This window comes from Microbacterium alkaliflavum (assembly GCF_044325405.1).
GTDB classification, from domain to species: Bacteria; Actinomycetota; Actinomycetes; order Actinomycetales; family Microbacteriaceae; genus Microbacterium; species Microbacterium alkaliflavum.
In genome coordinates this window covers 979,644-1,035,725 of record NZ_JBIQWL010000001.1, presented here as the reverse complement: position 1 = coordinate 1,035,725, position 56,082 = coordinate 979,644, and the positions used below count along the sequence as shown (strand labels likewise).

At 69.9% G+C, this 56,082-nt stretch carries 51 protein-coding genes (1 of these 51 cut by a window edge); 20 read left to right on the top strand and 31 right to left on the bottom strand.

Translation table 11 applies throughout. The features are described 5' to 3' along the window. A protein-coding gene (locus ACH3VR_RS04450) for an MFS transporter (RefSeq protein WP_396639536.1) crosses the window boundary here: on the top strand, positions 1-418 show its end. Its footprint begins 953 nt before the window's first position; the window shows 418 of its 1,371 coding nt (coding positions 954-1,371); the start codon falls outside the window, past its left edge; its stop codon occupies positions 416-418. A gap of 190 nt (positions 419-608) precedes the next feature. Here ACH3VR_RS04450 and ACH3VR_RS04445 read toward each other — a convergent pair whose 3' ends face one another. Next, entirely contained in the window at positions 609-1,301 is a 693-nt protein-coding gene (locus ACH3VR_RS04445) for an NAD-dependent deacylase (protein ID WP_396639535.1), read from the bottom strand. 14 nt (positions 1,302-1,315) lie between these two features. Between ACH3VR_RS04445 and ACH3VR_RS04440 the strand changes: the two genes are divergently transcribed. Next, a complete protein-coding gene (locus tag ACH3VR_RS04440; protein WP_396639534.1) occupies positions 1,316-2,608 on the top strand; it encodes a DUF4921 family protein in 1,293 nt (430 codons plus the stop codon). Between the two features lie 198 nt (positions 2,609-2,806). After that, positions 2,807-3,580, top strand: a complete 774-nt coding sequence (locus ACH3VR_RS04435; protein ID WP_396639533.1) for a hypothetical protein — start codon at positions 2,807-2,809, stop codon at positions 3,578-3,580. Positions 3,581-3,601: 21 nt separating this feature from the next. On the opposite strand, the gene ACH3VR_RS04430 is transcribed toward ACH3VR_RS04435, so the two are convergent. The 3 genes from ACH3VR_RS04430 to ACH3VR_RS04420 all read right to left on the bottom strand — a co-directional run bounded on the left by ACH3VR_RS04430 (position 3,602) and on the right by ACH3VR_RS04420 (position 5,809). Then, positions 3,602-3,982: a DoxX family protein gene (locus tag ACH3VR_RS04430; RefSeq protein ID WP_396639532.1), complete on the bottom strand. Its 381-nt coding sequence runs from the start codon at positions 3,980-3,982 to the stop codon at positions 3,602-3,604. A gap of 133 nt (positions 3,983-4,115) precedes the next feature. After that, complete coding sequence (locus ACH3VR_RS04425; protein ID WP_396639531.1) at positions 4,116-5,138, bottom strand: 1-aminocyclopropane-1-carboxylate deaminase; 1,023 nt, start codon at positions 5,136-5,138, stop codon at positions 4,116-4,118. Beyond that, positions 5,135-5,809, bottom strand: coding sequence for a GntR family transcriptional regulator (locus ACH3VR_RS04420; protein WP_396639530.1), 675 nt, complete (start codon positions 5,807-5,809; stop codon positions 5,135-5,137). The genes ACH3VR_RS04425 and ACH3VR_RS04420 overlap by 4 nt, the downstream gene beginning before the upstream one ends. Positions 5,810-6,031: 222 nt before the next feature. Here ACH3VR_RS04420 and ACH3VR_RS04415 point away from each other — a divergent pair, with 222 nt between their 5' ends. After that, a complete protein-coding gene (locus ACH3VR_RS04415) occupies positions 6,032-8,929 on the top strand; it encodes an aminotransferase (RefSeq protein ID WP_396639529.1) in 2,898 nt (965 codons plus the stop codon). 143 nt (positions 8,930-9,072) lie between these two features. Continuing rightward, complete coding sequence (locus ACH3VR_RS04410; RefSeq protein ID WP_396639528.1) at positions 9,073-10,518, top strand: MDR family MFS transporter; 1,446 nt, start codon at positions 9,073-9,075, stop codon at positions 10,516-10,518. A gap of 146 nt (positions 10,519-10,664) precedes the next feature. On the opposite strand, the gene ACH3VR_RS04405 is transcribed toward ACH3VR_RS04410, so the two are convergent. Then, positions 10,665-12,203 carry an ATP-dependent DNA ligase gene (locus ACH3VR_RS04405; protein ID WP_396639527.1) on the bottom strand — a complete coding sequence of 513 codons (1,539 nt, stop codon included), beginning with the start codon at positions 12,201-12,203 and terminating at the stop codon, positions 10,665-10,667. A 249-nt stretch (positions 12,204-12,452) separates the two neighbouring features. On the opposite strand from ACH3VR_RS04405, the gene ACH3VR_RS04400 reads away from it, so the two are divergent. After that, the gene (locus ACH3VR_RS04400; protein ID WP_396639526.1) at positions 12,453-13,175 is read left to right on the top strand and encodes a DUF72 domain-containing protein; all 723 of its coding nucleotides are present in this window, start codon (positions 12,453-12,455) and stop codon (positions 13,173-13,175) included. Between the two features lie 198 nt (positions 13,176-13,373). On the opposite strand, the gene ACH3VR_RS04395 is transcribed toward ACH3VR_RS04400, so the two are convergent. From ACH3VR_RS04395 to ACH3VR_RS04375, 5 genes are all read right to left on the bottom strand, one after another. Then, on the bottom strand, positions 13,374-15,929 hold the full coding sequence (locus ACH3VR_RS04395; protein ID WP_396639525.1) for an ATP-dependent Clp protease ATP-binding subunit: 2,556 nt from the start codon (positions 15,927-15,929) through the stop codon (positions 13,374-13,376). Between the two features lie 239 nt (positions 15,930-16,168). Then, positions 16,169-18,004, bottom strand: coding sequence for a Na+/H+ antiporter NhaA (nhaA, locus tag ACH3VR_RS04390; RefSeq protein ID WP_396639524.1), 1,836 nt, complete (start codon positions 18,002-18,004; stop codon positions 16,169-16,171). Then, a complete protein-coding gene (locus tag ACH3VR_RS04385; protein ID WP_396639523.1) occupies positions 18,001-18,414 on the bottom strand; it encodes a MarR family winged helix-turn-helix transcriptional regulator in 414 nt (137 codons plus the stop codon). The genes nhaA and ACH3VR_RS04385 overlap by 4 nt, the downstream gene beginning before the upstream one ends. A gap of 24 nt (positions 18,415-18,438) precedes the next feature. Next, a complete protein-coding gene (locus tag ACH3VR_RS04380) occupies positions 18,439-20,505 on the bottom strand; it encodes an elongation factor G (RefSeq protein ID WP_396639522.1) in 2,067 nt (688 codons plus the stop codon). A gap of 110 nt (positions 20,506-20,615) precedes the next feature. Continuing rightward, positions 20,616-21,305 (bottom strand): collagen-like triple helix repeat-containing protein, encoded by a 690-nt coding sequence (locus tag ACH3VR_RS04375; protein WP_396639521.1) that lies wholly within the window; start codon positions 21,303-21,305, stop codon positions 20,616-20,618. Between the two features lie 128 nt (positions 21,306-21,433). On the opposite strand from ACH3VR_RS04375, the gene ACH3VR_RS04370 reads away from it, so the two are divergent. Both ACH3VR_RS04370 and ACH3VR_RS04365 read left to right on the top strand, forming a co-directional pair. After that, positions 21,434-22,174 carry an EI24 domain-containing protein gene (locus ACH3VR_RS04370; RefSeq protein ID WP_396639520.1) on the top strand — a complete coding sequence of 247 codons (741 nt, stop codon included), beginning with the start codon at positions 21,434-21,436 and terminating at the stop codon, positions 22,172-22,174. 372 nt (positions 22,175-22,546) lie between these two features. Then, on the top strand, positions 22,547-23,383 hold the full coding sequence (locus ACH3VR_RS04365) for a hypothetical protein (RefSeq protein ID WP_396639519.1): 837 nt from the start codon (positions 22,547-22,549) through the stop codon (positions 23,381-23,383). Between the two features lie 246 nt (positions 23,384-23,629). Here ACH3VR_RS04365 and ACH3VR_RS04360 read toward each other — a convergent pair whose 3' ends face one another. The 4 genes from ACH3VR_RS04360 to ACH3VR_RS04345 all read right to left on the bottom strand — a co-directional run bounded on the left by ACH3VR_RS04360 (position 23,630) and on the right by ACH3VR_RS04345 (position 25,570). Next, positions 23,630-23,881 (bottom strand): hypothetical protein, encoded by a 252-nt coding sequence (locus ACH3VR_RS04360; RefSeq protein WP_396639518.1) that lies wholly within the window; start codon positions 23,879-23,881, stop codon positions 23,630-23,632. Positions 23,882-24,094: 213 nt separating this feature from the next. Next, positions 24,095-24,883, bottom strand: coding sequence for a hypothetical protein (locus tag ACH3VR_RS04355; protein WP_396639517.1), 789 nt, complete (start codon positions 24,881-24,883; stop codon positions 24,095-24,097). Between the two features lie 60 nt (positions 24,884-24,943). After that, positions 24,944-25,258, bottom strand: coding sequence for a DUF7882 family protein (locus ACH3VR_RS04350; RefSeq protein WP_396639516.1), 315 nt, complete (start codon positions 25,256-25,258; stop codon positions 24,944-24,946). A 33-nt stretch (positions 25,259-25,291) separates the two neighbouring features. Then, positions 25,292-25,570: a GlsB/YeaQ/YmgE family stress response membrane protein gene (locus ACH3VR_RS04345; RefSeq protein ID WP_396639515.1), complete on the bottom strand. Its 279-nt coding sequence runs from the start codon at positions 25,568-25,570 to the stop codon at positions 25,292-25,294. Between the two features lie 139 nt (positions 25,571-25,709). Here ACH3VR_RS04345 and ACH3VR_RS04340 point away from each other — a divergent pair, with 139 nt between their 5' ends. Then, positions 25,710-26,381, top strand: coding sequence for a response regulator transcription factor (locus ACH3VR_RS04340; protein ID WP_396639514.1), 672 nt, complete (start codon positions 25,710-25,712; stop codon positions 26,379-26,381). 175 nt (positions 26,382-26,556) lie between these two features. Here the strand turns inward: ACH3VR_RS04340 and ACH3VR_RS04335 are convergent, their stop codons facing one another. The 7 genes from ACH3VR_RS04335 to ACH3VR_RS04305 all read right to left on the bottom strand — a co-directional run bounded on the left by ACH3VR_RS04335 (position 26,557) and on the right by ACH3VR_RS04305 (position 34,482). Continuing rightward, a complete protein-coding gene (locus tag ACH3VR_RS04335) occupies positions 26,557-27,138 on the bottom strand; it encodes a TetR/AcrR family transcriptional regulator (protein WP_396639513.1) in 582 nt (193 codons plus the stop codon). Positions 27,139-27,222: 84 nt separating this feature from the next. After that, entirely contained in the window at positions 27,223-28,644 is a 1,422-nt protein-coding gene (locus ACH3VR_RS04330; protein ID WP_396639512.1) for an MFS transporter, read from the bottom strand. A 108-nt stretch (positions 28,645-28,752) separates the two neighbouring features. Beyond that, positions 28,753-30,450, bottom strand: a complete 1,698-nt coding sequence (locus tag ACH3VR_RS04325) for a family 20 glycosylhydrolase (RefSeq protein WP_396639511.1) — start codon at positions 30,448-30,450, stop codon at positions 28,753-28,755. Between the two features lie 36 nt (positions 30,451-30,486). Further along, positions 30,487-31,674, bottom strand: coding sequence for an N-acetylglucosamine-6-phosphate deacetylase (locus ACH3VR_RS04320; protein ID WP_396639510.1), 1,188 nt, complete (start codon positions 31,672-31,674; stop codon positions 30,487-30,489). Positions 31,675-31,697: 23 nt separating this feature from the next. Further along, the gene (locus ACH3VR_RS04315; RefSeq protein WP_396639509.1) at positions 31,698-32,552 is read right to left on the bottom strand and encodes a class II fructose-bisphosphate aldolase; all 855 of its coding nucleotides are present in this window, start codon (positions 32,550-32,552) and stop codon (positions 31,698-31,700) included. Continuing rightward, positions 32,549-33,499: a 1-phosphofructokinase family hexose kinase gene (locus ACH3VR_RS04310; RefSeq protein ID WP_396639508.1), complete on the bottom strand. Its 951-nt coding sequence runs from the start codon at positions 33,497-33,499 to the stop codon at positions 32,549-32,551. The genes ACH3VR_RS04315 and ACH3VR_RS04310 overlap by 4 nt, the downstream gene beginning before the upstream one ends. Next, a complete protein-coding gene (locus ACH3VR_RS04305; protein ID WP_396639507.1) occupies positions 33,496-34,482 on the bottom strand; it encodes an ROK family protein in 987 nt (328 codons plus the stop codon). Before ACH3VR_RS04305 ends, ACH3VR_RS04310 begins: the two co-directional genes overlap by 4 nt. 77 nt (positions 34,483-34,559) lie before the next feature. Here ACH3VR_RS04305 and ACH3VR_RS04300 point away from each other — a divergent pair, with 77 nt between their 5' ends. Further along, positions 34,560-35,447, top strand: coding sequence for an SIS domain-containing protein (locus ACH3VR_RS04300; protein WP_396639506.1), 888 nt, complete (start codon positions 34,560-34,562; stop codon positions 35,445-35,447). A 69-nt stretch (positions 35,448-35,516) separates the two neighbouring features. Here ACH3VR_RS04300 and ACH3VR_RS04295 read toward each other — a convergent pair whose 3' ends face one another. The 5 genes from ACH3VR_RS04295 to nrdH all read right to left on the bottom strand — a co-directional run bounded on the left by ACH3VR_RS04295 (position 35,517) and on the right by nrdH (position 40,323). Next, positions 35,517-36,281, bottom strand: coding sequence for a GntR family transcriptional regulator (locus tag ACH3VR_RS04295; RefSeq protein ID WP_396639505.1), 765 nt, complete (start codon positions 36,279-36,281; stop codon positions 35,517-35,519). A 193-nt stretch (positions 36,282-36,474) separates the two neighbouring features. Continuing rightward, entirely contained in the window at positions 36,475-37,452 is a 978-nt protein-coding gene (gene nrdF, locus ACH3VR_RS04290) for a class 1b ribonucleoside-diphosphate reductase subunit beta (RefSeq protein ID WP_396639504.1), read from the bottom strand. Between the two features lie 31 nt (positions 37,453-37,483). Continuing rightward, a complete protein-coding gene (gene nrdE / locus ACH3VR_RS04285; RefSeq protein WP_396639503.1) occupies positions 37,484-39,640 on the bottom strand; it encodes a class 1b ribonucleoside-diphosphate reductase subunit alpha in 2,157 nt (718 codons plus the stop codon). Then, positions 39,622-40,056: a class Ib ribonucleoside-diphosphate reductase assembly flavoprotein NrdI gene (gene nrdI, locus ACH3VR_RS04280; RefSeq protein WP_396639502.1), complete on the bottom strand. Its 435-nt coding sequence runs from the start codon at positions 40,054-40,056 to the stop codon at positions 39,622-39,624. The genes nrdE and nrdI overlap by 19 nt, the downstream gene beginning before the upstream one ends. 33 nt (positions 40,057-40,089) lie before the next feature. After that, on the bottom strand, positions 40,090-40,323 hold the full coding sequence (gene nrdH / locus ACH3VR_RS04275) for a glutaredoxin-like protein NrdH (RefSeq protein ID WP_396639501.1): 234 nt from the start codon (positions 40,321-40,323) through the stop codon (positions 40,090-40,092). A 350-nt stretch (positions 40,324-40,673) separates the two neighbouring features. Between nrdH and ACH3VR_RS04270 the strand changes: the two genes are divergently transcribed. Beyond that, on the top strand, positions 40,674-41,879 hold the full coding sequence (locus ACH3VR_RS04270) for an MFS transporter (protein ID WP_396639500.1): 1,206 nt from the start codon (positions 40,674-40,676) through the stop codon (positions 41,877-41,879). Positions 41,880-41,894: 15 nt separating this feature from the next. Here ACH3VR_RS04270 and ACH3VR_RS04265 read toward each other — a convergent pair whose 3' ends face one another. Beyond that, a complete protein-coding gene (locus tag ACH3VR_RS04265; protein ID WP_396639499.1) occupies positions 41,895-42,299 on the bottom strand; it encodes a pilus assembly protein CpaE in 405 nt (134 codons plus the stop codon). A gap of 54 nt (positions 42,300-42,353) precedes the next feature. Between ACH3VR_RS04265 and ACH3VR_RS04260 the strand changes: the two genes are divergently transcribed. The 7 genes from ACH3VR_RS04260 to ACH3VR_RS04230 all read left to right on the top strand — a co-directional run bounded on the left by ACH3VR_RS04260 (position 42,354) and on the right by ACH3VR_RS04230 (position 47,936). Further along, entirely contained in the window at positions 42,354-43,124 is a 771-nt protein-coding gene (locus ACH3VR_RS04260; RefSeq protein ID WP_396639498.1) for an alpha/beta fold hydrolase, read from the top strand. Positions 43,125-43,149: 25 nt separating this feature from the next. Next, complete coding sequence (locus tag ACH3VR_RS04255) at positions 43,150-44,316, top strand: acyl-CoA dehydrogenase family protein (RefSeq protein ID WP_396639497.1); 1,167 nt, start codon at positions 43,150-43,152, stop codon at positions 44,314-44,316. A gap of 82 nt (positions 44,317-44,398) precedes the next feature. Beyond that, the gene (locus ACH3VR_RS04250; RefSeq protein WP_396639496.1) at positions 44,399-44,854 is read left to right on the top strand and encodes an iron chaperone; all 456 of its coding nucleotides are present in this window, start codon (positions 44,399-44,401) and stop codon (positions 44,852-44,854) included. Between the two features lie 90 nt (positions 44,855-44,944). Next, positions 44,945-46,219, top strand: a complete 1,275-nt coding sequence (locus ACH3VR_RS04245; protein WP_396639495.1) for a DUF445 domain-containing protein — start codon at positions 44,945-44,947, stop codon at positions 46,217-46,219. A 9-nt stretch (positions 46,220-46,228) separates the two neighbouring features. Then, positions 46,229-46,576, top strand: coding sequence for a gamma-glutamylcyclotransferase family protein (locus ACH3VR_RS04240; RefSeq protein ID WP_396639494.1), 348 nt, complete (start codon positions 46,229-46,231; stop codon positions 46,574-46,576). Next, a complete protein-coding gene (locus tag ACH3VR_RS04235) occupies positions 46,576-47,466 on the top strand; it encodes an arginase family protein (RefSeq protein WP_396639493.1) in 891 nt (296 codons plus the stop codon). The genes ACH3VR_RS04240 and ACH3VR_RS04235 overlap by 1 nt, the downstream gene beginning before the upstream one ends. Next, the gene (locus ACH3VR_RS04230; RefSeq protein ID WP_396639492.1) at positions 47,463-47,936 is read left to right on the top strand and encodes a SixA phosphatase family protein; all 474 of its coding nucleotides are present in this window, start codon (positions 47,463-47,465) and stop codon (positions 47,934-47,936) included. Before ACH3VR_RS04235 ends, ACH3VR_RS04230 begins: the two co-directional genes overlap by 4 nt. A gap of 99 nt (positions 47,937-48,035) precedes the next feature. Here the strand turns inward: ACH3VR_RS04230 and hutI are convergent, their stop codons facing one another. The 3 genes from hutI to hutH form a co-directional block, all read right to left on the bottom strand. Continuing rightward, positions 48,036-49,307, bottom strand: a complete 1,272-nt coding sequence (gene hutI, locus ACH3VR_RS04225) for an imidazolonepropionase (protein ID WP_396639491.1) — start codon at positions 49,305-49,307, stop codon at positions 48,036-48,038. Between the two features lie 85 nt (positions 49,308-49,392). Further along, positions 49,393-51,096 (bottom strand): urocanate hydratase, encoded by a 1,704-nt coding sequence (gene hutU, locus ACH3VR_RS04220; protein ID WP_396639490.1) that lies wholly within the window; start codon positions 51,094-51,096, stop codon positions 49,393-49,395. Continuing rightward, a complete protein-coding gene (gene hutH, locus ACH3VR_RS04215; protein WP_396639489.1) occupies positions 51,093-52,688 on the bottom strand; it encodes a histidine ammonia-lyase in 1,596 nt (531 codons plus the stop codon). Before hutH ends, hutU begins: the two co-directional genes overlap by 4 nt. A gap of 76 nt (positions 52,689-52,764) precedes the next feature. On the opposite strand from hutH, the gene ACH3VR_RS04210 reads away from it, so the two are divergent. Beyond that, positions 52,765-53,520: an IclR family transcriptional regulator gene (locus ACH3VR_RS04210; RefSeq protein ID WP_396639488.1), complete on the top strand. Its 756-nt coding sequence runs from the start codon at positions 52,765-52,767 to the stop codon at positions 53,518-53,520. 6 nt (positions 53,521-53,526) lie between these two features. Here ACH3VR_RS04210 and ACH3VR_RS04205 read toward each other — a convergent pair whose 3' ends face one another. Next, complete coding sequence (locus tag ACH3VR_RS04205; protein ID WP_396639487.1) at positions 53,527-54,528, bottom strand: LacI family DNA-binding transcriptional regulator; 1,002 nt, start codon at positions 54,526-54,528, stop codon at positions 53,527-53,529. Between the two features lie 167 nt (positions 54,529-54,695). Between ACH3VR_RS04205 and ACH3VR_RS04200 the strand changes: the two genes are divergently transcribed. Further along, positions 54,696-55,952, top strand: coding sequence for a sugar ABC transporter substrate-binding protein (locus ACH3VR_RS04200; RefSeq protein ID WP_396639486.1), 1,257 nt, complete (start codon positions 54,696-54,698; stop codon positions 55,950-55,952). Positions 55,953-56,082: the final 130 nt, after the last annotated feature.

Genomic DNA, 56,082 nt, shown 5'->3' with positions numbered 1-56,082 from the left:
CATCGGCACGATCGGCGCGGCCGCCTGGGGCTTCGTCGCGTTCCCGATGTTCGACACCGAGAACCCGGCGATCATCGTCGCCGCGATCTCGCTCGGCCTGTTCATCCACGCATTCATGTACGCCCCGCAGCCGGCGATCATGTCGGAGATGTTCCCGACGCGCATGCGCTACTCGGGCGTCTCGCTGGGCTATCAGGTGACGTCGATCGTCGCGGGCTCGCTCGCCCCGATCATCGCGACAGCGCTCCTCGCGACCTACGGCACGTACATCCCGGTCGCGGTCTACCTCGCGATCGCCGCAGCGATCACGCTCGTCGCGGTCATCTCGATGCGCGAGACGAAGGGCTCGTCGCTGCACGAGCTCGACCGCCTCGACGAGGAGAAGCTCGCCGCCGACAAGGTCGCCGTCGAGGCCTGAGTCGCGGCATCCCTACCGCCCCGTCCTCTGCCCCGAGGGCGGGGCGGTTCGGGCTCTCCCGGGTTCGCCTGCGCCGATTCGCGAGCCCGACTGCCGATCAGCGCAACCCGAAGAGGTCGCACGCCGCTCAGTTGCGGCGATTGACGATGCGGGCGGCCGATCGCCGCAACCGGAAGACGACGGATGCCGCCTACCGCGCCGCGATGACCTCGTCGACCCATGCGGGAACGACCTCGGTCGCGCGGCCCGCGCGCACCTCGTCGAAGGGCACCGCGGCGCCGCTCGGGACGAGGTTGAGCTCGACCGTGCGCGCGCCGAACGCGGCGGCCAGCGCGGCGTAGCCGGCCGCGGGATACACCGCGCCCGACGTGCCGACCGAGACGAACACGTCGCAGGCGACGACGGCCTGCTCGATCCGGTCGAGCTCGTACGGCAGCTCGCCGAACCAGACGACGTCGGGGCGCAGCATCCGCTTCCCGCATTCGGGGCAGGGCGGACGATCGATGAGGTCGCGCGTCCACTCCGGACGCGCCCCGCACGAAAGACACAGCGCGCGCCGCAGCTCGCCGTGCATGTGCACGAGGTTGCGGCTGCCCGCGCGCTCGTGGAGGTCGTCGACGTTCTGCGTCACGACCAGCAGCTCGGCGCCGATCGCCCCCTCGAGGCGGGAGAGCGCCCGGTGGGCGACATTGGGGACGACGGATGCCACGCCCCGCCGTCGTTCGTCGTAGAAGCGCAGCACGAGATCGGGGTTCGCGTGGAAGCCTTCGGGCGTCGCGACGTCTTCGACCCGGTGGCCTTCCCAGAGGCCGTCCGCGTCGCGGAAGGTGGGGACGCCGCTCTCGGCCGAGATGCCGGCGCCGGTGAGCACGACGATGCGCATGGCACCATTGTGACGTGAGCGACGCCGCACCCGGGAAGAGTCCCCTGACCCGCCTCCCGGACGGGACCGTCAAGCAGGTCGGGCCGCTCACGGGCACGCGGGTCTGGACGGTCCCCGGGCGGGCGAACCGCCCCATCGAGCTGCCCCACGAGGACCCCCGCGTCCTCGGGAAGGGCGAGGCGACGCGGCTCTGCGCGTTCTGCCAGGACCGCTACCTCGACACGACGCCCGAGAAGGCCCGGCTCGTCGGCGACGACTACTCCGAGCTGCGCCGGGTGCCGGCATCCCGGCTGTTCGACACGGTCGCCGAGTTCCGCCGCTTCGGCAACCTCTTCGAGATCGTGTCGGCCGAGTACTGGCGCGAAGACCACGGCTTCCGTCAGCCCGCCTCGATCGTCGCGTGGGCGAACGAATACCTCGACGATCCTGCCGGACGTGAGCACATCGAGCGGCTCGCTGCGGTGCGGGCCGCGGCATCCGGTGTCCCCCAGTCGGTCGAGGAAGCCGCGCTCGACCTCGTGGGCGGATCGCACGACGTCGTCGTGGCCCGGCGCCACGTCGTCGACGGGGCGAAGACGGCCGCGGAGCTCGTGTCGTCGGGCAAGCTGACACCGCGTGAGCACGCCGAGTACTTCGCATTCACGGTGCGCGCGCTCGACGAGATCGCGAAATCGCAGCCGCACGCCGCCTACGTCGCCGTGTTCCAGAACTGGCTTCTGCCCGCCGGCGCCTCCTTCGAGCACCTGCACAAGCAGCTCGTCGCGATCGACGAGCACGGGCCCCAGGTCGACCACGAGCTGCGGCTCCTGTCGAGCGACCACCGGCTGTACCAGCACGCGATCGCCGACCTCGCGGTCGACAAGGGGCTGGTCGTGGCCGCGAACGACCACGCCGTCGCGTTCGCGGGGGTCGGCCACCGCTACCCCGCGTTCGAGGTCTACTCGCGATCGACCGCGAACCTCCCGCAGGAGCACTCCCCCGCCGAGCTGCGCGGCATGTCCGACCTCGTGCACGCGCTGCACGCGGCGACAGGCGTGCACGTGCCGACGAACGAGGAGTGGCACTACCGCCCGCCCGGGGCGCCGTGGCCCATGCCGTGGCGCATCGTGCTCAAGTGGCGCATCTCCAACCCGGCGGGGTTCGAGGGCGGCACGAAGATCTACGTCAACACGATCGACCCGTGGCAGCTGCGCGATCGCGCCATCGCCGAGCTGACGCGTCTGCGGCTGGAGGGCGGGATCGCGGGAGGCCTCCGGATCGGCGACGAGTGCCGCCCGGAGGACGCGCTCCTGCGCTACGCCGACTGACCCGCTGCCCCTTGCTGCCTGGCGCCCCATCCCCCTTTCGCGAGCCGATACACCCTCGACGAGCCGATACGCCCCACACCGTCTGTGACGTATCGGCTCGTCGGAGATGTATCGGCTCGTGGTGGAGGTGCGGCAGGTGAGCCGCGCACCCTCGCGCGGCGCGCGAGGGGAGCGCATGCTGGAACGGAGGCATCCGTCATGGACAGTGCGCGCAGATGGGTCGCGGTAGTCGGCATCGCCGTCGCGTTGCCGCTTACGGGGTGCATCGCGTCGCGCTACGACGCACCGCTGCCGACCGGCAGCGATCCGGTCCAGCTCGACCCGTCCGACTTCACGACGAACATCGACAATGCGTACTGGCCGATGAAGCCCGGGACGCAGTGGACCTACCGCGAGACCGATCCGAAGGGCGATCTGAAGGTCGTGGTGACCGTGACGTCCGACACGAAGAAGGTGGCGGACGGCATCGAGGCCCGCGTCGTCCGCGACAGCGTCTGGCGCGGCGACCAGCTCGTCGAGGACACCTTCGACTGGTACGCGCAGGACCGCGACGGTGCCATCTGGTACCTCGGGGAGGACACCGCCGAGTTCGAGAACGGGCAGATCGCCTCGCGCGAGGGCAGCTTCGAGTCGGGCGTCGACGGCGCCCTGCCGGGCATCGCACTGCCGGCCGACCCGAAGCCCGGCATGCGGTACCGGCAGGAGTACTACGCGGGACAGGCCGAGGATGAGGGTGCTGTGCTCGGCATCGACGAGCTCGTCCAGGTGCCGTACGGCGCCTACACGGGCGCGCTCCTCACGCGCGACACCTCCCCGATCGAGCCCGACGTCGAGGAGCTCAAGTTCTATGCCAAGGGCGTCGGCCCGGTGCTGACCGTCGCGGTGTCGGGCGAGAACGGCCGTGAGGAGCTCTTGTCGATCACGACGGTGCCCGACGGCACGGGCACAGGCCCGCTGGGCAGCCCCGAGTAGGCCTCAGCGTCGCGTGACCCGTCAGCGTCGCGTCGACCAGATCGCGGCGGCCACGAGCAGGGGCTGGACGGCCAGGCGCGCGAGACGCTTGGCGTCGGTGTCCATGCCGAAGCCGTTCCGGTGCTTGATCCACTGATCGACGTTGCCGGGGAACACGGCGACGAAGAATGCCGCGAGGATCGCGCCGATCCGGCGTTTCTCCTTGGGCAGCGCGACGAGCGCTGCGCCCAGCATGATCTCGACGGCACCGGATGCGACGACGATGCCGTCGGGATCGATCGTCGAGATCTCGGTCGCCCACGCGGGCACCTGCTCCTGGAACTCGCGCCGCGCCCAGAAGAGATGGCTGAGGCCCGCGAAGACCATGAAGGCGCCGAGGACCCATCGCAGTGTCGTGCGCATGGCTTGATTCAACCCCGCACCGTAGCTCACGGCGACCCCCTTGCACTTCGTGCGGATCGGGAGGCGATGACAGCATCGGAGGAAGTCGGCGCGCGGCATCCACCTCCCGAAGCGTCGTCTCCTCCCGAGGAGCTCAGTGGTAGCGGCCGCTGTAGGCGTTGATCGCCGGCTGGCCGCCCAGGTGCGCGTAGAGCACGTTCGAGTCGCGCGGGATCTCCCCCGATGACACGAGGTCGATGAGGCCCGCCATCGACTTGCCCTCGTACACGGGGTCGAGGATGACGCCCTCGAGCCTGCCCGTCAGGTAGATGGCCTCGTCTGTCGATTCGACCGGGATGCCGTACTCGTCGCCCGCCCAGCCCTCGAGCACGGTGATCTCGTCGTCGCGCAGGTCGCGGCCGACGCCGATGAGGTCGGCGGTGCGGCGCGCGATGCGCGCGACCTGGTCGCGGGTCTCGTCGAACGTCGCCGACGCGTCGATGCCGAGCACACGGCGGCGGCGGTCGCCGAAGTTCTCCAGAAGGTCGGCGAAGCCCGCGATCATGCCCGCGTGGGTCGAGCCCGTGACGCTGCAGACGACGATCGTGTCGAAGAACACGCCGAGCTGTTCCTCCTGCGCCTTGACCTCGTGCGCCCAGTTCGCAAAGCCCAGTCCGCCCAGGCGGTGGTCGCTCGCGCCGGCGGGGATCGCGTAGGGCTTGCCGCCGGATGCCTCGACCTCGGCGATCGCGTCCTTCCACGAGTCCTTGAACCCGATGCCGAAGCCCGCGGGCGACAGCCGCACGTCGGCGCCCATGACCCGTGAGAGGAGGATGTTGCCGACGCGGTCGTTCACGGCATCCGGCCAGTTCACCCAGTGCTCCTGCACGAGCACGGCCTTCATGCCCAGGTGCGCCGCCACTGCGGCGACCTGGCGCGTGTGGTTGGACTGCACGCCCCCGATCGACACGAGCGTGTCGGCGCCCTGCGCGAGCGCCTCCGGCACGAGGTACTCGAGCTTGCGCACCTTGTTTCCGCCGAACGCGAGCCCGCTGGACACATCCTCGCGCTTGGCCCAGACGCGGGCGCCGCCGAGGTGCTTCGTCAGGCGGTCGAGCGGATGGATCGGGCTCGGCCCGAACATGAGCGAATGGCGGGGGAAGTCGGCGAGAGTCATGCGTTCTCCTGGGTGTCGATGGTTCGGGATGCCGTCAGCAGGCGTTCGAGCGTGAGCCAGTTCTCGCGGGTCAGCCGAGCGGCCGCCTCGGCGTCGCCCGCCGCGCACGCCGCGATGATGCGGTCGTGGTCGCCGACGCTCCCCCGGCCCGCGAGCGTCGCGAAGCGGGCGCGCTCGAGGCGGCGGAGGAGGGGCGTGACCTGCTCGAGGAGTCCTGCCAGCAGCGGGTTGGCGCTGGCCCGCACCGCGACGGCGTGGAAGTCGTCGTCGGAGGCGAGCGCGGCATCCACGTCCGAAGTCTTGAGCGCCGCCGCGAAGCGCGCGTTCGCCTCACGCATGTCGTCGAGGTCCTCGTCGGTCATGAGAGGGACCGCGTCGCGCACGGCGAGCTCGTGCAGGCTCGCGGCGATGCGCTGCGCCGCGAAGGCGTCGCGATCGTCGAGCGGGGCGACGATCGTCTCCTTCGCGCGACGCGTGTGCACGAGTCCCGCAGCCTCGAGGCGTGCGATCGCCTCGCGGATCGGCGTGCGGCTCACCCCGAGCCAGGCTTCGAGCTCGGTGTCGCGCAGCCGCTCGCCCGGGGCGAGCTGCCCACTGACGATCGCGTCACGCAGCTGCGCGTACGCGTAGTCGCGCAGCGAGCTCGGTCGTTCGGCGCGTGGGAGCGGCATGCAATATATTGCACATCACTAAGCGACGCGGCGTCAAATCGGGACAGGATTCGGTCCCCGAGCCTGTCGAGGGTCCAGGCTTCGAGAAGCTCAGCGACCGGGTTGGGATGAGGTCCCCGAGCCTGTCGAGGGGTCGAGCCTGCACCGACGAGGCGCGTCGGCCCCCTCGTGCTGGTGCGGCGGCGGTCGATACTGTCGGACGAATACGTCAGGAGCGCCCCTATGACCGACCTCGCCGAACCCGTGGAGACGTCCCTCGTGCAGCCCGCACCGCCGGAGATCTCCGACGACGACGCACGAGCCATCGCCGAGCGGGAGTGGGGCGTGACGGGCGAGGTGCGTTCGCTCGGCAGCCACCAGGACCGCAACTTCCTCATCGACGCGGGCGACCGGCGGCTCCTGCTCAAGATCGCGAACCCGAGCGTCTCGGCGGCCGAACTGGAGGCCCAGTCGCTCGCGGCGCGGGCGATCGGCGACGGCACCCCCATCCGCGCACCGCGCGCGATCGCGTTCGATGACGGCTCGACGACCCGCGAGATCGAGGTCGCCGGCGTCGCGATGCAGGCGCGGCTCCTCGAGTTCCTCGACGGCGAGACCCTGTCGGGGAGCGGATACCTCTCCCCCGCCGCCGTCCGGGCGATGGGCGCGCTCGCGGCAACGGTCGACAACGCCCTCGCCGGCCTCGACCCCGAAGGGGCCGAGCGCGACCACCAGTGGGACCTGCGGCATGCGCCCGCCGTGCTCGAGGATCTGCTCCCCCACGTCGACGACCTGGACCTCCGCGAGCGGCTCGCGGGTGCGGCCGCCGATGCGTGGGCCGTCGTCGCGCCCCTCGCCGACCGCTTGCCGACGCAGTTCATCCACGGCGACCTCACCGACGACAACGTCGTGCACTCCGCAGATCGCCTGCCCGACGGCGTCATCGACCTCGGCGACCTCAACCGCACCTGGACCGCGGGCGAACTGGCGATTACCCTGTCGTCGCTCCTCCACCACGACGGCGTCGACCTCGCCGCCGCGATGGTCGCCGTGAACGCCTATCACTCGCTCCGGCCGCTCACCACGGAAGAGGCCGAGGCGCTCTGGCCACTCGTCGTCGCGCGCGGGGCCGTCCTCGTCGCGAGCGCGCACCATGTGCTCTCCACGGATGCCGGCAACGTCTACGCCGCCGAGAACCTCGTGCACGAGCGCGTGATTTTCGAGAGCGCGGTGTCAGTCCCGTTGCCCGTCGCGTCGGCGCTCGTCCGGGCCGCGATCGGTCATCCCGTCGAGCAGTTCGCCGCGCCCGACGGCGCCCGGGCGGTCGAGACGTCGAGCGAGATCGCGGTGCTCGACCTCTCGGCGACGAGCCCCAGCCTCGACGAGGGACGCTGGCTCGACGACGACGCCGAGTCGGTGCTGTTCGCCCAGGCGCTCGCCCACGCGGGCCTCGCCGTCGCGGCCTTCGGCGAGTCGCGCCTGACGCGCTCGCGGCCAGGGCCGGATGAGCCGGAGAACGTCGCGCTCGGCCTCGAGCTCGCGACGCGCGAGGAGCGCTCGGTGCACGCGCCGTGGGCCGGCGTCGTCGTGCAGTCGGGCGGCGCCGTCATCGTGCTGCGCGCCGGAGAGGTCGATCTCCGCGTCGAGGGCGTGACCGAGGCGATCGCCGAAGGCACCGAGATCGAGGCGGGCGGGATCATCGGGCGCGTGCTCGGCACGGCGTGGGTGCACATGACCCGCGCGGGCATCGCGGCGCCGCGCTTCGCGCCCCGGTCGCTCGCCGCGGCCTGGCGCGCCGTCGTCGCCGACCCGACCCCGTTCGTGACCGGCATCGCCGAGCCTGCCGAGAAGTCGGCGGATGCGGCATCCCTCCTCTCCCGTCGCGATGCCGTGTTCGCCGACGTGCAGGAGCACTACTTCGCCGATCCGCCGGTCTTCGTGCGCGGATGGCGCGAGCACCTCGTCGACGCCGACGGGCGGGTCTATCTCGACACCCTCAACAACGTGACCTCGGTCGGCCATGCGCATCCGCGGCTCGTCGCCGCCGTCGCGAGACAGTGGAGCCTGCTCAACACGAACTCGCGGTTCCACTACCCCGCCGTCGTCGAGTTCTCGGAGCGGCTCGCGGCGCTCCTCCCGGAGTCGCTCGACACCGTGTTCCTCGTCAACAGCGGATCGGAGGCGGTCGATCTCGCGCTGCGGCTCGCCCAGGCTTGGACGGGGCGGCCCGACCTGCTCGCGGTGCAGGAGGCGTACCACGGCTGGACGTACCTGTCCGATGCCGTCTCGACCTCCGTCGCCGACAATCCGGCGGCGCTCGAGACGCGTCCGCCGTTCATCCACACCGTCCCCGCGCCCAATCCGTTCCGCGGCGCGCACCGCGGGAACAAGGCACGCCGCTACGCCGACGAGGCTGTCGCCGAGGTGCATCGCCTGGCCGAAGAGGGCACACCCGTCGCGGGATTCATCGCCGAGGCCCTGTTCGGCAACGGCGGCGGCATCGCACTGCCCGACGGCTACCTCGCGGCGGTGTACGACGCCGTGCGCGCGTACGGCGGGCTCGCGATCGCCGACGAGGTGCAGGTCGGCTACGGCCGGCTCGGCGAGTGGTTCTGGGGGTTCGAGCAGCAGGGCGTCGTGCCCGACGTCGTGACCGTCGCGAAGTCGATGGGGTCGGGGCATCCCCTCGGCGCCGTCGTCACGACCCGTGCCGTCGCCGAGCGCTACCGCACGGGCGGCTACTTCTTCTCGTCGGCGGGCGGCAGCCCCGTCTCGAGCGTCGTCGGGACGACAGTGCTCGACATCCTGCGCGACGAGGACCTGCAGGGCAACGCGCGCGACACCGGGGCGTACCTCAAGATGCGGCTGCAGGAGCTCGCGGAGCGGCATCCGCTCATCGGCGCCGTCCACGGCTTCGGTCTGTACCTCGGGCCCGAGTTCGTCCGCGACCGCGAGACGTGGGAACCGGCGACCGCAGAGACGGCGGCGATCTGCGACCGCCTGCGCGATCTCGGCGTCGTCGCCCAGCCGACGGGCGACCACCAGAACATCCTGAAGATCAAGCCGCCGATGTGCTTCAGCCGCGACAGCGCCGACGCGCTCGTCGCGGCCCTCGACCGCGTTCTCACGACCGGCTGGTAACCCGCCACCCTGCGCGAACCCACACCTCCTGCCCGAGCCCACCCCCAGCGTCCGTGCGCCCGGTGTGGGTTCGGGCGCGGGATGTGGGTTCGCGCACGCCAGGACCGGCCCTCACCCCCTCGCGGCTGTGGTTGGCTGGACGGATGACCGATGGCGTGGGTCTGCGCTCCGAACGCGGGCCGATCCTCCTCGCCCTCATGCTGTCGACGTTCCTCATCGCGATCGACGCGACGGTGCTGTCGACGGCCGTGCCGACCATCGTCGGCGAGTTCGGCGGGTTCGAGCAGTTCCCGTGGCTGTTCTCGATCTACACGCTCGCGCAGGCGGCTTCGGTGCCGGTGTTCGCGAAGCTCAGCGACATCATCGGCCGCCGCCCGGTCATGTACGCGGGCATCTTGCTCTTCCTCATCGGCTCGGTGCTGTGCGCGACTTCGTGGAGCATGGGCGCGCTCATCGCGTTCCGCGCTGTGCAGGGACTCGGCGCGGGGGCCATCATGCCCGCGACGATGACGGTCGCCGGCGACATCTACACGGTGCGTGAGCGCGCGAAGGCGCAAGGCTACCTCGCGAGCGTGTGGGCGTTCTCCTCCGTCGCCGGCCCCACGATCGGCGGCCTGTTCTCGCAGTTCGCGTCGTGGCGCTGGATCTTCTGGATCAACGTGCCGCTGTGCCTGCTCGCACTGTGGATGTTGTGGCGCAACTACCGGCAGCCGTTCGAGCGCCACCGCGGCCGGATCGATTATGCGGGTGCCGCGCTGCTCACGGCGGCGCTCGTGCTCATCGTGCTCGCGCTCCTCGAGGGCGGTCACGCGTGGGAGTGGCTGTCGTGGCAGAGCCTCACAGCCTTCGGTGTCGGGGCGCTGCTCCTCGTCGCGTTCGCCCTCGTCGAGCGCCGCGCGGAAGACCCGATCCTCGCGCCCTGGGTGTTCTCGAGCCGCATCGTCGTGACGACCTCGCTCGCCGCTCTCCTGGTCGGCGTCGTCCTCATCGGGCTCGTGTCGTTCGTCCCTACCTTCTTGCAGTCCACGACGGATGCCGCACCCCTCGTCGCCGGACTCGCCGTCGCCGCGCTGACCCTCGGCTGGCCGATCTCGGCGTCCCTCGCGGGCCGCTTCTACCTGCGCATCGGCTTCCGCGCGACGACCCTCGTCGGCAGCGTGCTCGTCATCCTCGGAGCCGCCCTCCTGGTCGTCTTCGCCCTGTCTCCCTCCATCCCGCTGACGGCGGTGGGATGCTTCGTCGTCGGTCTCGGTCTGGGCCTGGTCGCCGCGCCGAGCCTCATCGCGGCGCAGGCCTCCGTCGGCATGCGCCGACGGGGAGTCGTCTCCGGCACGAACATGCTCGCCCGCTCGATCGGCAGCGCTGTCGGCGTCGCGGTGTTCGGCGCGATCGCGAACGCCCTCATCACGCGGGGCGGCGGCGCGGACGTGCCCTCCGCGATCCAGGCGGGCTCGATCGCGGTGTTCGTCGGCGTCGCGGGGACGGCGCTCGTGATGCTGGTGGCGTGCGCCTTCATCCCGCCCGTGCACATCGATGAGCCCGAGCCGGAGCCTCAGGCCGACCGCGAGACGGTCCCTCCCGACGTCTGAGCCCTGGCCCGCGCGCCGCGAGACTTCACGTATGTCACGCTGCCCGGCGACGAGCCGTACATTCGTGACGTCTCGCGTGGGGTTTGGGGCACTCGCCGACGCGCTCCGGACGCGACTCACGCGGCCGGGGTGTGCCCGCCCCGATCTCACCCCCGCAGCATCCCCCGGAGCGTCTGGATCGTGTCGGCCTCGGCGGGACGCTTGTCGTCGCGATAGCGCTTGACCCGCGCGAAGCGCAGGGCCAGCCCGCCGGGATACCGCGTCGACCGCTGCACGCCGTCGATCGCGATCTCGACGACGATCTCGGGTGCGAGCCACACGGTGCCCGGCGTCTCATCGACAGCGATCTCAGGGAAGCGCTCGGTCTGCCACTTGAGCAGCGCGTCGGTGAGGCCCTTGAAGGTCTTGCCCACCATGACGAATCCGCCGCCGAACTCTCCCGTCTCGTCGCGGGCGCTCAGATGCAGGTTGGAAAGCCATCCCGTGCGGCGGCCGTAGCCCCACTCGGCGGCGAGCACGACGAGGTCGAAGGTGTGGACGGGCTTGACCTTGATCCAGCTCGCACCGCGCCGCCCGGCCCCGTAGACGGAGTCGATCGCCTTGACGACGACGCCCTCGTGCCCCGCCGCGAGCGCATCGGCGCCGACACGCTCGGCGACGTCGGGGTCGCTCGTGACCTCGCCGGGGATGCGGTGCGCCGGCGCGATGCGCCCGAGCTCGTCGCGGCGCACGCGCAGCGGCTCGTCGATGAGGTCGCGTCCGTCGACGTGCAGCACGTCGAAGAACCACGGATGCAGGATCGTCTGGATCGCGTGCTCCTGAGCTTGTCGAAGGGCTCCAGCCCCGAACCGCGACATCGTGTCCTGGAAGGGACGCGGGGCGTCATTCTCGTCGAGCGCGAGCGTCTCGCCGTCGAGGATGACGTCGGTCACCGGCATCCCCTTCACGACCTCGACGACCTCGGGAAGCCGGTGGGTGATGTCGGCGAGGTTGCGGGTGAAGACGCGCACGTCGTCGCCGCGACGATGCACCTGGATGCGCGCGCCGTCGAGCTTGTACTCGACCGAGGCCTCGCCCGCGGACTCGACCGCCTCGGTCACCGTCGCCGCCGTCGACGCGAGCATGGGAAGCACGGCGCGTCCGACGACGAGCCCGATCGCCTCGAGGTCGTCGGGCGCCTGCGTGAGAGCGATCACCGCCGTCTCGCCGAGGTCGCCGGACAGCATCGCGGCGCGGCGGACCACATCGCCCGGACGATCCGATGCGCGCGCGATGGCGTCGAGCAGCACGCCCTCGAGGGCGCCCGTGCGGAGTTCGCCGAGCATGACGCGCGCGATGAAGCCCCACTCGTCGGCCGTCGCGCGCTGCGCGAGCCCGCTCAGTGCCCCGCTCCGCGCGGCGACCGAGCCGGCACCGGATGCCTCGGCGAGCTCGCCGAGCGCGACGTCGACGTCGCCGATGGTCAGAGTCGGGGTCGTCGCGTGCTCCGCGTCGAGCGATGCAAGGGTTCGCCAGCCGACGCCGATCCTCCCCTGCCTCGGGCTCGCCGTGAGGAATCCGACCGCGGGCCGGATCTCCTCGGGTTCGAGGCGCTCGAGCGCCGATGCGAGGGCGTCGACTTTGGCGAGGCGCGATCGGGTCGCCCCGACGGCATCGGCGGTCTCGACCAGGTCGGCGAGCAGCATCCCTGAATTCTCGCACCGGCCTCCGACACCCGCCCGGGCTCGTCGGGATCTTCCTCCGCTCGCCCAGCTGAGCGGAGGAGAACCCACGAAGGGAGGACGGGATGCCGACATCCGCCCTCCGCTCCCTGGCTTCCCTCCGGTCGTCGCGAGGAAGGGAGGAAGCCCGCGCAGTCGACACGACGAATACCCCGTCGTCATCGCTCGGGCAACCCCGTCCCCGACAGCACGTCGCGCCGCCACGCTGGTCGCATGGCCCGCATCGGCACGTCGGGATGGAGCTATCCGCACTGGCGGAGCACCCTGTACGCGAGCGCGCCGCAGGCGCGGTGGCTCGAGATCTACCAGCGCGAGTTCGACACCGTCGAGCTCAACGCGAGCTTCTACCGGTGGCCGCCACCGGCACGCTTCGCCGCGTGGCGCGAAAAGCTTCCCGAGGGCTTCGAGATGACGGTCAAGGCGCCGCGCGGCCTGACCCACGCGCGCAGGCTGCGAGAGCCCGAGCAGTGGATCGAGCGCGTGGTGGCGGGCCTCCATGAACTGCGCGGCAGGCGCGGACCGCTCATCGTCCAGCTCCCGCCGACGATGGAGCGCGACGACGCCCGGCCCGACCATTTCCTCGGCGCCCTGCCCGACTGGACCCGTCCCGTCATCGAGTTCCGGCACGACTCCTGGACCGACGACGCCGTCTTCGCGCTCCTCGAACGCCACGGCGCCGCCTACTGCGTCATGAGCGGGGCGAAGCTGCCGTGCATCCTGCGTGCGACGGCGAGGCTGGTCTACGTGCGCTGGCATGGACCCGACTCGGAGCACCTCTACGGCGGCTCCTACTCCGACGACGACCTGGCGTGGTGGACCGAGCGCATCCGCGAGTGGGAGCGTGCCGGCCACGACGTCTACGGCTACTTCAACAACGACGGCGGCGGCAATGCCGTCCGCAACGCCCGCACGCTGAAGCGGATGCTGCACACCTGACGTTTCCGCGGGCGAGGCGCTCCCCCGCGGCATCCGGCGAGTTGTCAGCCTGAACACCCGCACGATGCCGCGGGTGAGTCCCAGCAGCCTCCGCTCACCCGCGGCAATGTGCGAGTCCGCACGGCCAACACCCGCACAATGCCGCGGGCACGCAGAAGGGCGCCGTACCCGATGGCACGGCGCCCCTCGATGCGCACGTCAGGCGGCGGCCGCGAACGCCTCCGACCGGACGAGGAGCTCGGGGCCCGGGGCATCCACCGTCACCGCTCCCCCGTCCACGAGCTCACCGGAGACGAACAGCTCGGCGATCCGGTCGTCGACCTCGCGCTGCACGAGGCGACGGAGCGGGCGGGCACCGTACTCGGGCTCGTACCCGTGCTCGGCGAGCCAGTCGACCGCGGCATCGGTGACCGACAGGGCCACCTCGCGGTGCGCCAGCCGCGCCGACGTCTGGTCGAGCACGAGCCGCACGATGTCGCGCAGCTGCGCCTTCTCGAGCTTGCGGAAGAGCACGATCTCGTCGATGCGGTTGAGGAACTCGGGACGCATCGCCTCGCGAAGCTTGCCGAAGACGCGATCGCGCAGATCCTTCTCGCTGCCGAAGCCGGTCGCCCCGCCGCCGTCGGCGATGAAGCCGATCGCCCCGGCGCGCGACGCCAGGAACTCCGAGCCGAGGTTCGACGTCATGATGACGACGGTGTTGCGGAAGTCGACCGTGCGCCCCTGACCGTCGGTGAGGCGTCCGTCGTCGAGCACCTGCAGCAGCAGGTTGAAGACGTCGGGGTGGGCCTTCTCGATCTCGTCGAAGAGCACGACGGCGTACGGATTGCGACGGACGCGCTCGGTGAGCTGACCGGCCTCGTCGTATCCGACGTATCCGGGAGGGGCGCCGACGAGGCGCGACACGGTGTGCCGCTCGCCGAACTCGCTCATGTCGAACCTGATCACGGCCGAGGAATCGTCGAACAGCGACTGCGCGAGCGATTTGGCGAGCTCCGTCTTGCCGACGCCGGTCGGACCGAGGAAGAGGAACGAGCCGACGGGGCGACGGCTGTCGCCCATGCCCGTGCGGTTGCGGCGCACGGCCTTGGCGACGGCCGCGACGGCATCGTCCTGCCCGATGACGCGGGCGTGCAGCTCGTGCTCGAGGGAGGCGAGGCGCTCGCGCTCGGTCTCGGTCAGGCGGTTCACCGGGATGCCGGTGGCGCGACTGATGACGGCCGCGATCTCCGGCTCGTCCACGACCGCATCACCCTGGGCGACCGGACCGCGCGACGTCGCATCGGCCAGCCGTCCCTGCACCTCCGCGATCTGGTCCCGGATGCGCGAGGCCTCCTCGTAGTGCTCGGCCGAGACGGCGGCGTTCTTGTCGGCCTCCAGAGTCGCGAGCCGCTCGATGAGCGCCTTCACGTCGACCAGCGCGCCGAGCTTGAGCCGCAGCCGGGCTCCGGCCTGGTCGATGAGGTCGATCGCCTTGTCGGGCAGCACGCGCTCGGTGAGGTAGCGGTCTGAGAGCTCGACGGCGGCGCGGAGCGCGGCATCCGTGAACCGCACGCCGTGGTGCTCCTCGTACGCGGGCTTGAGGCCCTGCAGGATCAGCACGGCGTCCTCGATGGAGGGCTCGCCGACGCGCACGGGCTGGAAGCGGCGCTCGAGCGCCGGGTCCTTCTCGATCGTGCGGTACTCCTTGAGCGTCGTCGCACCCACGAGGTGCAGCTCGCCGCGCGCGAGACGCGGCTTGAGGATGTTTCCGGCATCCATCGCGCCCTCGCCCCCGCCGCCTGCGCCGACGACGGTGTGGATCTCGTCGACGAAGAGGATGACGGTGCCCTCGAGCGACGCGACCTCGTCCATCGTCTTGGTGAGGCGCTCCTCGAAGTCGCCGCGGTACCGCGTGCCGGCGAGCATGCCGGCGAGGTCGAGCGAGATGACGCGCTTGCCGATGAGCTGCTCGGGCACGCCGCCGTCGACGATCGCCTGCGCGAGGCCCTCGACGATCGCGGTCTTGCCGACGCCCGCCTCGCCCACGAGGACGGGGTTGTTCTTCGTGCGACGGCTGAGGATCTCGATCGTCTGCTCGATCTCGTCGGCGCGGCCGATGACGGGGTCGAGCCGACCCTCCGCGGCGAGCGCCGTCAGATCGGTGCCGAACTTGTCGAGCATCGGCGTCTCGGCAGCGGCCTCGCCGTCGGTCGTCGGCGCGGCAGCCGGACGCACCGTCTCGCGCACGCCCTGCGTCAGCGCCTCGGGCGTCACGCCCGCCTCGGCGAGCACGCGGCCGGCCGGGGTGTCCTGCGCGAGCACGAGCGCGAAGAAGAGGTGCTCGGGGTCGATGTAGGTCGAACCCGACGAGCGGGCCACCTGGAACGCGTGGAAGAGGGCGCGGGTGACGGAAGGCGTCACGACCGCGCCGTCGGCGTTCTGGGGAGTGGATGCCGCGGGCAGGCGCTCCTCGGCGGCCTTTGCGATCGCGCGCGGGTCGGCGCCGATGCGCTCGACGGCATCCTTGGCCGGGTCCTCGTTCGCGAGCACGCGCAGCACGTGCAGCGCGTCGAGCTCGCTCTGACCGCGCTCGAGCGCGAAGCGGCCGGCGCGCTGGAGCACGTCCTGCGTACGCGCGCTCAGGAACCGCGTGAGGTCGATCGACCGCTCGGCGCGTGCACGCTCGCCCGCCAGGTAGCGGGCGAGGAACTCGTCGAACGAGCCCGCGCCGTCGGCGTCGCCGTCGGTGTAGGGGGTGAAGTCTTCGGGCATCTCCCGTGTCTCCGTCTGAAGTCGATGGGACGATCGACCCAAGGTTGAGTCGATCCGTATCAACTTCAACGGACCGATTGAAGGGATATTCCCGGATGCCGCAAATCAGCGCACGGCTGCAGAATCGCCCAGAGCCCGTGCTGTGACCGAGAGCCCGTGTTTCACCCGGTGCGGATCGGGGGCTTTCGGCGAGAGCACGGGCTATGGACAGAGGGAGAATCAGCGCCGCGGCCGCGAGATCAGTGCGCGCGCGACGCCTCGAGGGCGCGGATGAGGCTCGCCGAGTCGTACGGCCCGATGTGGCGCTTGCCGTTGACGAAGAACGTCGGAGTGCCGCTCAGGTCCATCAGCTCCGCATCGAGGCGGTCGTCGGTGATGCGGCGGATGACCCGCGGCGACTGGAAGTCCTCCATGAAGCGCTCGGGGTCCAGGCCCAGCCGGGCCGCGTACATGCACAGATCGGATGCCTCGAGCCGGTCCTGATTCGCGAAGAGCGTGACGGCCATCTCGAAGAAGCGACCCTGAAGCCCGGCGGCTTCGGCGGCCTGCGCCGCCTCCTGCGCATGCGGGTGCGGCACGTCGAGCGGGAAATGCCGCCACACCCAGCGCACCTCGTCGCCGAAGTACTCCAGCACGGTGTCGACGGAGCCCGTGGCACGGCTGCAGAACGGGCACTCGAAGTCGCCGTACTCGACGATCTCGAACCGTGCGGCGATGTCGCCGCGGAAGTGGTCGCGCTCCGGGTCGAACGGCCGCATCAGCTTCGCACCCACGGGGCGCGGCGGCCGGATCCGGTCGCCGACGACGAGCACCGCCCAGCCGATGAGGAACGCCAGAACGGATGCCGTCAGCACGGCGACCCGCGCGATGTTCTGCGTGTGCGGGTCGTCGATCGCGATCGGCACGAGGAAGAGCGAGATCGTGAAGCCGATGCCCGACAGTGCCGCTCCCCCGGCGACGCGATTGAGTCCGAGCCCAGGCGCGAGCTGCCCGCGACCCAGCGCGCGCAGGAGCGCCGTCGCGCCCGTGATGCCGACGAACTTGCCGACGACGAGTCCCACGACGATGCCCCACGCGACGGGCGAGGTCACGGCATCCCGGATCGTCTCGGGGTCGAGGTGCACACCCGCGTTCGCGAGGGCGAAGATCGGCAGGACGCCGAACGAGATGTAGGGGCGCCAGGCGGCGTCGACGCGCTCATTGATCGAGAGCGAGTCGCGCAGGCTTCTCGTGACCGCGGCCGCGTACGCCGGATTCGGCGACTCGCGGAATGCCCGGGTCAGCTCCGCCGCACGCTCGACGTCGGTGCGACGAGGCGGGAAGACCGGGATGAGGAGGGCGACGGCGACGCCGGCGAGCGTGGGATGGATGCCTGCCAGCAGCACGGCGATCCACAGGCCGGCCCCCAGCAGCGTGTACGACAGGCCGCGGCCCGCGGGAAGGAACCGCACGAGGGCGAGGAGCCCCATCAGCACGATCGCGACGAGCAGGGGCACCGCCGCGAGACCGTTGTTGTAGAACAGGCCGATCACCAGGAGCGCCCCGATGTCGTCGACGACGGCGAGGGTGAGGAGGAAGATCCGCAGGCGCGACGGATACTTCGGCGCGATGATCGCGAGCGCGCCGAGGAGGAACGCCGTGTCGGTCGAGATGACGACGCCCCACGCGTCGGCCTCTGCGCCTCCGAGGTTGAACAGCACGAACACGAGCGCCGGCACGATGAGGCCTGCGACGGCTGCCCCGATGGGAAGGAGCGCGCGCGACCGGTCGGTGAGCTCGCCGATCGTCAGCTCGCGCTTGACCTCGAGGCCGACGAGGAAGAAGAAGAGGGTCATGAGGCCCTCGTTCACGACCGCGTGCATCGTGAACGACACGTCGAACCCGCCGACCGACATGCCGATCGGCAGCGCCCAGAACTCCTCGTAGGTCGCCGCCCACGGCGAGTTCGCCCATACCATCGCGATCGCGACGCCGACGAGCATGAGCGCAGCGGCGAGGCGGTCGGGGTCGCGGCTGTGCTTCTTCGGAACGGGGCGGGCGGCGTCGCCTGTGCTGATGATCCGCAGCTCGCTCACGCGCCGAACGGCTCCTCGTGGAGTCCTTGAAGAGCCTCGGTCAGTCGCGGCGCGCCCTCCCCGAAGGCGCCGTCGAGGCTCGCGAGGCGCGCATCGGCCTCGGCGAGCGCAGCCTCGCCCTTGTCGGTCGCACGCAGATCGGATGCCGCCCCCGCCTGGGCAGTGGCATCCTGAACCAGTCCTTCGTCCTGGAGCGTCCGCACCGCCGTGTGCGCCGTCTGCACCGTGATCTGCGAGCGCCGCGCGAGCTCTGAGAACGAGATGCCCGGCGTCGCATGGATGTGCGCGAGCAGACCGTACTTGCGGGTCGTGAGGCCGAGGTCCTTGAGGGATGCGTTGAGGCGCGCATCCCACACGCTCGAAACGGTGAGCAGGGCGATGACCGGGCTGAAAGGCGGGCGCTCAGGCATGACGTCTCATCGTAGCGAGCGCGCTCAGGTGTGCGGGCCGGGTGCGGGCTCGTAATGATCGGTGGCGATCGTGAGCTCGGCCTGCCCGCCCGTCAGAGCGCGCAGATCGAGCACGTAGCGCTCGAGCTCGGCGTCGGGGACGCTGGCGACGACCCGCGCGCGCCCGTCGTCGGCCGTCTCGCTCGCGTGCACGCGCCCGCGGCGACCGGACAGGTCGGTGAGCACCGGCCCCTGCAGGTCGGTCGGCACCGTGACCGTCACGTTCGACACGGGCTCGAGCAGCACCGTCTGCGCCTCGGCGAGCGCGGCCTTGACACCCAGCGCCGCCGCCGTGCGGAACGCCATCTCGGACGAGTCGACCGAGTGCGCCTTGCCGTCGAGCAGCTCCACCTGCACGTCGACGACGGGGTGGCCGAGCGGTCCCCCCGCGGCGAGCGCGTCGCGCGCCCCGCGCTCGACGGCGGGGATGTACGTGCGCGGCACGGCCCCGCCCACGACGGAGTCGACGAACGCGAAGCCGCCGCCGGGAGGCAGGGGCGAGAGCTTGAGCTGCACGACGGCGAACTGGCCATGCCCGCCCGACTGCTTCTTGAGCTTGCCCTCGGCGTGCGCCGATCGGGCGATCGTCTCGCGGTACGCGACGGGAGCAGTGCCGGTCGTGACGTGCACGCCGAGCACGCGCGCGAGCCGTTCGACGGCGACCGCGACGTGGGTGTCGCCCAGGCCACGGAGGATCGTGAGGCTGCCCGCGCGGTCGACGACGAGCGTCGGATCCTCGGCCGTCAGGCGGCCGAGCGCCGTCGTGAGCTTGGCGTCATCGGACTGCGACACGGGCTCGAGCGTCATGGCGTAGACGGGCGCGCGAGAGGGCAGCGGAATGGGCCGCGCGCCGCTCTGCGAGCGCGTCCACAGGAGCGAGCCGGCGGGAGTCGAGGTGAGCTTCGCGACCGCGCCGATCTCGCCCGTGCGGATCGAATCGGCCGGCACGTGCTCGGCGCCGCGCAGCCGGAACAGCGCCGGGATGCGTTCCTCGCCGCCCGTCGTCGCGTTGCGCAGCCGGTCGCCCGGGCGGAGCACCCCCGAGAGGACCTTGAACATCGCGACCTGCCCGACGAACGGGTCGGCGACCGTTCGGAAGACGTGCACCAGGGTGTCGCCGTTGGCCTGCGGCGCGACGCTGTGCTCCGTGCCGCCGTGTCCCTCGTCGTCGACGCCGAGGAGGATCCGCCCGTCGTGCGTCTCCCCCGTGGGAGCCAGATCGCACAGGAGGTCGAGCACATGGTCGACGCCGGTCGCCGTGAGCCCCGAGCACACGACGATGGGCACGGCATCCCCCGCCGCCATCGCCCCCGCGAACGTCGACTCCAGCTCGCGCGGCGCGGGCTCATCGCCCTCCAAGTAGGCCTCGAGCTGCGCGTCGTCGCGCGCGACGATCTCCTCGGTGACCTCTTGATGCAGCCGATGCTCCTCGTCGGCCAACTCGTCGGGCACGGGCTCGTCGTGGTGCCGCCCGCTCTCGTCGTAGACGAGCGCGCGCTCACTGAGGATGTCGGCGACTCCGTGGAACGCGTGCTCCTCACCGAGCGGCAGCTCGAGCGGCCACAGTCCCGGGCCGAAGGCATCCCGAAGCTGCTCGACCGTGCGCCGGAAGTCCGCGCGCGCGCGATCCTCCTGTGTCACGACGACGACGCGGGGCACCCCCGCGGCGCCGGCGTTCGCCCACGCGGTGCGAGTGGCTCCCGTCACGCCGTCGACGGCGCTCACGACGACGACGGCGACATCGGCGATCGAGAGCGCGGCATCCACCGCTCCCACGAAATCGGGATGCCCCGGGGTGTCGACGATCGTGACGCCCTGCAGGGCGCCCCCGACCGTCCACGTGAGCCACGCGAGCGCGAGACCGAGCGACGTGCCGCGCGCGATCTCCTCGGGGTCGTGGTCGCACACTGTCGTGCCCTGCTCGACGCTGCCCATGCGCGGGATCGCGCCCGCGCGGTGCAGCATCGCCTCGGCGAGCGTCGTCTTGCCGCTGCCCATCGCCCCGAGCAGCACGACGGTGCGATGCGCCGGGTCTGTAGATGTCTCGGCCACGGATCCTCCCGCATCCTCGCGGACCAGTAGCGACCATCGTCCCCCGCGGCGCGGCGCGGCGCCAGAGGGACAGGCCGTTACGTCGAGCGGATGCCGCGGCTGCGCGCTGCCTACTGTGCGGGAAGCTGGCTCGTGGACGCGCCGGACTGCACCCAGGTGCTGTCGGTGCACTCGTAGAACGTGGTCGTGTCGGTGTCGATGTAGACGTCGCCGTTGGTCTGGCATGTCTCGTTGTCGGGCGTCCCCGTGCCCAGGAGAACCTGCGTGCCCGGCGTTCCCGGGGCGCCGCTGGCGCCGGTCTCGCCCTGAGGGCCCTGCTCGCCGGTCGCGCCGGTCTCGCCCGTCGCGCCGGTCTCGCCGGTCGCGCCGGTCTCGCCGGTCGCGCCGGTGAGGTTCTCGGCCGCCGACTGCTTGATGTTGCCCGCGAGCACCCACTGCCCGTCGCGGAAGACGTAGACGTTGGCGTTCGACACGTCGATGTAGACGTCTCCCTCATAGCCCTTGCCCGCGGCGGGCGTTCCCTTGCCGGCACGCACCGCCGATCCTGCCGGGAGGATCTCCTTGATGACGTCCTCGACCTCTTCCGTCGAGACAGGCGTCGGAACGGGCGTCTCGACGACCGTCGGCGTGGGCTCGGCCGCGGCATCCGTCGACCTGGCAAGCGACGAGCCGAGGAATGCCGCGACGAACGAGAGCAGCACGACGCCGATGCCGACGCCGATCAGCGCGCCGAGGCCGACACCCTTCTTCTCGGGCGCGGGCGGGGTCGCACTGGGAGTGGTCTGAGTCGATTCGGTCATGCGAGGCTCCAGATCGGCGAGGGGTGCCCGCGTGCACGGCACCGGAGATTCGACGCTCAGTGTAGGGACGCGTCGTGGCTGCGGGAAGGAGGATCACCCGGCAGGTATGGCACCGTAATGTCGAAGCGATGCGACAGTTCCTGCGCGGAGTGGGCTTCCTGCTGCGCGGCTTCACCTGGTGGCGGCGCCGCCCGGGTGCGATGTTGCTCGGCCTCGTGCCCGCCGCGATCGTCGGGCTGTTCTTCGTCGCCGCACTCACGGCACTCGGCTTCGCGCTTCCCGGCCTGACGTCGGGGGCGACGCCCTTCGCCGACGGCTGGGTGCCGTTCTGGCGCGACTTCCTGCGGTTCGGCGTCGGGGCGGCGCTCTTCGGCGGCGCGCTCTTCGTCGCGATCGTGTCGTTCACGGCGCTCACGCTCGTCGTCGGCGACCCCTTCTACGAGCGCATCTCCCGCACCGTCGAACGCGACCTCGGCGGCCCCGTGCCCGACGTCGACTACCCGTTCTGGCGATCGGTCGTCGACGGACTCTCGCTCATCGGTCGTGGCATCCTCGTCGCACTCTTGGCCGCACTGCTGGGATTCATCCCCGTCGTCGGCGGCTTCGTGGGCGCCGCGACCGGTGTCGTGCTGACCGGATGGCTCCTCGCCGACGAACTGACTTCACGCGCGCTCACGGCGCGTGGCCTCACCCGCGCTCAGCGGCGCGCGCTGGTGCGCGGGCGTCGAACTCGCGCACTCGGCTTCGGCGTCGCGACACAGCTCTTCTTCCTCATCCCGCTCGGCGCGATCGTCGTCATGCCCGCCGCGGTCGCCGGATCGACCGAGCTCGCCCGGTCGCTTCTGGCGGAGGTGGATGCTTCGCCCTGACCGTTTCCGCTCAGGTGGCGCACCACGCGGCATCCCGTCACCGAGCCGGCGTGTCGCCCGCCTGTGGAGCGCTTCGAATCAGTCCGGCACAAGCCCCGCCACGAAGGCGTCGTACACGGCGAGCATGTCGAAGTCCTCGTCCAGCAGCTCCTGGATCTGAAGGCCGTCGCTGATCGCCATGAACATTGCGGCCAGGATTCTCGCCCGTTCCGCACTCACCCCGAGATCGCTGCTGAATCGGCTGGCGAGATTCTCGCGGGTGGCTGCGTAGCGCCGAGCAACCGCCGGCCGAGCCGGATGATCGTCGGTGATTCCGGCGTAACGTGAGTGTGTGCCAAGTTCCCAGGGCGAACATTGCGCAGGGATCGGCTGATGGACGCCGCCACCCGGGCCGAACTGGCGGCCTTACGTCGCCGGGCGTACGCCCGGGACGCGGACATTGCCGGCGACTCGGTCGGGCTGGAACGTCTCGCCGAGCTCGAACAGCTCGCTATCGCGGCCCGGGGGGAGGCAGCACCGGTGCCTGCTGGGACGGCGGGCCTCCCGCGGGCCGCGATTCCGACATCCGGTTCCGTGACGCGTGGACGGCCCGCACCGGATCCCGCCACACATGCGGGCCCGAGGATTGTCGGGCGTGCACCCGGCCGACCCTTGCCCCGCCGTCGACTGATCGTCGGCCTCGTCGCCTCGGTCGCGCTGCCGGCGGTCGCCTTCGGCCCGCTCAGTGACCTGCAGACGGCGCCGAACCCGACCCTCGCGGACGCAGCGACCGCGTCCCCGACCGCCAGGCCCGCGACGGCCGATCTCACGGGGACCGAACACGTGATCATCCCCCTCGTTGTCGATAGACGGAGCGGTGAGTTCATCGACGTCTCGCCGCGGCCCGATATGCCCGTGTTCCTCGCCAACGGCCGGCCGACCTGGGTTCAGCCCCTCGGCGTCCACTACGGATGGACGCTCTCGGCCGCGGGGATATCACGCGGGCAAGAACGGGAGAACTGCCTGCTGCTGACCAACGGCTCCACGATCGAAGCGAACTGCAGTCCCCGCGCTGACACTGCGAACGGAGCGCTCAGAATGTCGCTGGGCTACGGCAACCTCGCCGACCATCAGAGGCCCCAGGGCATGACACCCGATCAGCGGGTGACCTTCACCTGGGGCGACGGAGCGTACATATCGATCAAGATCACCGACGGCAGCAGGCCGTGACCCAATCGTTCGAACCGCTACGAGAAAGAATCTCTGCCTGCCAGCCAGCGATCGGTCCGCCTGGTACGTCGAAGCGCGCGCCCAGCGACCCACCTACAGGCGCTTCGTTCCCGCGAATGGGTAGCCTCGTTCCGTGCAACTCGACTTGATCGTCTTGACACACACATGGCCGACTACGCGATGACTCGCGGCAAGCGCACGGTGAGCGACCGTTCGGAGCCACCTGCCATCGTCAGGGTGAATTGGTCAGGTCGAGTTCTCGTTCGTTCCATCGGCGACAGCAGTCAACTCGAGGATGCGCGCTTCGAGTGCGCGCAGGAGTGGTTCGCGTCTGGCCGTCTTGAGCACTTCGGTGATGTAGGACTGTGCGAGTCCCGTAGCGACGAGGCCGGCGTAGCCGCTGTCTTCGATTTCTACGACGATCTGACTAACGGTGTCGACGTCGTCGGCGACCATCGCGCGGAGCAGCCGGGTCGCGAGAAGATCTGGTCCATCCATGTCGGATCGCTCCTTTCGCTCCGGAATTCTAGGAATCGATACGGCATCGCTCAAGGGCACTGACGTGGCGTGTCTGGCCCGAGCAACTCTTCGACGAACGATCCCGACCACGGCAAGCCCGATGGGCGCTCAGCTTGGCAGGCACGGCGCAAACACGCTCGTAGAGCGACCGGCGTGCGGTCACGTGACGAATCGATATGGAGCTGACACAGGTCATCGGCGGGCAGCGCGGCGGCTATCTGGCGGGTCGCCGGGGGTTACTGTGAACCACGCCGGCCGTGCGGCGACGGCGAGCAGAGCAAGGAGAACCAGCAAGCCGCCGCCGGGCAGAGCGAACGAGACGAGCACTCCGGCGGATAGAAGTGCGAACGCGGCTGCAAGGCGCCAGTTCCGGAAGATCGCGAGAATCGCGGTGCACGCCAGCAGTCCGGCGACCAGCACGAGCATTCCTGCGACGAAGATGTCTCCTATTCCCCGAACGCGCAGCGCGTCCTCAGCGGCGTTGGCCAGCCCCGCGAGCACCGCCCCTGCTCCCGTAGCGATCGCGATCACGCGGACGCTACGCGACCAGGACAACCGGGACAGACAGACGACAGCGGGACCGGTAAGGAGGAGCGCCGCGGTAAAACTCCAAACTGCCAGATAGTCCAGCGGACTCACGGGATGGAAGTAGCGCGGGGAGAGCAGATCGAGCAGAGAGCGAAACGCCCACGCCATTCCCGTTGCCACCCACACCACGCGGGCCATGCGGAGGATCGTATCGGAACAACGTCGGGCGGCTGACGCGGTCTCGCGCGCGTCGGGACCGGCTCCTCGGACGGTCTGATCAGGGGCGGTCGGCGTTTTCGGAAGCGCCTCGCTCTTCAATGCGAGCGACCGAGCGACAGCGTTCTGGACTTTCGTCGCCATTGCGCTCGGCCTCACGATGATCGCGATCACGGCCGTCGTCGTTCGCCGCTGGGTCGCCTTCGCGCTTGCGCTCATCACCGTCGCGGCATGCATGGTCTTCGCGTTCGCGCAGTTCTCGTCCGCCGAGACCGCTGGGCCAGTCGGTCCGCGCCGTCAGGGGCGCTCGAGCGCCGTCAGATCGTCCGAACTGAGGCTGATGTTGCCCTGGTTTGCGGCATCCACGAGCGTTTCCAGCGTGCGAACGTCGATCTGTGCCGGCTCGTCCGAATCGAACACGAATCGCAGGGGTATAGCGGACTGTACCCAAATCGTCGTGCGGCCCGACGGTTGCAGATCCGAGTGCACCCAGGTGACCGTGAACGCCTCGCCTCGCCGCAGCTTCGTCGAGACGACGACCTTCAGGTGCGCCAGAAGGCGGTCGCACATCTGAATCGGTGCGGGATTCGATCCGTAATAGAGAGTCCCCATGATCGTGCGCTTCTGTCGAGCGGCGGCTCAGAGTCAGCGGGTAACACTGCGCCGCCGCGTGACGAGGACGTAGATGCCCAGCACGATGATCGCGCCGAGGATCGATCCGATGATGCCGGAGGGCTGCAGGAATCCGCCGTTCGGGTCGGCCCCGAAGATGAGGAACCCGAGGAACCCGCCGACGAATGACCCGACGATTCCGAGGACGATGGTCAGGAGGATCCCCATGCTCTGCTTGCCGGGGATGACGGCGCGTGCGATGAAGCCGGCGATGAGTCCAATGATGATGAGGCCCAGGATGGTCCAGAGCATGATCTTCTCCTCCTGATCGAGTGGTGAACCCCGAACGGGCCGCCGCACCGGGTGGTGCGTCCGTTCGATGATCCAACGCTCCTGACCTAACCACCCCTGGGGGTGTACCAGTACACCCCTGAGGGTGTAATCGTGGGGCATGTCGATCGAACGGCCCACGCCGCCCATCACCGTGGCGCTGGTCGATGACTACGATGTCGTGCTGCGGGGCCTGGCACATATGTTCGACGAGCACCCTGATCGCGTCGTCGTCGCCGAGATCGACGCCAATACACCCAGGGAACAGGCTGTCGACGTCGTGCTCTACGACTCGTTCGCCCAGCCGGAGTCGGACCACCACGAGATCGCCGCGCTGGTGGAGAACCCCCGGGCGCGCCACGTCGTGGTGTACACGTGGAACTTTCACCCCAAGCTCATCGACGCAGCCCGTCGCCTCGGCGTGCACGGCTACCTGTCCAAGACGCTCACGGCCGCTGAGCTGGTCGCGGCAATCGAGGCCGTCAACGCAGGCGAGATCGTCATCAGCGACCAAAGCCGCCGCGCGCCCAGCGCGCCCGGCCTGGACTGGCCCGGCCGGCTCCAAGGAATCACGGATCGCGAGTCCGAGATCCTCGCCCTGATCACCCAGGGCAAGAGCAACGCCGAGGTCGCCAGCCTGACCTACCTCAGCCCCAACACCGTGAAGTCGTACATCCGATCCGTTTACGGCAAGATCGGGGCGTCGAGCCGCACTCAGGCGGTCCTCTACGGCGTCCGTCACGGGTTCGCTCCAGACGTCCACCGCATCGACCACTGGATGGGCGGTCCGTGAGAGACCGCGCCGGCACCGCTCAGCGTGCGGATCACCCAGCAGGCGACGGCGCTCATGCCCACGCCCGTCGACGATCCGAACCGAACGTGCTGCCACCCGCACGCGAGGTAGCCCCCACGGGCGCTGCCCTCAGGTGGATCAGGCACGCGCACTGCATTCCACGAGGGCGGAATTGCTAGACCGTCTCTGAAATCCGTCGCTCCAGGCAGCCCAGCACGACGTCGCGGACGGCATGCCATTCCTTGCGCAAGTCGACATGCTCCGGATCGCGTACCACCCGGAATCGCAGTCCGTCGAACACCGCACGGAGGAGCTTCGAGGCTCGGTCAGGATCTTCGAACTCACGCTCGATGTAGGGACGCATCCGCTCGAACGACCGGTCGTCGCGCTCGAGGTAGAAGGCGTGGGCGGGGTGGGTCGGGTCGATGGCCTCCGCCTCCAGGGCGTCGTATCGACGAGTCTTCTCCCGGGCGCGCTCGTAATAGAGGAGGCTGCTCTCGATGATGTCCTCGATACGCGCGTCTGCCGGCTGCTCGAGTGTGATGGCGTCGAGGTCGATCTCGTCGCGTCGCTCCAGGACGGCGTCGAGCAGGCTGGTCATGTCCGGGAAGTAGTGCATGAGTCCGGGTGCCGACATGCCGCACCGCCGTGCGACTTCGCGCAGGCTCAGCGAGCGGTAGCCCTCGGCGGCGATGAGCTCGTCGACGGTCTCGATGATCTCCGCGCGCCGGGCCTCGGGGGTCAGTCTTCGTGCCATCGTGTGCTCCTTCCGGGCAGGGTCACATCGTATTTCGTCATCGAATGAGGGGGTGGATGCCGCGGCATCCACCCCCTCACGTCGTCAGTCGACGATCTGCTCGTGCTTCTTGTTGTCCTCGACCATGACGGCGAGCTTCGCTTCGGTCAGGTCGTAGAACTTGAGCAGGATGAACGCGCCGATTGCGGATCCGATCGCCGCGCCGAGGTTGTAGACGGCCCACATCGCGTCGATCGCGCCCGCCGTCTGCGTGACGGTCTGGCCGGCGACGGAGGACTGGTACCCGGCAAGGCCGATCACCCACAGGCCGATCGCGCCGGAGATCGCGGTGCCCGCCTTCGTCATCATGGTCTGCATTGCGAAGGTCGCCGCCTCGTAGCGTCGCTTGTTCTTGTAGAAGTCGTACTCGATCGAGTCGGCGAACAGCAGCGAGAACATGAACACCTGCGGGGCCAGCACGACACCCTTCAGGGCTGACACGACGAGCATGAGCGTGAACGAGTCACGGCAGAACAGGAACGCGACGACGGAGAGCACCGCACCGGCGATCAGCGAGAACGCGAGCAGCGGGATCTTGCCGAACCGGCGAATCAGACGCGCGCCGAACGGGGCGACCACGATGACCGGGAGGATGCCGAGCATGAGCAGCAGCGAGGCGGATGAAGCGCTGCCGTAGATGTCGGTCGCGACGAACGGCGCGAGGGTCAGCGCGAAGTTCACGCCGTTGACGATCAGGCCGATGATGACCGTGAGCATCAGGTACTTGTTCTGCACGACCGCGCGCCAGATCTGCAGGATCGACGGGCGCTCGCGCCCCTCATCGCTCACGCGCTCCTTCGCGGTGCGGATCGGCAGCATCGCGAGGAAGCCGACGACGGCGAAGATGACGATGCTGAGGAACCAGTTGTTCGCGGTGGCGGCGAGCACCTGCGGCATCACGGCGATACCGAGCAGGATGCCGATGATGCCGGCGACGTGGTTGTTCGAGAGGATCACGTTGCGCTCGGCCGGCTCCGGCGACATGACCGAGCCGAGGGCGTAGCCGGGTCCGTCGGACGCGGCGTACACGGTGCCCCAGAGCAGGTAGGTGACGGTCGCGTAGGCGATCCGCACGGCGAGGTCCTGCTGCGTGAGAACGCCTTCGAAGCCGAAGCAGAGCACAGTGAACAGCGGCACGGTGATTGCCGCGAGGAACACCCACGGCTTGAACTTGCCACTCTTGAGCTTGAACCGCTCGATCACCGTCGCCAGGACCGGGTCGATGAGGGCGTCGTACAAGCGGGCGAACAGGAGAATCGTGCCGACCACGGCGGCGGGGATGCCCAGCGCGGTCGTGTAGTACACGGCCAGGAACGTCGAGACGATGATGAAGAGCACGTTCTGGCCGACCCAGAACGAGTTGTAGGAGAGACGCTCGCGCAGCGAGGTGTGGAAGACGGGCTTGGTCTTCCGGCGCTTGGCAGTCACGGCGGGAGCCGCTTCGGCGTTGTTGGCGGTGGTTTCCACTGAACTTCCTTGTCATGTGGGGAGGGCGGCCCGCGGGATACGGGACCGGGATGTCGGAATGCGCGTCGTGGCGCGCGGTGCGGGATGCGCGGGTGGGACCGTGTTCGGCTACACGGCGTCCGGCCACTCAATCGATGCGGGACGGAACCAGTTCCAGCCGCGGCGGTTCCAGGCTCGGGATGCTGCGGCCAGCCGGACGACATACTCGTTCCAGTCGGTGGGATGCGTCGACCAGCCCCGCTCGCCGACGCCGGCCAGGCGCGGCAGGAGCAGGAACTCGAGGTCGTCGCGGTTCGTCACCGTCTCGCACCACACGGCGGCCTCGATGCCGCCGATCCTGTGGTCGCTCTCGATGGCGGGCGTCTCGGCGACCGGGTCCCACTCGACCATCTCGCGGAGCGTGGCGGGTGGGTAGAAGGGCAGTCCGACGCGGGAGCGGGTGGCTTCCTGCTCGACGGTTGCGGCGGCGTCGGCGTGGGGCCGGTCGAGGTAGAGCGTGCGGTTGGACGACACGAGGATGCTCGCACCCTTGGCGAGTGCCGCGGGCACGTCGCCGAACGACTTGGCGAGGTTGTCGGCGACGAGTTCCATGACCTCGGGCGGGAACGGCGCTTCGATGGCTCCGTCGGAGTTCGCGCCGAACATGCCCTCGAGCTGTGTGGGCTCGATCCAGTACTGGATGAGCTCTTCGGGGCCGACGTCGGCGCGGGCTGCTTCCTGCCAGCCCACTGCGTGACGGCCGAGGTCCCGCACGGTGCTGACGGCGAACTCGACGAACGCTGCGTGGGCCTCGTCCGGCATCCCGAACGCCTCATCGCCGCCGACATGGATCCATGCGCTGGTCGGGAACTGCGCGGCGACGGCCGCGAGCACGTCGCGCACGAACTCGCGCGTGCGGCCGCGATCCGAGTCGAGCGTGCCGATCGCGAGCCCGAACGCCTCGGCCTGCGCCGCAGCGGGGCTCGGTTCGGGCGCGAGCTCCGGATACGCCGCGAACACGGCCTGCGTGTGACCGGGCATGTCGACCTCGGGCACCACGGTGACGAACCGCTCGCTCGCGTAGGCGACGATGGCCGCGACGTCTGCCTGGGTGTAGTGGCCGCCGGGACGGTCGCCGAGTGCGCCCGCTCCCCCGACCTCGGCCAGCGCCGGCCACGCGGGCACCTCGAATCGCCACCCGTGGTCATCGGTGAGGTGCAGGTGCAGGACGTTGAGCTTATACAGCGAGCACATATCGATGACCCGCTTGATGGTGCCGACATCGTGGAAGGTCCGCGCGACATCGACGCTCAGCCCTCTCCATGCGAAGCGCGGGCCGTCGACGATCCGCACCCCGGACAGTTCGACGACGCCGGCAGTCGTCGTCGAGGTGATGAGCTGACGGAGTGTCGTGAGACCGCGGTGTATGCCCTCGGGTGTAGTGGCCCAGACACGGATGCCGGTCGAATCGATCTCCAGTCCGTACCGCTCGTCTGCGTCGCGGAGGTCGCGACCATCGGCGCGCAGTCCGCGCGCGAGGGCGACGGAGGCGAGGCCGGTCTCGTCGATCTCCACGGAGATCGCCGGTGCGCCGCTTCTCGCGCCCGCGTCGACGAGGTCGAGCGCGACACCGGAGTCGGTCTCGACGTCTGCGGCGAAACGGGCGACGATGGCGGCCAGCGAGGATGGCCCGCTGATCTGCGCACCCGACACGAGAGAGAAGCTCCCGACCGACGGATCTGCGGACTGGACTGCGGGAATGGCCGCCGGCCGGGCCGCAGCGACTCCGCTGTGCGCCTGGGGGGCGAGAGAGATCATGTCCGTCATGCGGATCCTCATCATCGAAGGGCTATCTAACAACTGTTAGTTAGACGCTATATTACACGCGTTAGACAGTAAGGCCATGGCGTCGGGCAGGTTCCCAGGAATCCGCGGGCTTCCGATTGCTGGATCGACCCATTCGCCGTTCTTCATGGCTCGAGCGACGCCACCGCTCGCGATCTCGACCAGGTCCGCCGGTCCTCCGAGACGAAGTTCAGGAGTCTTCAGCGCAAGGGCCGCGGCCGGTCGAGTGATCGCCGCGTCGGCGAGGACGACGGGACTGACACCCCGTGCCAGAAGACGGGCGACGGTGTGTCCCAGCGTCGACGTGCTTCCGGCGAGTGAGCTTCCATCGGCGAGCTCGGCCACTCCCCCGGTGACCCGCACCCGGCTGCCGGCGAGTTCGTGCACGCCATCGGGCAGGCCTGCTGCGGACATGCAGTCCGAGATCAGAGCCACGCGCCCGGCGGCCGCCGCGAGTGTGAGATCGACGATCGCGTCGTGAACGTGAACCCCGTCCCCGATGAGCTCGACCGTTGCGCGCTGGTCGGTGAGCATGACTCCAGCCAGTCCAGGGTCCCTGTGGTGAAGCGGTCGCATCCCGTTGTAGAGGTGCGTCCCGACGGTGGCACCGGCGTCGAGTGCGCACATGGTCGTCGCGTAGTCCGCGTCCGTGTGGCCCAGTGCGGCGATGACTCCGGCGCCCACCAGCCGCTCGATGGCCTGGAGCGCGCCCGGCAGTTCGGGTGCGAGGGTGACCATTCGGATCGTCCCGTCGCCGGCATCGATGATGCGGTCGATGTCGTCGATGGCGGGCGGCCGAAGAAGGTCCGGATGATGGGCGCCCCGGCGCACGGAGGAGATCCACGGCCCTTCCAGATGCAGACCCGCCAGCGATCCGTCACGGACGAGGGGCGCCAATTCCCTCACGCGGTCGACGAGGCTCCTCAGAGGCGCCGTCGCCAGGGTCGCAACGAGCGAGGTCGTGCCGCTGGCTGCGTGATACGCGATCACAGTCTCGGGGTCGTCGCCGACTCTGCCGAAGTCGTGGCCCATCGCTCCGTGCGCGTGGATGTCGACGAAGCCTGCGAACACGGTCGACAGTGAGAGGTCGGGCGGCGCGGGCGGCCGCCCGGCACCCATCTCGGCGATGATTGCGCGATCGATACGGAGCCAGCCGGCGCCCGCGTCGCCATCGGCAGTGATCAGCCGTTCAGCCGCGAGCAGCATGGTGTGCGTCGACCGGTCGGCGGTCAGGCGAAAGCCGGGTGCTTCGCGGCGAAGAGCTCGAGGAGCCGGGCCGCTTCGGCGGACAGTGCCGCGTTGCCGGCCGCGACGTACTTGCGGGAGTCCACGACTGCTCCGTTGCCATCGAGGTAGGCGCGGACGGCGGCGGTGTAGGCGGCGCTGAGGTGTGTCGAGACGTTGATCTTCACCAGGCCGGCCGCGATGCCCGCGACGATCGTGTCGTCCGGGACACCGGACGACCCGTGGAGCACGAGCGGCACCGGCACGGAGCTGGCGAGGCGTGCGACGAGGTCGAGGTCGAGCCCCGCCGTCCGGCTCGTCATGGCGTGCGACGAGCCGACCGCGACGGCGAGCGCGTCGACGCCGGTCTCGGCGACGAAGAGGGATGCCTCGTCGGGGTCGGTGCGCACGTGCGGCGCGTGCGCGCCGTCCTTGCCGCCGATCTCGCCGAGCTCGGCCTCGACGTCGGCGCCGGCTGCGTGGGCTGCGACGACGATGCGGCGCGTGGTTGCGACGTTCTCGTCGAAGGGAAGCTTGGCGCCGTCGAACATGACGGACGAGAATCCGAGGTCGATCGCCTCGAGCGCGAGCGCGGGGTCTTCGGCGTGATCGAGGTGCACGGCGACCTCGGCGGTGCTCGCGTCGGCCAGTGCGAGCGTGGCGCGCGCGATCGGGTCCAGTCTGCCGCCGTGGAACGTCACGCAGTTCTCCGAGATCTGCAGGATGACGGGATGCCCCGACCGCTCTGCGGCGGCGACGAGCGCCTCCGCGGTCTCGAGGTGGATCACGTTGAACGCACCGACGGCGGCGCGTTGGGCGCGCGCCCGGTGCAGCAGGGTGCGGGTGGAAGCGAGGGTCATGAATGCTCCGGAATCGGGTCGAGGATGACGACGTCGTCGAGAAGATCGGCAGTGCGGTCGCTGAGGTCGCCGGCGAGGGGTGCGAGCACGGCCGATGCCGACCAGGCCACCGCCGTCCGAGCGAGGTCCGCGAGGGCGGCGCGATCGCCGAGGCGAAGCCCTGTCCTGGCGATGGTGCGCAGGATTGCCGCGACGGCCGCGTCGCCGGCGCCGGTCGGGTTGCCCCGGACGGGCGCACCCAGGCGCGCGCGGATGCTCGCCCCCGCGGCATCCACGATCCACAGTCCTTCCGAGCCGAGGGTGACGACGATCAGCTGTGCACCGTCGTCCAGGAGCGTGCGCGCGCCGTCGACGGGATCGTCGCAGCCGGTGGCCTCGCGGAGCTCCTCGAGATTGGGCTTGAGGATGGATGCGCTTGCCCGGGCAGCGCAGCGCAGGCCGGGTCCGCTGGTGTCCACGAGCACGGGGACGCCCGACGCGACGACGTCCGCGACCAGGCCGGCGAGGTCGTTGGCGTCGAGCCCGCGAGGAAGGCTGCCGCAGATCGCGACGGCCTCGGCGTCGATCGCCAGTTCTCGGGTGCGCCGCAGCAGCTCGATCGATTCGCGGTCGGTCAAGGGCTCACCGAGCTCGTTGATGACCGTGGCCTCCCCCGTCGCTTCGTCGACGAGGGCGAGCGATCGTCGGGTCTGGGCACGGGTCGGGATGATCTCGAACGGGATGCCGCTGCCTCGGAGTTCGGTCGTGAACTCGTCACCGACCGCCCCGCCGGCGGTCGTGAGCGCGAGCACGGGCGCCTGATCAGCGTGGAGCGCGCGCGCGACGTTGATGCCTTTGCCGCCCGCGCGGCCGACGCCGGTCGGGGCACGATGCGATTCGCCGAGGTCGAGGTGCGGGACGTGCCAGGTGAGGTCGAGTGCCGGGTTCGGGGTGACGGTGAGGATCACAGGACGCCTCCGTGGGCGAGGAGATCGCGGGCAGCAAGAGCGGTGCCGAGCAGTCCCGCGTCGTCTCCGAAACGGGCTTTGAGCAGGAGCGGGCGGCGGTGGAAGGAGAGCAGGTCGTCCAGATGGCGACCGAGGGGAACGAAGAGAGCATCGCCGGCCTCGGCGAGACCGCCGCCGATCACGATCGCCTGCGGGGCGATCGTGGCGACGAGGCGCGCCAGGTGCTCGGCGATCGCGGTGACCGCCTCCGACCAGATGAGCCTCGCCGTGGCGTCGCCGCTCTGCGCCGCGGCCAGCACCTCACGCGCCCCGGCCACTTTGACACCTGATGCGGCGCGGTAGCGGCGCGCGATGGCACCTGCCGATGCGATGGTCTCGAGGCATCCCCGGGCGCCGCAGGGGCAGCGCTCACCGTTCGGATCGGCGAGCGTGTGGCCGAGCTCGGCCGCGTAGCCGTGGGCCGAGTGGGGCCGGCCGCCGAGCACGATCGCCCCCGCGATACCCGTGCCGATGGCGATGACGATCGAGTCCTCGAAGCCACGGGCGGCGCCGAGGCGCGCCTCGGCCTCTCCCGCTGCGCGCACGTCGTGACCGAAGGCGACGGGCAGGGCGAGCGCGCGCTGCGCGAGCTCGTGCATGGGGACGTCGGTCCAGCCGAGATTGCTCGCGAACCTCGCGATGCCGGCGGCCTCGTCGACGAGGCCGGGGACGCTCAGGCCGGCGGCGGCCGGCACCTCTTCCGGATAGTGGGCCCGGAGCGTGGCGGCGAGCGCCGTCACGCTCTCGATCACGACTCCGGCCGGATCCGAATCACTGCGCGGCGTGGGAGTGCGGCGCAGGCCGAGGATCCGCCCGTCGCGTGCGATCAGCGCCGACTTCGTGTCGGTCCCGCCGACGTCGAAGGTGAGGACGGCCTCGCCGGGGCCGAGCAAGTCTGTGGCCGATTCGCGTGCAGCATCCGCCTTCGTGGGGAGTTCTGACATGGCGCTTCACCTTCCTCGGTTCACCGTGTTACGCTGTGGTCTAGACCACCTTACTGTACCAATCGCCGGGAGGCAACATGAATACCACCACCATCAGCGCGACCGAGCGTGAGATCGCGAGCCAGCCCTCGTGCTGGAGCCGCGCGATCGAGCTCGCCCCCGCATTCGAGTCCGTGCTTCCGCAGGCCGGCGAAACCGTCGCGGTCGTCGGCTGTGGAACGTCGTGGTTCATCGCTCAGGCCTACGCGACGCTGCGCGAGAACCTCGGGCTCGGCGTCACCGACGCGTTCGCGGCATCCCACATGCCTGCGGGCCGCACGTACGACCGCATCCTCGCGATCACCCGCTCGGGAACCACCACCGAGGTACTCGACCTGATGAAGGCGACGTCCGCACGAACCGTCGTGATCACGGGCGACCCGACGAGCCCCGCCCCCGCGATCGCGGACGACGCGATCGTGCTCGACTTCGCCGACGAGACGTCGGTCGTGCAGACCCGTTTCGCCACGACGGCGCTCATGCTGCTGCGCGCCCACCTCGGCGAAGACCTTGCCGCTGTCATCGCCGACGGTGAGCGCGCGATCATCGATCCGATCGACGATGCCCTGATCACCGCCGAGCAGTTCACCTTCCTCGGCCAGGGCTGGGCGTACGGCCTCGCCCGCGAGGCCGCATTGAAGATGCGCGAAGCCGCCGGCGCGTGGACCGAGAGCTACCTCGCCATGGAGTACCGCCACGGCCCGATCAGCATCGCGGCTCCCGGCCGCGTGGTCTGGGCACTCGGATCACTCCCCGTCGGTCTCAACGGCGACGTCGACCGCACCGGCGCGCACCTCGAGACGGCCGGCCTCGACCCCGTCGCAGAACTCGTGCGGATCCAGCGGCTCGCCGTGCTCATCGCGGAGTCCCGCGGACTCAACCCCGACACGCCCCGCAATCTGACGCGGTCCGTCATCCTCGGCTGATCCCGCCGACACGAGAAGAGCCGCACCCCGTCCTGGGGTGCGGCTCTTCTGATAACTCGCCGGTGGCGGTCAGAGCCCGAGTTGAACCAGGAAGCGGTAGCGGTCGCTGCGGTAGTAGGTGGGCGACCATTCGACGGGCGTACCGTCGGCCAGGAAGCCCTGCCGCTGCGCAAGGAGAAGCGGCGCGCCGGTCTCCGTGTCGAGCAGCCCCGCCACCCGTGGCGACGCGACGGTCGCCTCAATCAGCTCGTCGGCCCGCACCGGGAGGGCGTCATAGTCGGACTCGAGGATCTCGTACACGCCACGGCCGCTCTCCAGCTTCTCGATGAGCCCGGGGAAACGCGCCGACTCGAAGTACGAGTAGTCGAGAGCCATGACTTCGCTGTTGGCATAACGCAGGCGTTCGAGCACGACCACTCGCGAGCCAGGCTCCAGCGACAGTCGGTGCGCCACCTCGAGCGGCGCCGCCTTCTCCTGAAGCGACAGAATGCGGGAGGACGCCGTCACGCCTTGCGCCCGCATGGCCTCCGACGTCGATGCCAGCGTGATCACATGCGTGAGCTTCGGCGGAGCGACAAAGGTCCCGCGACCCTGGGCGCGCTGCAACCTGCCCTCGATGACGAGCTCCTGGATCGCCTGCCGCACAGTCATACGCGAGATCCCGAACTCGTCTGCCAGACGCCGCTCTGCCGGGATCGGCGTGCCCGCCCGATTGCCCTCGCAGAACGCGAGCAGGTGCTCCTTCAGCTCCCAGTAGCGGGGCAGATTCGCAGTCTCGCGCACAGTCGGAGCGAGCAGGAGGTCGCGTTCGCGAACGGCTTCCGAATCAGACATGAGAGCGAGCATACCACTGGTCCAGTCCACTTCTCGGGGATGCGAGCACGGTGCAAGGAAGCGCCTGAAGAACCACACGAGCAGCCTGAACGCCACCTCATTCTGTCGCGAGGGACTTCAGTGCGGCCGACACATGCTGACATCGGCCACCATAGCATGATGGGTCTTTTTGCCCTCTGATCAGGGATTTATCTTAGAAGTCCCAGTCCTCGTCTTCCGTCGCGACGGCCTTGCCGATGACGTACGACGAACCCGACCCGCTGAAGAAGTCGTGGTTCTCGTCGGCGTTCGGCGAGAGGGCCGACAGGATCGCGGGGTTCACGTTCGTGACCGTCGAGGGGAACATCGACTCGTAGCCCAGGTTCATGAGGGCCTTGTTGGCGTTGTAGTGCAGGAACTTCTTGACGTCCTCGGTCAGGCCGATGCCGTCGTAGAGGTCCTGTGTGTACTGCACCTCGTTGTCGTAGAGCTCGTAGAGCAGCGAGAACGTGTAGTCCTTGAGCTCGTCGCGCTTGGCCTGGTCGAGCACCTCGAGTCCGCGCTGGAACTTGTAGCCGATGTAATACCCGTGCACGGCCTCGTCGCGGATGATGAGGCGGATGATGTCGGCCGTGTTCGTGAGCTTGGCCTTCGACGACCAGTACAGCGGCAGGTAGAAGCCCGAGTAGAACAGGAACGACTCGAGCAGCGTCGAGGCGACCTTGCGCTTGAGGGGCTCGTCGCCGCGGTAGTACTCCATGACGATGTGCGCCTTGCGCTGGAGGTTCTCGTTCTCGACCGACCAGCGGAACGCGTCGTCGATCTCGCTCGTCGAGCACAGCGTCGAGAAGATCGACGAATAGCTCTTGGCGTGCACCGACTCCATGAACGCGATGTTCGTGTAGACGGCCTCCTCGTGCGGCGTGATCGCGTCGGGGATGAGCGAGACGGCGCCGACGGTGCCCTGGATCGTGTCGAGGAGCGTGAGCCCCGTGAACACGCGCATCGTCGTCTGCTGCTCCTGGGGAGTCAGCGTCGCCCACGACTGCACGTCGTTGGACAGCGGCACCTTCTCGGGCAGCCAGAAGTTGTTGACAAGGCGGTTCCAGACCTCGAGGTCCTTTTCGTCCTGAATGCGGTTCCAGTTGATCGCCTGAACGTGGTCGATCAGCTTGAGCTTTTCGGGTGTCATTTCTCTTTCCTAAAAATCCCAGGTCAGCGCATCAAAGCATGCAGGAGACGCAGCCATCTACCTCGGTGCCCTCCAGAGCCATCTGGCGCAGGCGGATGTAGTAGATCGTCTTGATGCCCTTGCGCCACGCGTAGATCTGCGCCTTGTTGATGTCGCGCGTGGTCGCGGTGTCCTTGAAGAACAGCGTGAGCGACAGGCCCTGGTCGACGTGCTGCGTCGCGGCGGCGTACGTGTCGATGACCTTCTCGTAGCCGATCTCGTACGCGTCCTCGTAGTACTCCAGGTTCTCGTTCGTCATGAACGGCGCCGGGTAGTAGACGCGGCCGATCTTGCCTTCCTTGCGGATCTCGATCTTCGACGCGATCGGGTGGATCGACGACGTCGAGTTGTTGATGTACGAGATCGAACCGGTCGGCGGCACGGCCTGCAGGTTCTGGTTGTAGATGCCGTGCTCCTGGATCGACGCCTTCAGCGCGCGCCAGTCGTCCTGCGTCGGGATCGGGATGCCGCCGAAGAGGTCCTTGACCTTCTCGGTCTGCGGCTCCCAGGCCTGGTCGATGTACTTGTCGAAGAACTCCCCCGATGCGTACGTCGAGTCGGCGAAGCCGTCGAAGGCCTGCTTGCGCTCGATCGCGATGAGGTTCGAGGCACGCAGGGCGTGGAAGAGCACCGTGTAGAAGTAGATGTTCGTGAAGTCGAGGCCCTCTTCCGACCCGTAGCGCACGTGCTCGCGGGCGAGGTAGCCGTGCAGGTTCATCTGCCCGAGGCCGATCGCGTGCGAGCGGTCGTTGCCGTCCTCGATGGAGCGCACCGACGTGATGTGGCTCTGGTCGCTCACGGCCGACAGCGCCCGGATCGCCGTCTCGACGGTCTGGCCGAGGTCTCCCCCGTCCATCGCGAGCGCGATGTTCATCGAGCCGAGGTTGCAGGAGATGTCTTTGCCGATCTCGGCGTACGAGAGGTCTTCGTTGTACGTCGTCGGCGTGTTGACCTGCAGGATCTCGCTGCAGAGGTTGGACATGTTGATGCGGCCCTTGATCGGGTTGGCCTTGTTCACCGTGTCCTCGAACATGATGTACGGGTAGCCCGACTCGAACTGGATCTCGGCGAGGGTCTGGAAGAACTCGCGCGCGTTGATCTTCGTCTTCTTGATGCGCGCGTCGTCGACCATCTCGCGGTACTTCTCGCTGACCGAGATGTCGCCGAACGGCACGCCGTAGACGCGCTCGACGTCGTACGGAGAGAAGAGGTACATGTCCTCGTCGTTGCGGGCGAGCTCGAACGTGATGTCGGGGATGACGACGCCGAGCGACAGCGTCTTGATGCGGATCTTCTCGTCGGCGTTCTCGCGCTTCGTGTCGAGGAACCGCAGGATGTCGGGGTGGTGCGCCGAGAGGTACACGGCGCCCGCGCCCTGCCGCGCCCCGAGCTGGTTGGCGTAGCTGAAGCTGTCTTCGAGGAGCTTCATGACGGGGATGATGCCGCTCGACTGGTTCTCGATCTGCTTGATCGGCGCGCCGGCCTCGCGGATGTTCGAGAGGAGCAGCGCCACGCCGCCGCCGCGCTTGGAGAGCTGCAGCGCGGAGTTGATGCCGCGGGCGATGGACTCCATGTTGTCTTCGATGCGCAGCAGGAAGCACGACACGAGCTCGCCGCGCTGCGCCTTGCCCGTGTTGAGGAACGTCGGCGTCGCCGGCTGGAAGCGGCCCGCGATGATCTCGTCGACGAGAGCCGTCGCGAGCTCCTGGTCGCCGTCGGCGAGGCCGAGGGCCGTCATCACGACGCGGTCCTCGAAGCGCTCGAGGTACCGCTTGCCGTCGAAGGTCTTGAGCGTGTAGCTCGTGTAGTACTTGAACGCCCCGAGGAACGTGTCGAAGCGGAACTTCTTCGCGTACGCCCGGTCGTTGAGCTTCTGGATGAACTCGAGCGGGTACTTCGCCAGCACCTCGGGCTCGTAGTACTGCTTCTCGACGAGGTAGTCGAGCCGCTCCTTCAGCGAGTGGAAGAAGACGGTGTTCTGGTTGACGTGCTGCAGGAAGTACTCGCGTGCGGCGCGCTTGTCGGCGTCGAACTGGATCTTCCCGTCGGCTCCGTAGAGGTTGAGCATCGCGTTGAGGGCGTGGTAGTCGAGCCCCTCGAAACGCGCATCCGACTTGAAGTCGTTCTCTTTCAGTGCAGCTTCCACCATCGTTCCAATCCGTCGCTCACGCGATCCACATCTTCCGGCGTGCCGAATACCTCGAGCCGATACAAGTGGGGCACGTCGCACTTGCGGCTGATGATGTCTCCGGCGATGCAGAAGTGCTCGCCGAAGTTGGTGTTGCCCGCGGAGATCACTCCGCGGATGAGGCGCCGGTTGTGCTCGTCGTTGAGGAACCGGATCACCTGCTTGGGCACTGCGCCCTTCTCCACGCCTCGGCCCTGGCCGCCCCCGTAGGTGGGGGTGACCAGGACGAACGGCTCGTCGACGACGAGCGCAGGTTCAGAGGAGTGCAGGGGGATGCGCACGGCCGGCAGACCGAGCTTCTCGATGAAGCGGGCCGTGTTGCCGGAGGTGCTGGAGAAGTACACGAGCAGCGGGGCGCTCGTTGCGGTTACGGGCACAGCTCACCCCGGTTCCCGAGCTCCGTCGAGGGGCTATGCCAGACGGGCGGCGAGCTCGTCGATCTTGTCGGGACGGAAGCCCGACCAGTGGTCTTCGTCGGTGATGACGACGGGCGCCTGGAGGTAGCCGAGCGCCTTCACCTGCTCGAGTGCAGCAGGGTCCTGCGTGAGGTCGTGGACCTCGTATTCAATGCCCTTCGAGTCGAGCGCGCGGTAGGTCGCGTTGCACTGCACACAAGCGGGCTTCGTGTAGACCGTGATCGCCATGAGTATCTGCTTCTCCCCTCACATCCGGTGTCGAGACCGGCGGTCCCCCACCGGGAGTCCAATACTACATATGGGTACCGACATTGGATAGCACCACAAGGGCTAGTAGTTACATCCGTGTAGTTTTCCACCGTTCTCCCCATGTACAACACAGCTTCTCCACCGTTTCATCCACAACCGGAGAACTCGCCTGCAACCTGGAAAAAGCCTGAAACACGGCTGATTCGGATGCCTCGGTAGCATCCATCCACAGGTCCGTCACGGTACGCCGCACCTCCGACATCGATTCGGCCCCCGGCTGCGGCCCCGGCGTGTCGCGGCGTGTCGGGGCGCCGCGATAGCGTGGACGGATGGCCGGGTACCGCGAACTGCTGCGCACCCCCGGCGTCGCCCGCATCATCGCGGCGCAGCTGACCGCCCGTTTCCCGAACGGGATGACGAGCCTCGCGATCCTCCTTCACATCGAGCAGGTCACGGGCTCCTACGGCTCGGCAGGCCTCGTCCTGGCCGCCACCTCGGTCGGGCAGGCGATCGCCGGACCCGTCACGAGCCGCTGGATGGGCATCTGGGGCATGCGGCGCGTGCTCACGACGACCCTCGTCATCTGCGCCGCGGCGATCACGGCGCTCGCACTCGTGCAGGTGCCGCTGCCGGTCTACATGCTGCTCGGGCTCATCGCGGGCCTGTCGACGCCGCCCGTCCAGTCGGCGGTCCGCACGATCTACCCCAAGATGGTCAACTCGCGGCAGCTGACGCCGCTCTTCTCGCTCGACGCCTCGCTGCAGGAGATCATCTGGATCATCGCGCCCGTGCTCATCACCTTCGTCTCGACGCAGGTCGGCACGGTGCAGGGCCTGCTTCTGGTCGTCGTCATCCTGATCGGCGGCGGAGCGTGGTTCATCCTCTCCCCCGAAGTGGGGCGCGTGCGCATCCCGCGCAGCCGGCGGAGCTTCGGAAAAGTGCTCGCGAAGCCGCCCGTCGTGCTCGCCACCGTCACGGGCTTCCTCCTCATCGGAGCGTGCGCCGCCGTCGAGGCCGGTGTCGTGGCGACCTTCGGCCACGGCGGACTCGAGGCGGGCCTCGTGCTCGCCGTCTTCTCCGTCGGCAGCCTCGCGGGCGGCCTGACGTTCGGGCACATCCCGATCGGCCCGTGGGCGATGGCGCGCCGCTTCGCCGTCGTCGCGGCGGGCCTGGCCCTGACGATGTTCTCGCTCAACGCGTGGTGGCTCGGCGGGTCGCTCTTCCTGGCGGGCATCGGCATCGCGCCCGCCCTCGCGGTGATGTTCACGATGACGTCGGCGAGCGTCAAGTTCAGCGAGACCGCCGAGGCGTTCGGCTGGATCGGCACGGGTCAGCTCATCGGCGCCGCGATGGGCTCGGCCGTCGCCGGCTTCCTCATCGACGGCGTGGGCCCGCAGGGCGCCTACTGGGCGGCCACGGCGTTCGCGGCGACCGGCTTCCTCGTCTCGGCGGTCTTCGTGCGCGGCTTCCCCGACCTGCGCGGACGCGACTCGAGCCCCATTCCCGACACCGAGCCCGTCCCGACCATCACCTGATCGCGCGAGGCCGGATCAGGCGAGCCGCTTCAGCAGCTCGAGCACCGCGAGCGCGTAGGCGTCGGACGGCTCGGGATGCTCGAAGACGCGTCGCACTCCGCCGACCTCGATCTCCACCTCGTGGGTATCGGACAGGCGGCGCAACGCCCGGAACGCGCCGCGCAGCAGTTCGCGGAGCTGATCCTCGCGCGGCAGCCACAGCGCGTCCTCGAGCGCGACGGAATCCAGCGCCCACTCGGTCGTGCCGTTGAACGCGAGGATCTTGCCCGTCGGGTACTCCTTCGGCTCGATCGTCATCTCGCTGACGGTGAAGACGTCGGCCTCGAACTCGGGCTCGTCGAGCTGGAACCGGTCGCCGGAGCGGGGATGCCACACCAGGCCCGCGTCGCGCAGCGCGACTGCCAGTTCCGTCGAGATCATGCCGACTATCCTCCACCGTCCGGGGGCTGCGCGGCACGACTCTAGGCTGAGCGCATGCCCTCTCCCGTGTCCCTCCCTCGTCTGTCGTGGGGCGACCCGTCGTCGTCGCGCCACGCCCTCCTCGCCCACGGCCTCGGCTCGAACGGCGCGCTCATGTGGCGGTACGGCCTCGCCCTCGCCGACGCCGGCTGGCACGCCGTCGCCGTCGATCTGCGCGGACACGGGCTCGCGCCGCGCGCGCTCGACTACACGATCGAGGCGTACGCGGCCGACCTCGCGATCACGCGGCCCGAGGGGCGCGACCACTGGGAGCTCGTCGTCGGTCACTCGCTCGGCGGCGCGGCGGCGACGCGGGCGGCCGCCGATCACTTCGGCTGGGCACGCCGGCTCGTGCTCATCGATCCCGCGATCCACCTGAGCGACCGCGACCGCGACATCGTGCGCGAGTCGCAGGAGCGCTCGTTTGACGACCCCACGCAGGCCGCCGTGCGCGCCGAGCACCCGACATGGCACGAGCACGATGTCGAGCTCAAGGCGCTGTCGGCGCAGCAGGCCAGCCGCTGGGCCGTCGAGCAGACGAGCCTGCAGAACCAGGACTGGGATGTCCGGGATGCCGCGGCCCACCTCCTCATCCCGACCCACGTGATCGCATCCGACCCGGCCGTGTACTCGATCTTCACCGGCTCGCTCGTCGACGAGGTGCTCGCGAACCCGCGCATCGGCATGTCGATCGTGCCGAAGGCCGGGCACTCGCCGCACCGCGACCAGCCCGAGGCGACGATGCAGGTCTTCCACGCGGCGCTGCTCTCACTGGGCGCGGAGTAGCCCCGCACGCGGCCAGAATGGACGCGTGAGCGAGACGCCGTTCGACCCGACCGTCCTCCTGTCCGACGACCTCCTCGAGCGTTTCCGCGAGCGGGCCGCCGTGCATGATCGCGAGAACACCTTCCCCGACGACGACCTCGCCGACCTGAAGGCCGCGGGCTACCTCGCGATCCTCGTGCCGACCGAGCTGGGCGGTGCGGGACTCGGCCTCGCCGAGGCATCCCTTCTCCAGCAGCGCCTCGCGGGTGCAGCGCCCGCCACGGCCCTCGCCGTCAACATGCACCTCGTATGGGCGGGAGTCGCGAAGGTCCTCGCCGATCGCGGCATCGACAGCCTGCGCTTCGTGCAGGAGGGCGCCGTCACGGGCGAGGTCTTCGCGTTCGGCATCAGCGAGGCGGGCAACGACCTCGTGCTGTTCGGGAGCGACACGGATGCCGCGCCCCGCCCCGACGGCACGTACGCGTTCACGGGCACGAAGATCTTCACGTCGCTCGCGCCGGTGTGGACGCAGCTGGGCCTCCACGGCCTCGACACGACGAGCGACGACGCGCCGCAGATGGTCTATGCGTTCGTGCCGCGCAGCGACGCCGTCGTGACGCGCGACGACTGGGACACGCTCGGCATGCGGGGCACGCAGAGCCGCACGACGGAGCTGCACGGCGCGACGGCTCCCGCCGACCGGGTGGTGCGCCGCCTTGCGCCCGGACCCAACCCCGACCCGATCGTGTTCGGCATCTTCTCGGTGTTCGAACTGCTGCTCGCCTCCGTGTACACGGGCATCGCGCGACGCGCGCTCGACCTCGCGGTCGCGACGGCGCAGAGGCGCACCTCGAAGCGCACGGGAACGAGCTACAGCCAGGACCCCGACATCCGCTGGCGCATCGCCGACATGGCGCTCGCCTACGACGCGCTGCCGCCGCAGATCGCGTCGCTGTGCCGCGCCGTCGACGAGGTCGTGCCGCCCGACGGGCGCTGGTTCTCGTACATGAGCGGCGTCAAGCACCGCGCCGTGACGATGGCCAAGGCCGTCGTCGACGACGCCGTGCTCGTCGCGGGTGGATCGTCGTACTTCGCGAGCGCCGAACTCGGCCGTCTCTACCGGGACGTGCTCGCCGGGCTCTTCCACCCCTCCGACCCGGAATCGGCGCACTCGACCGTCGCGACGGCGTGGCTCGGTCCGCTCGATACCTGATCCCGCCCACGCGCGGGCCCGATCGCGGTATCGAGCAGGATTCGAGAAGCGCGCCGGCCGCGGCATCCGTAGCGTTGCAGACATGACAACCGAACGCACGACCACGAAGTCCGGATTCACCGCCGACGAGCGCGCCGCGATGCGCAACCGCGCCGCCGAGCTCAAGAAGCAGGAGCGCAAGGGCAAGACCGCCGAGGAGAAGGCGGCGATCGACCGCGAGGACCTGCTCGACGCGATCGCCGACATGGAGGACGCCGACCGGGCCATCGCTCAGGGCATCGACGACATCGTCACGTCGGTCGCCCCGCAGCTCGGGTCGAAGACCTGGTACGGATTCCCCGCGTACACGCGCGACGGCAAGGTCGTGCTGTTCTTCAAGCCCGCCGCCAAGTACTCGTCGCGCTACGCGACACTCGGCTTCGAGGAGGCATCCCAGCTCGACGACGGCGACATGTGGCCCACGTCCTACGCGATCCTGTCGCTCACGAAGGCCGGCGAGGAGCGGATCGCGGAGCTCGTCAAGCGCGCGGCGGGCTGAGCCCGCACGGCGCGCGTCCCGCGCTGGGCGTCTGCCCCGCAGCGGCGCGCGCCCCGCGCCGGGGCACTGTCCGCATGCGAGGATGACCGCATGGCGATGCGGACCCCGACGGCTCTGTTGAGCCCCGCAGACCAGGAGCGGCGACGCGGTCTGCGCGTCATGAAGGGCGTCGCGCTCGGCGCACTCCTGGGCATGGCGGTCGTCTTCCTCGTGTCGTTCGCGTTCGAGGAGCAGGTGCCCGCGCTCGCCTACGTGCGCGCCGCCGCCGAAGGCGGCATGGTCGGCGCCCTCGCGGACTGGTTCGCCGTGACGGCGCTGTTCCGGCATCCCCTCGGCATCCCGATCCCGCACACCGCGATCATCCCCAACCGCAAGGACGAGATCGGCCGCACTCTGGGCGAGTTCGTCGAGACCAACTTCCTCTCCGCCGAGGTCGTGCGCACGAAGCTCGAAGCGTCGGCGATCGCGGCACGCGCCGGCGAATGGCTGCGCGAACCTGCGCATGCCGAGAGGGTGACGGCCGAGGCATCCGTCATGGCCTCGGGCGTGCTGCGCGCGCTCAGCGACGACGACGTGCAGGACGTCCTCGAGCAGCTCGCGCGCGAACATCTGATCGCGCCCGACTGGGGCCCGCCGCTCGGGGCGTGGCTCGGGCGCATCGTCGACTCGGGCGCGCACCACGGTGCCGTCGACATGGCGGTGGACAACATCGCGACGTGGCTCGCGGGCAATCAGGCCGCGTTCACGGGGCTCGTCTCGCGGCGCCTCCCTGCCTGGGTGCCATCGATCGCGCAGCGGCTCGTCGACGACACGGTGTACAACGAGGCCGTGAAGTTCGTCGGCGCAGTGCGGGCCGATCCGCAGCATCCCGCCCGCAAAGCCATCGACGGATACCTCGCGCGTCTCGCCGACAATCTGCAGCACGACCCCGCCACGATCGGCAGGCTCGAAGACGCCAAGACCGCCGTGTTCGACAGCCCGCGCGTGCGCGAGCTCGCCGGCGAGGCGTGGAACGCGGCGAAGGCCGGCCTGCTCACCTCGCTCGCGGATCCCGCGAGCGGCCTCCGTCGCCGCGCCGCGTCGGCCGTCGCCGAGGTCGGTGATCGGCTCGTAACCGAGCCGGCGCTGCAGCACCGCGTCGACATGTGGATCACCGATGCGGCGGTGTTCCTCGTCGACCGCTACCGCCACGACATCGCCTCGATCATCACGGACACCGTCGAGCGCTGGGACCCCGATGAGACGACGGAGAAGATCGAGCTCATGGTCGGGCGCGACCTGCAGTACATCCGGCTCAACGGCACCGTCGTCGGCGCGCTCGCCGGACTCGTGATCTTTACAATCGCGCACGCGCTGCTCGGCTAACCTGGGCGCATGCCCGAGCTCGCGGATCAGCTGCTGTTCAGCTACGGCACGCTGCAGAACGCCGACGTGCAGCTCGACACCTTCGGACGCCTGCTCGAGGGCGAAGACGACGTGCTCCCTGGCTACACCGTCGACTACGCGGAGATCGAAGACCACCGCATCGTCGACCTGTCCGGGCTCGCCGTGCATCCCGTCGTGCGGGCCACGGGCAATCCGCGCGACAAGGTCGTCGGCAAGGTGCTGCGTATCACCGCCGATGAGCTCGACGCCGCCGACGAGTACGAGGTCTCCCTCTACCGGCGCGTCTCGGTCATGCTCGCGAGCGGCCGCGAGGCCTGGGTGTACGTGTCCGTCTGATGGCGCTCTCCCACGATCCGCTCTGGCCGCGCGCGGGCGGCTGGCCGTCGTTCGACGACACCGAGGGACGAGTGGATGCCGCGATCCTCGGTCTCCTGGCCTTCGCGACGTCGCTCTCTCCCACCGGCGCGCACGCGACGCCCGCGGCCGTGCGCGAGGCGCTCGCGCGCTACAGCCCGACTCTCATCGGCCCGCCGCCCGTCGACCTCTCCGAGGTGCTGCGGATCGTCGACGCCGGGGATGTCGCCGATCCGGACGGGCCTGATGGCGAGGCGGAGGTGCGGTCTCGGGTGGCTGCTCTGGCTGCGCGCGCCGGCCTCGTGATCGCGCTCGGCGGCGACAACTCGGTCACCTATGCCGTCGCGCAAGGCACGGGGGCTTCGGGGCTCATCACGATCGACGCGCACTTCGACCTGCGCGACGGCGCCTCGAACGGCTCGCCCGTGCGCCGGCTCGTGGAAGGCGGCCTGGACGGGCGCTGCATCGTGCAGCTCGGCATCGCCGACTACGCCAACTCCGTCGCCTACGCCCGGCGCGCCGCCGACCTGGGCATCACCGTGATCACGCTCGATGAGGTGCGCCGTCGCGGCGCGGCCGACGTCGTCGCCGAGGCGCTGTCGATCGCGGGGGCGGAGGGCGGCCCGATCCATCTCGACATCGACGTCGACGTGTGCGACCGCTCGGTCGCGCCGGGATGCCCGGCCTCGGTGCCCGGAGGGCTCGAGGCCTGGGAGCTGCGCGCGCTCGTGCGGGCCGCGGCATCCGATCCCCTCGTCCGCAGTGCCGATATCGTCGAGGTCGACGCGACGGCCGATGCGCCCGACGGCCGGACGGTGCGCCTCGCCGCGCTGTGCGTGCTCGAACTCCTCGCGGGAAAGGCGACGACATGACGATCAAGCTCGTGCTGGTGCGGCACGCGAAGTCGGACTGGGGCCACCCCGAGCTCGACGACCACGACCGGCCCCTGAGCGATCGTGGCCTCCATGACGCTCCGCGCATGGCGGCCCGGCTGGCCGAGACGGGATTCCGCGCCGACGCGATCCTCTCGAGCACGGCGCTGCGCGCCCGCACGACGGCGGAGTTCTTCGGCGAGACGCTCGACGTTCCGGTCGAACTGCAGGAGCGCCTCTACGGCGCACCCGCATCGCTGCTGCTGCTCGCGGCCGCCGAACGCGGCGTGCGCTCCGTCGTCGTCGTGGCGCACGACCCCGGCATGTCGACGCTCGCGGGGCAGCTCACCGACGAGGAGATCGGCCACATGCCGACGTGCGCCGTCGCGTCCTTCGAATGGGACGAAGACGACTGGGACCTCGCGGCCGCCCTCGACCCGGCATCCTGGAGCCTCGACACCCCGCGCTGACCCGCTGCGGGTTTCGCCGAGCCCACACTCACGCGTCGAACCCGCACTCGGCGACCGTCCGCGGGATGTGGGGTAGCGCAGGGGATGTGGCTTCGCGGATCAGAGGCGGATGCCGTCCTTCCAGACGCCCGCGACGAGCGGAACGCCCGGCCGATAGGCCAGGTGCACGCGCGTCGGCGCGTCGAGCAGCACCAGGTCGGCGCGCCTGCCCGGCGCGACGACGCCGATGTCGTCGCGCCGGAGCGCCGCGGCCCCTCCCGCCGTCGCCGCCCACACGGCCTCGGCGGGCGTCATGCGCATCTCGCGCACGGCGAGCGCGATCATGAGCGGCATCGAGCTCGTGAAGCTCGAGCCCGGGTTGCAGTCGCTCGCGAGGGCGACGGTGACACCGGCGTCGAGCAGCCGGCGCGCGTCGGGATACGGCTGCCGCGTCGAGAACTCCACACCCGGCAGCAGCGTCGCGACCGTGTCCGACCCGGCGAGCGCCGCCACGTCGGCGTCGTCGAGATACGTGCAGTGGTCGACGGATGCCGCGCCCAGCGCGACCGCGATCCGCACGCCTTCGCCGGGGCCGAGCTGATTGCCGTGCACCCGCGGAAGCAGGCCGTGGGCGATGCCGGCGGCGAGGACCCCCCGCGACTCGTCGGGGGTGAAGGCGCCCCGCTCGCAGAAGACGTCGACCCACCGCGCGTGGGGTGCGACGGCCTGCAGCATGTGCCCGCACACGAGGTCGACGTAGTCGTCGCGCGCGTCGGCGTATTCGGCGGGCACGACGTGCGCGCCGAGGAACGTCACCTCGGGCGTGACCTCGGCGGCGAGCCGGGCGAGCCGCGCCTCGTCCTCGACCGTCAGCCCGTACCCCGTCTTGACCTCGAACGCCGTGGTGCCCTGCGCGTGCAGCTCGTCGACGAAGCCGACGAGCCGGCGCCGCAGCTCGTCGTCGCTCGCCGCCCGCGTCGCGGCGACGGTGCGACGTATGCCGCCTGCGGCATAGGCCGTGCCCGACATCCGCGCCTCGAACTCGTCGGCCCGGTCTCCGCCGAACACGATGTGCGTGTGCGAGTCGACGAACCCGGGGATGACGGCCCGGCCGCCCGCGTCGACGACCCGTGAGCCTCCACCGGACTGCCGAGCACGTGGGTGGCCCCCACGTTCTCGGCGGTCGGTTGGAGGCTCACGGTCTGGGGGCGCGGCGTCGGCGGGGGCGGGGGCGTGCGAGCGGAAGCGCTCGGCGTCGGCGGCGGGGCCGACCCAGGCGATGCGGCCGCCCTCGATCAGGACCGCGGCGTCGTGCAGCGTGCCGCAGCGGTCGCCGCCGGCGGCGACGTTGGTCGTCAGCTCGCCGATGTTCGTGATGAGCGTCGTGCTCACGGCATCCCTCCCCCCTCGCGAGACTTCACGCGTGTCGCGCAATCACCGCCGGACGCGGACAGAGGTGAAGTCTCGCGCAGAACGGTCACAGCATCGGCACCGTGAGGCCGCGCTCCGCAGCGACTTCGCGGGCGCGTTCGTACCCGGCGTCGACGTGGCGCATGACGCCCGTGCCGGGGTCGTTCACGAGCACGCGGGCGAGCTTCTCGGCGGCGAGGGGCGTGCCGTCGGCGACGGTCACCTGCCCCGCGTGGATCGAGCGGCCGATGCCGACGCCGCCGCCGTGGTGGATCGACACCCACGACGCGCCCGACGCCGTATTGAGGAGGGCGTTGAGCAGCGGCCAGTCGGCGATGGCGTCGGACCCGTCGGCCATCGCCTCGGTCTCGCGGTACGGCGAGGCCACCGACCCGGCGTCGAGGTGGTCGCGGCCGATCACGATCGGCCCGGCGAGCTCGCCCGAGGCGACCATCTCGTTGAACTTCAGTCCCGCGAGGTGCCGCTCCTGGTACCCGAGCCAGCAGATGCGCGCCGGGAGACCCTCGAAGTGCACGGCGTCGCCGGCCTTCTCGAGCCACCGCACGAGTCCCGCGTTGTCGGGGAACAGCTCCATGACGGCGCGGTCCGTCTTGCGGATGTCCTCCGGATCCCCGGACAGCGCGACCCACCGGAAGGGCCCGCGGCCCTCGGCGAACTGCGGCCGGATGTACGCCGGCACGAACCCGGGGAACTCGAATGCGCGCTCGAAACCGCCGAGCTTCGCCTCGGCCCGGATCGAGTTGCCGTAGTCGAAGACCTCGGCTCCGGCATCCTGGAATCCGACCATCGCGGCGACCTGCTTGGCCATGCTGCCGCGCGCCCGCGCCGTGAAGGCCTCGGGATCGCGGTATGCCTCATCCCGCCAGTCCTCGAACGCGATACCCACCGGGAGGTAGGCCAGCGGGTCGTGCGCGCTGGTCTGATCGGTCACGATGTCGATCGTGAGGTCGCCCGCCTGCTGACGCAGGAGGAGATCGGGGAAGACCTCGGCCGCGTTGCCGACCACCCCGACGGACAGGGCCTCGCCCGCGAGCTTGGCCGCCATGACGCGCGCGATCGCGTCGTCGAGGTCGGTCGTGTACTGGTCGAGGTAGCCGTGCTCGACGCGGCGCGCGAGGCGCGACTCGTCGACGTCGACGATGAGCACCACTCCACCGTTGAGGGTGACGGCGAGCGGCTGCGCGCCGCCCATTCCGCCGCATCCGCCCGTCACCGTCAGAGTTCCGGTCAGCGACTCGCGGCCGAGCGATCGGGCCACCGCCGCAAACGTCTCGTACGTCCCCTGCAGGATGCCCTGCGTGCCGATGTAGATCCACGAGCCGGCCGTCATCTGGCCGTACATCGTGAGGCCGAGCCCTTCGAGACGCCGGAACTCGGGCCACGTCGCCCAATCGCCCACGAGGTTCGAGTTCGCGATGAGCACGCGCGGCGCCCACTCGTGCGTGCGGAAGACACCGACGGGCTTCCCCGACTGCACGAGCAGGGTCTCGTCGGGCTCGAGCTCGTCGAGGGTGCGCACGATCGCGTCGAACGCCTCCCACGACCGCGCCGCGCGGCCCGTGCCGCCGTAGACGACGAGGTCTTCGGGATGCTCGGCGACCTCGGGATCGAGGTTGTTCATGAGCATGCGCTTGGCGGCTTCGGCGCCCCAGCTCTTCGCGGTGCGCTCGGGGCCGCGCGGCGCGCGCACAACGCGGGCTCCCGCCGGCGCCGCAGCGTCGGAGATCTGCAGTTCTTCGGACATCGTCATCGTGTTCCCTCCGACATTGTGGTCTTCTCGGACGTTGTGGTGGCGACCGAGGCGCCGAGCGCCGCCCCGGCGACGGCGCCGGACAGCACGAGCCCCGTCAGCGCCTCGATATCCGGCGAGACGAAGCGATCGCGGCCAGGACCACCGGCGACGGTCCGCACGAGGTCGCGCGCGGCGCGCGTCGCAGGCGCGGGATTCAGCGGCGCGCGCAGGTCGAGCGCACGCGCCGACGTCAGCAGCTCGATCGCCAGCACGCGGGCGAGGCCATCGATGCCGCGGCGCAGCTTGCGGGCGGCCGCCCAGCCCATCGAGACGTGGTCTTCCTGCATCGCCGACGACGGGATCGAGTCGACGGATGCCGGCACCGCGAGCCGCTTGAGCTCCGAGACGATCCCGGCCGCCGCGTACTGCGCGATCATGAGGCCTGAGTCGACGCCGACCTCGTGCGCGAGGAACGGCGGCAGTCCGTTGCTGCGCGCCACGTCGAGCGCGCGGTCGGTGCGCCGCTCCGAGATCGACGCGACGTCGGCAACGGCGATCGCGAGGAAGTCGAGCACGTACGCGACCGGCGCGCCGTGGAAGTTGCCGTTCGACTCGACGCGCCCGTCGTCGGTCACGACGGGATTGTCGATGGATGCCGCGAGCTCGCGCCCCGCAATCATCTCGGCGTGCGACACGGTGTCGCGCGCGGCGCCGTGCACCTGCGGCGAGCAGCGCAGCGAGTAGGCGTCCTGCACGCGCGTGCAGACGGCCGGGTCGCGGTGCGACGCCATGATCGCCGAATCCGCAAGCAGCGCGCGGAGGTTCGCCGCCGACACGCCCTGCCCGACCTGGGGCCGCAGCGCCATGAGGTCGGCGGCGAAGACGGCATCGGTGCCGAGCTGGCCCTCGATCGACATCGCGGCGGCGACATCGGCGGTGTCGAGCAGCACGCGCAGGTCGTGGAGCGCGAGGAGCAGCATCCCGAGCATGCCGTCGGTGCCATTGATGAGCGCGAGCCCCTCCTTCTCGCGCAGCTCGAGAGGAGCGATGGAGACCGCGGCCAGCGCCTCGGCGGCGGGCATGAGCGTCCCGTCGACCCGCACATCGCCCTCCCCCATGGAGGCGAGCGCGACGTGCGACAGCGGGGCGAGGTCGCCCGAGCATCCGAGCGAGCCGTACTCGCGCACGATCGGCGTGATGCCGGCGTTGAGCATCGCGGCGTACGTCTCGACGACGATCGGGCGCACGCCGGTGCGGCCCGTCGCGAGCGTCTGCAGGCGCAGCAGCTGGAGCGCCCGCACGACCTCCGACTCGACCTCGGCTCCGGTGCCGGCGGCATGCGAGCGGATGAGCGACGCCTGCAGCTGCATCCGCCGCTCGAGCGGGATGAACGTGGTCGCGAGCGCGCCGAACCCTGTCGAGATGCCGTAGTGCGGCTCCGGGTCGTCGGCGAGGCCCTCGACGAGCGCGCGGGTCGCGGCGACGCGCGCAAGGGCGCCGGCGTCGAGCGAGACCCGAGCGCCGTGGCGCGCGACGGCGACGACGTCTTCGGGACGCAGGGGTGCCGCGCCGACCGTGATGACGTCGAGATCGGGGGTGACAGTGGTCATGGCTCGATTCCACACCGCGCACCTGCCGCGCGACAGGCGGTCGTGTCATCCTGTGTCTGTCATGCCAGACAATCCGATGAAACCCCAGGTGCCCGCCGCGGATCAGACGCTGCGCATCCTGACGTTCCTCGGCCGGCAGCGCGGGCCGGTCGCGGCGCGCACGATCGCGACGCACCTCGGCATCCCGCGGTCGAGCGTGTATCACCTGCTCGCGGCACTCGAGCACCACGGGTTCGTCGTGCACGTGCCCGCCGAGCGGCGCTGGGGACTCGGCGTCGCGGCCTTCGAGCTCGCGGGCGGCTTCGCCCGTCAGGCGCCGCTCGCGCGGCTCGGCCGGCCGCTGCTGGCCGAGCTCGTCGACCGCGTCGGCGAGAGCGCGCACCTCGCCGTCATGAGCGGCCGCGACGTCGTCTACATCGTCGAGGAGCGCGCGCCGCGCCGACCGGCCCTGGTCACCGACGTCGGTGTGCGCCTGCCCGCACACCTCACCGCGACGGGGCGCGCGATGCTCGCGGCGCTCCCCCGCGAGCAGGTGCGGGCGCTGTTCCCGGATGCCTCCGCCTTCGCCGACCGGACCGGCAGCGGACCCCGGTCGCCCGGCGAGCTGCGTGAGCTGCTGCGCGCCGTGCGCGCGTCCGGCTGGGCCACCGAAGACGGCGAGGTGACGCTCGGCCTGCGTTCCGTCGGACTCGCGGTGCTCGACCACGTCGGCTGGCCGACAGCCGCGATCGCCGTCACCTGGCCCGCCGAGTCGGAGAGGGATGCCTCCTCCCTCGCTCCCCTGGTCGCTCAGTCCGCCGCCGAGCTGTCGCGCCGGCTCTACGCCCGCTGAGACCCCTTAGTCGCGCCCGCGCAGGACGAGCTCCGGCGTGATGAGCCGATGCCATGCGCCCTCGTACGTCGCGGGATCGGCGACGAGCAGGTCGAGGACGGCCTCGGCGACGCGTTCGGGCCGCTGCTCGACGCTCGAGAGTGCGAGGGCTTCGGCGACCGGGGTGTTGTCGAAGCCGATGACGGGGAGGTCGGGGCGGCCGCCGTGCGATGCGGCGAGGTGGGCGCCGAGCGCGAGGGTGTCGCTCGCGCAGACGATCGCATCGACGGATGCTGCAGCAAGCGCCTCCTCGACGACACTCCGCGCCCGCGAGACGTTGTCGACGGACGTCCAGCGCAGGTCGGCGCCGGCCTCGCCCATCGCCTCGCGCCACCCCCGTTCGCGGTCGTCGCCCGTGCCGGATCCCGTGGGCCAGCCGAGGAAGGCGATCCTCGGGCCGCTCGCGAGCGCGTGCTCGGTGGCGGCGCGCGTGCCGGCGGCGCCGTCGACATCGACCCAGGGGCGTGCAGGATGCCCCATCGCGGCGCCCGCGCCGGGCTCCCCCCACGGACGTCCGAACGCCACGAAGGCGATGTCGTGCGCACACAGCCAATCGGCGCGTGGGTCGCCCGCGTATGTGCCGGTCAACACGATGCGGTCGATCTCGCCGCCTTCCCGCAGCTGTCTGATGCGGCTGAGCTCCTCATCGGCGTCGCTGGCGGCGTAGACGAGGATCCGCAGGCCGCGGGGCGTCGCGCGGTCGGTGAGCGCATGGATGAAGCGGTCGAGGACGATCCCGGAGATGCCTCCCGCATACGGATCGAGATGGATGCCGATGGTCGCGCTGCGCTGCGTGCGCAGGCGTCGCGCCGCCATGGAGGGCGCGTAGCCGAGCTCGGAGATCGCCGCTCGCACACGCTCCCGCGTGGCATCCCGAACGATGTCCGGCGTATTGAGGACGTTTGACACCGTCTGCCGCGACACTCCCGCCAGACGTGCCACGTCGTCGACCGTCGGCGACTTCGGCATCGACACCTCCCGGCGAGTAGGAACGTTCAAATCGTTATCTTACGACCGCGTCAACCGGGTTGACAGTCCAAAAGCGCCCGTCCTAACGTGACTTCCGGCGGCCGACTTTGATCGTTCAAATTCTGCACCGTCGGTCACCGAGCCTGACTCATCGAAGGAGAAGAGACATGACACGGCACACCCTCCGCGCCGCCCTCGCCGCCGGCGCGGTCCTCATCACGGGAGCGTTCGTGCTCTCGGGCTGCGGCGGTTCGAGCTTCGACCAGCCCGCCGACACCGGAAGCGGCGGCGGCCTCACATCCTCCAAGGACGCCCTCACCCTGCTGATCGGTTCGAGCGGCGAGGCCGAGACGCAAGCCGTCGAGGACGCCGTCGCGGCGTGGTCGAAGGACTCGGGCGTCAAGGCGACCGTGCAGACCGCGAACGACCTCAATCAGCAGCTCGCCCAGGGCTTCGCGGCCGGCTCGCCGCCCGACCTGTTCTACCTCGCGCCGGAGGCGATCGCCGGCTATGCGGGCAATGGATCGCTGAAGGCCTACGGTGACGAGCTGAAGAACAAGGACGACTTCTACCCGAGCCTCGTCGACAACTTCACGTTCGACGGCGACTTCTACTGTGCGCCGAAGGACTTCTCGACGCTCCAGCTGATCATCAACACCGATCTGTGGACGGCGGCGGGGCTGACGGATGCCGACCTCCCGACCACGTGGGACCAGCTGACCGCCGTGGCCAAGAAGCTCACCGCGAACGGCGTCGTCGGGCTCGGCTTCAGCAACGAGTACCAGCGCCTCGGCGCGTTCATGGCCCAGGCGGGCGGTGAGCTTGTCAAGGACGGCAAGGCCGTCGCGAACAGCCAGGAGAACGTCGACGCCCTCAACTATGTGAAGGACGGACTCAACGGCGGCTACTTCGGCTACGCGAAGGACCTCGGCGCCGGCTGGGGCGGCGAGGCGTTCGGCAAGAAGCTCGTGGCGATGGTGATCGAGGGCAACTGGATCGGCGGCGCCATGAAGGCCGACTACCCGGACGTCAAGTACACCGTTGCGGAGCTTCCCGCCGGCCCGTCTGGCAAGGGAACGATGCAGTACACGAACTGCTGGGGCATGGCGGCCGACAGTCCGAACCAGAAGGCGGCGCTCGACCTCGTCGAGTACCTCACCTCGACCGACCAGCAGCTCGCCTTCTCCAAGGCCTTCGGCCCGATGCCGTCGATCCAGTCGGCGGCCGACAAGTGGAGCACCGAGAACCCCGATCTGACGGCGTTCCTGAAGGGCGCGGACTACGCGAAGTTCATGCCGACGCAGGACGGCACGCAGGAGGTCATCACCGACTTCAATTCGCAGCTGGAGAGCCTCAAGACGAGCGATCCCAAGCAGATCCTCGACTCGGTGCAGTCGAACCTCGAGGCCGTGGTCGGCGGCTGACATGACCAGCGGGGTGGTGACCCCGCGTCGCGCCGGATCCTCCGGGATCCGGCGCGGCGAGGGGCTGGCCGGATGGATCTTCACGGCGCCCGTGATCATCATCCTCGGGCTCTTCCTCTTCGTCCCGGTG

What these genes read in the sequence shown, in the direction of transcription:
- ACH3VR_RS04445 (WP_396639535.1), bottom strand. Translation starts at nt 1,301, where the DNA reads ATGCGCATCGTCGTGCTCACCGGCGCCGGCATCTCGGCCGAGAGCGGC.
- ACH3VR_RS04435 (WP_396639533.1), top strand. Translation starts at nt 2,807, where the DNA reads ATGGACAGTGCGCGCAGATGGGTCGCGGTAGTCGGCATCGCCGTCGCG.
- ACH3VR_RS04430 (WP_396639532.1), bottom strand. Translation starts at nt 3,982, where the DNA reads ATGCGCACGACACTGCGATGGGTCCTCGGCGCCTTCATGGTCTTCGCG.
- ACH3VR_RS04425 (WP_396639531.1), bottom strand. Translation starts at nt 5,138, where the DNA reads ATGACTCTCGCCGACTTCCCCCGCCATTCGCTCATGTTCGGGCCGAGC.
- ACH3VR_RS04420 (WP_396639530.1), bottom strand. Translation starts at nt 5,809, where the DNA reads ATGCCGCTCCCACGCGCCGAACGACCGAGCTCGCTGCGCGACTACGCG.
- ACH3VR_RS04415 (WP_396639529.1), top strand. Translation starts at nt 6,032, where the DNA reads ATGACCGACCTCGCCGAACCCGTGGAGACGTCCCTCGTGCAGCCCGCA.
- ACH3VR_RS04410 (WP_396639528.1), top strand. Translation starts at nt 9,073, where the DNA reads ATGACCGATGGCGTGGGTCTGCGCTCCGAACGCGGGCCGATCCTCCTC.
- ACH3VR_RS04405 (WP_396639527.1), bottom strand. Translation starts at nt 12,203, where the DNA reads ATGCTGCTCGCCGACCTGGTCGAGACCGCCGATGCCGTCGGGGCGACC.
- ACH3VR_RS04400 (WP_396639526.1), top strand. Translation starts at nt 12,453, where the DNA reads ATGGCCCGCATCGGCACGTCGGGATGGAGCTATCCGCACTGGCGGAGC.
- ACH3VR_RS04395 (WP_396639525.1), bottom strand. Translation starts at nt 15,929, where the DNA reads ATGCCCGAAGACTTCACCCCCTACACCGACGGCGACGCCGACGGCGCG.
- ACH3VR_RS04385 (WP_396639523.1), bottom strand. Translation starts at nt 18,414, where the DNA reads ATGCCTGAGCGCCCGCCTTTCAGCCCGGTCATCGCCCTGCTCACCGTT.
- ACH3VR_RS04375 (WP_396639521.1), bottom strand. Translation starts at nt 21,305, where the DNA reads ATGACCGAATCGACTCAGACCACTCCCAGTGCGACCCCGCCCGCGCCC.
- ACH3VR_RS04370 (WP_396639520.1), top strand. Translation starts at nt 21,434, where the DNA reads ATGCGACAGTTCCTGCGCGGAGTGGGCTTCCTGCTGCGCGGCTTCACC.
- ACH3VR_RS04365 (WP_396639519.1), top strand. Translation starts at nt 22,547, where the DNA reads ATGGACGCCGCCACCCGGGCCGAACTGGCGGCCTTACGTCGCCGGGCG.
- ACH3VR_RS04360 (WP_396639518.1), bottom strand. Translation starts at nt 23,881, where the DNA reads ATGGATGGACCAGATCTTCTCGCGACCCGGCTGCTCCGCGCGATGGTC.
- ACH3VR_RS04355 (WP_396639517.1), bottom strand. Translation starts at nt 24,883, where the DNA reads ATGCATGCCGCGACGGTGATGAGCGCAAGCGCGAAGGCGACCCAGCGG.
- ACH3VR_RS04350 (WP_396639516.1), bottom strand. Translation starts at nt 25,258, where the DNA reads ATGGGGACTCTCTATTACGGATCGAATCCCGCACCGATTCAGATGTGC.
- ACH3VR_RS04345 (WP_396639515.1), bottom strand. Translation starts at nt 25,570, where the DNA reads ATGCTCTGGACCATCCTGGGCCTCATCATCATTGGACTCATCGCCGGC.
- ACH3VR_RS04340 (WP_396639514.1), top strand. Translation starts at nt 25,710, where the DNA reads ATGTCGATCGAACGGCCCACGCCGCCCATCACCGTGGCGCTGGTCGAT.
- ACH3VR_RS04335 (WP_396639513.1), bottom strand. Translation starts at nt 27,138, where the DNA reads ATGGCACGAAGACTGACCCCCGAGGCCCGGCGCGCGGAGATCATCGAG.
- ACH3VR_RS04325 (WP_396639511.1), bottom strand. Translation starts at nt 30,450, where the DNA reads ATGACGGACATGATCTCTCTCGCCCCCCAGGCGCACAGCGGAGTCGCT.
- ACH3VR_RS04320 (WP_396639510.1), bottom strand. Translation starts at nt 31,674, where the DNA reads ATGCTGCTCGCGGCTGAACGGCTGATCACTGCCGATGGCGACGCGGGC.
- ACH3VR_RS04315 (WP_396639509.1), bottom strand. Translation starts at nt 32,552, where the DNA reads ATGACCCTCGCTTCCACCCGCACCCTGCTGCACCGGGCGCGCGCCCAA.
- ACH3VR_RS04305 (WP_396639507.1), bottom strand. Translation starts at nt 34,482, where the DNA reads ATGTCAGAACTCCCCACGAAGGCGGATGCTGCACGCGAATCGGCCACA.
- ACH3VR_RS04300 (WP_396639506.1), top strand. Translation starts at nt 34,560, where the DNA reads ATGAATACCACCACCATCAGCGCGACCGAGCGTGAGATCGCGAGCCAG.
- ACH3VR_RS04295 (WP_396639505.1), bottom strand. Translation starts at nt 36,281, where the DNA reads ATGTCTGATTCGGAAGCCGTTCGCGAACGCGACCTCCTGCTCGCTCCG.
- nrdF (WP_396639504.1), bottom strand. Translation starts at nt 37,452, where the DNA reads ATGACACCCGAAAAGCTCAAGCTGATCGACCACGTTCAGGCGATCAAC.
- nrdE (WP_396639503.1), bottom strand. Translation starts at nt 39,640, where the DNA reads ATGGTGGAAGCTGCACTGAAAGAGAACGACTTCAAGTCGGATGCGCGT.
- nrdH (WP_396639501.1), bottom strand. Translation starts at nt 40,323, where the DNA reads ATGGCGATCACGGTCTACACGAAGCCCGCTTGTGTGCAGTGCAACGCG.
- ACH3VR_RS04270 (WP_396639500.1), top strand. Translation starts at nt 40,674, where the DNA reads ATGGCCGGGTACCGCGAACTGCTGCGCACCCCCGGCGTCGCCCGCATC.
- ACH3VR_RS04265 (WP_396639499.1), bottom strand. Translation starts at nt 42,299, where the DNA reads ATGATCTCGACGGAACTGGCAGTCGCGCTGCGCGACGCGGGCCTGGTG.
- ACH3VR_RS04260 (WP_396639498.1), top strand. Translation starts at nt 42,354, where the DNA reads ATGCCCTCTCCCGTGTCCCTCCCTCGTCTGTCGTGGGGCGACCCGTCG.
- ACH3VR_RS04250 (WP_396639496.1), top strand. Translation starts at nt 44,399, where the DNA reads ATGACAACCGAACGCACGACCACGAAGTCCGGATTCACCGCCGACGAG.
- ACH3VR_RS04245 (WP_396639495.1), top strand. Translation starts at nt 44,945, where the DNA reads ATGGCGATGCGGACCCCGACGGCTCTGTTGAGCCCCGCAGACCAGGAG.
- ACH3VR_RS04240 (WP_396639494.1), top strand. Translation starts at nt 46,229, where the DNA reads ATGCCCGAGCTCGCGGATCAGCTGCTGTTCAGCTACGGCACGCTGCAG.
- ACH3VR_RS04235 (WP_396639493.1), top strand. Translation starts at nt 46,576, where the DNA reads ATGGCGCTCTCCCACGATCCGCTCTGGCCGCGCGCGGGCGGCTGGCCG.
- ACH3VR_RS04230 (WP_396639492.1), top strand. Translation starts at nt 47,463, where the DNA reads ATGACGATCAAGCTCGTGCTGGTGCGGCACGCGAAGTCGGACTGGGGC.
- hutU (WP_396639490.1), bottom strand. Translation starts at nt 51,096, where the DNA reads ATGACGATGTCCGAAGAACTGCAGATCTCCGACGCTGCGGCGCCGGCG.
- hutH (WP_396639489.1), bottom strand. Translation starts at nt 52,688, where the DNA reads ATGACCACTGTCACCCCCGATCTCGACGTCATCACGGTCGGCGCGGCA.
- ACH3VR_RS04210 (WP_396639488.1), top strand. Translation starts at nt 52,765, where the DNA reads ATGAAACCCCAGGTGCCCGCCGCGGATCAGACGCTGCGCATCCTGACG.
- ACH3VR_RS04205 (WP_396639487.1), bottom strand. Translation starts at nt 54,528, where the DNA reads ATGCCGAAGTCGCCGACGGTCGACGACGTGGCACGTCTGGCGGGAGTG.
- ACH3VR_RS04200 (WP_396639486.1), top strand. Translation starts at nt 54,696, where the DNA reads ATGACACGGCACACCCTCCGCGCCGCCCTCGCCGCCGGCGCGGTCCTC.